At 42.1% G+C, this 57,671-nt stretch carries 45 protein-coding genes; 40 read left to right on the top strand and 5 right to left on the bottom strand.

The window, feature by feature from the left end; translation table 11 throughout:
- Nucleotides 1-154 precede the first annotated feature (154 nt).
- Nucleotides 155-574 carry a hypothetical protein gene (locus tag G586_RS0117740; RefSeq protein ID WP_026528784.1) on the top strand — a complete coding sequence of 140 codons (420 nt, stop codon included), beginning with the start codon at nucleotides 155-157 and terminating at the stop codon, nucleotides 572-574.
- Between the two features lie 12 nt (nucleotides 575-586).
- Here the strand turns inward: G586_RS0117740 and G586_RS0117735 are convergent, their stop codons facing one another.
- Nucleotides 587-1,477 (bottom strand): LysR family transcriptional regulator, encoded by an 891-nt coding sequence (locus tag G586_RS0117735; RefSeq protein WP_026528783.1) that lies wholly within the window; start codon nucleotides 1,475-1,477, stop codon nucleotides 587-589.
- A 345-nt stretch (nucleotides 1,478-1,822) separates the two neighbouring features.
- Here G586_RS0117735 and G586_RS0117730 point away from each other — a divergent pair, with 345 nt between their 5' ends.
- The 12 genes from G586_RS0117730 (at nucleotide 1,823) to G586_RS0117675 (ending at nucleotide 21,226) form a co-directional block, all read left to right on the top strand.
- Nucleotides 1,823-3,034, top strand: a complete 1,212-nt coding sequence (locus G586_RS0117730; protein WP_026528782.1) for a CaiB/BaiF CoA transferase family protein — start codon at nucleotides 1,823-1,825, stop codon at nucleotides 3,032-3,034.
- Nucleotides 3,035-3,128: 94 nt separating this feature from the next.
- Entirely contained in the window at nucleotides 3,129-4,517 is a 1,389-nt protein-coding gene (locus tag G586_RS0117725; protein WP_026528781.1) for an acyclic terpene utilization AtuA family protein, read from the top strand.
- Between the two features lie 56 nt (nucleotides 4,518-4,573).
- Nucleotides 4,574-4,957, top strand: coding sequence for an AtuA-related protein (locus G586_RS0117720; protein WP_026528780.1), 384 nt, complete (start codon nucleotides 4,574-4,576; stop codon nucleotides 4,955-4,957).
- A gap of 131 nt (nucleotides 4,958-5,088) precedes the next feature.
- Nucleotides 5,089-7,161, top strand: coding sequence for a helix-turn-helix transcriptional regulator (locus tag G586_RS0117715; RefSeq protein WP_026528779.1), 2,073 nt, complete (start codon nucleotides 5,089-5,091; stop codon nucleotides 7,159-7,161).
- A 1,717-nt stretch (nucleotides 7,162-8,878) separates the two neighbouring features.
- The gene (locus tag G586_RS0117710) at nucleotides 8,879-9,889 is read left to right on the top strand and encodes an ABC transporter permease (protein WP_242832052.1); all 1,011 of its coding nucleotides are present in this window, start codon (nucleotides 8,879-8,881) and stop codon (nucleotides 9,887-9,889) included.
- Nucleotides 9,890-9,904: 15 nt separating this feature from the next.
- The gene (locus G586_RS0117705) at nucleotides 9,905-10,804 is read left to right on the top strand and encodes a carbohydrate ABC transporter permease (RefSeq protein WP_026528777.1); all 900 of its coding nucleotides are present in this window, start codon (nucleotides 9,905-9,907) and stop codon (nucleotides 10,802-10,804) included.
- Nucleotides 10,805-10,862: 58 nt separating this feature from the next.
- Nucleotides 10,863-12,500 (top strand): extracellular solute-binding protein, encoded by a 1,638-nt coding sequence (locus G586_RS0117700; protein ID WP_026528776.1) that lies wholly within the window; start codon nucleotides 10,863-10,865, stop codon nucleotides 12,498-12,500.
- A 179-nt stretch (nucleotides 12,501-12,679) separates the two neighbouring features.
- On the top strand, nucleotides 12,680-14,224 hold the full coding sequence (locus G586_RS0117695) for a carboxylesterase/lipase family protein (protein WP_035773497.1): 1,545 nt from the start codon (nucleotides 12,680-12,682) through the stop codon (nucleotides 14,222-14,224).
- A gap of 264 nt (nucleotides 14,225-14,488) precedes the next feature.
- Nucleotides 14,489-15,853: an MATE family efflux transporter gene (locus G586_RS0117690; protein ID WP_026528774.1), complete on the top strand. Its 1,365-nt coding sequence runs from the start codon at nucleotides 14,489-14,491 to the stop codon at nucleotides 15,851-15,853.
- A gap of 30 nt (nucleotides 15,854-15,883) precedes the next feature.
- On the top strand, nucleotides 15,884-16,954 hold the full coding sequence (locus tag G586_RS23695) for an oxidoreductase (RefSeq protein WP_051204890.1): 1,071 nt from the start codon (nucleotides 15,884-15,886) through the stop codon (nucleotides 16,952-16,954).
- Nucleotides 16,955-17,216: 262 nt separating this feature from the next.
- A complete protein-coding gene (locus tag G586_RS0117680) occupies nucleotides 17,217-18,569 on the top strand; it encodes a serpin family protein (protein ID WP_026528773.1) in 1,353 nt (450 codons plus the stop codon).
- A 95-nt stretch (nucleotides 18,570-18,664) separates the two neighbouring features.
- Nucleotides 18,665-21,226, top strand: coding sequence for an InlB B-repeat-containing protein (locus tag G586_RS0117675; protein ID WP_026528772.1), 2,562 nt, complete (start codon nucleotides 18,665-18,667; stop codon nucleotides 21,224-21,226).
- A gap of 74 nt (nucleotides 21,227-21,300) precedes the next feature.
- Here G586_RS0117675 and G586_RS0117670 read toward each other — a convergent pair whose 3' ends face one another.
- Nucleotides 21,301-21,651 carry a hypothetical protein gene (locus G586_RS0117670; RefSeq protein ID WP_026493785.1) on the bottom strand — a complete coding sequence of 117 codons (351 nt, stop codon included), beginning with the start codon at nucleotides 21,649-21,651 and terminating at the stop codon, nucleotides 21,301-21,303.
- A 43-nt stretch (nucleotides 21,652-21,694) separates the two neighbouring features.
- Complete coding sequence (locus G586_RS25230) at nucleotides 21,695-25,444, bottom strand: chemotaxis protein CheB (protein WP_051204889.1); 3,750 nt, start codon at nucleotides 25,442-25,444, stop codon at nucleotides 21,695-21,697.
- A gap of 119 nt (nucleotides 25,445-25,563) precedes the next feature.
- Here G586_RS25230 and G586_RS0117660 point away from each other — a divergent pair, with 119 nt between their 5' ends.
- Nucleotides 25,564-26,748 carry a response regulator gene (locus G586_RS0117660; RefSeq protein WP_026528771.1) on the top strand — a complete coding sequence of 395 codons (1,185 nt, stop codon included), beginning with the start codon at nucleotides 25,564-25,566 and terminating at the stop codon, nucleotides 26,746-26,748.
- Nucleotides 26,749-26,935: 187 nt separating this feature from the next.
- Here the strand turns inward: G586_RS0117660 and G586_RS0117655 are convergent, their stop codons facing one another.
- Complete coding sequence (locus tag G586_RS0117655; RefSeq protein ID WP_026528770.1) at nucleotides 26,936-28,477, bottom strand: DUF5597 domain-containing protein; 1,542 nt, start codon at nucleotides 28,475-28,477, stop codon at nucleotides 26,936-26,938.
- Nucleotides 28,478-28,633: 156 nt separating this feature from the next.
- Here G586_RS0117655 and G586_RS0117650 point away from each other — a divergent pair, with 156 nt between their 5' ends.
- The 19 genes from G586_RS0117650 (at nucleotide 28,634) to G586_RS0117560 (ending at nucleotide 47,420) form a co-directional block, all read left to right on the top strand.
- The gene (locus tag G586_RS0117650; protein ID WP_026528769.1) at nucleotides 28,634-29,461 is read left to right on the top strand and encodes a helix-turn-helix domain-containing protein; all 828 of its coding nucleotides are present in this window, start codon (nucleotides 28,634-28,636) and stop codon (nucleotides 29,459-29,461) included.
- Between the two features lie 359 nt (nucleotides 29,462-29,820).
- Complete coding sequence (fmt, locus tag G586_RS0117645) at nucleotides 29,821-30,777, top strand: methionyl-tRNA formyltransferase (RefSeq protein WP_026528768.1); 957 nt, start codon at nucleotides 29,821-29,823, stop codon at nucleotides 30,775-30,777.
- A 37-nt stretch (nucleotides 30,778-30,814) separates the two neighbouring features.
- Nucleotides 30,815-31,537 (top strand): zinc metallopeptidase, encoded by a 723-nt coding sequence (locus G586_RS0117640; RefSeq protein ID WP_026528767.1) that lies wholly within the window; start codon nucleotides 30,815-30,817, stop codon nucleotides 31,535-31,537.
- A gap of 1 nt (nucleotide 31,538) precedes the next feature.
- Entirely contained in the window at nucleotides 31,539-32,924 is a 1,386-nt protein-coding gene (gene rsmB, locus G586_RS0117635; RefSeq protein ID WP_026528766.1) for a 16S rRNA (cytosine(967)-C(5))-methyltransferase RsmB, read from the top strand.
- 160 nt (nucleotides 32,925-33,084) lie between these two features.
- Nucleotides 33,085-34,131, top strand: coding sequence for a 23S rRNA (adenine(2503)-C(2))-methyltransferase RlmN (gene rlmN, locus G586_RS0117630; protein ID WP_026528765.1), 1,047 nt, complete (start codon nucleotides 33,085-33,087; stop codon nucleotides 34,129-34,131).
- A 2-nt stretch (nucleotides 34,132-34,133) separates the two neighbouring features.
- Nucleotides 34,134-35,615 (top strand): DUF1846 domain-containing protein, encoded by a 1,482-nt coding sequence (locus G586_RS0117625; RefSeq protein ID WP_334291277.1) that lies wholly within the window; start codon nucleotides 34,134-34,136, stop codon nucleotides 35,613-35,615.
- 150 nt (nucleotides 35,616-35,765) lie between these two features.
- A complete protein-coding gene (locus G586_RS0117620; protein ID WP_026528763.1) occupies nucleotides 35,766-36,221 on the top strand; it encodes a hypothetical protein in 456 nt (151 codons plus the stop codon).
- Nucleotides 36,222-36,539: 318 nt separating this feature from the next.
- Nucleotides 36,540-37,052: a CarD family transcriptional regulator gene (locus G586_RS0117615; protein ID WP_026528762.1), complete on the top strand. Its 513-nt coding sequence runs from the start codon at nucleotides 36,540-36,542 to the stop codon at nucleotides 37,050-37,052.
- A gap of 132 nt (nucleotides 37,053-37,184) precedes the next feature.
- Complete coding sequence (locus G586_RS23685; protein ID WP_051204888.1) at nucleotides 37,185-38,666, top strand: MFS transporter; 1,482 nt, start codon at nucleotides 37,185-37,187, stop codon at nucleotides 38,664-38,666.
- 273 nt (nucleotides 38,667-38,939) lie between these two features.
- Nucleotides 38,940-39,671 carry a glycerophosphodiester phosphodiesterase gene (locus G586_RS23680; protein ID WP_035773495.1) on the top strand — a complete coding sequence of 244 codons (732 nt, stop codon included), beginning with the start codon at nucleotides 38,940-38,942 and terminating at the stop codon, nucleotides 39,669-39,671.
- Complete coding sequence (locus G586_RS23675; RefSeq protein ID WP_051204887.1) at nucleotides 39,658-40,647, top strand: alpha/beta hydrolase; 990 nt, start codon at nucleotides 39,658-39,660, stop codon at nucleotides 40,645-40,647. The genes G586_RS23680 and G586_RS23675 overlap by 14 nt, the downstream gene beginning before the upstream one ends.
- A 21-nt stretch (nucleotides 40,648-40,668) precedes the next feature.
- Nucleotides 40,669-41,946 (top strand): alanyl-tRNA editing protein, encoded by a 1,278-nt coding sequence (locus G586_RS0117595; protein WP_242832051.1) that lies wholly within the window; start codon nucleotides 40,669-40,671, stop codon nucleotides 41,944-41,946.
- A 69-nt stretch (nucleotides 41,947-42,015) separates the two neighbouring features.
- A complete protein-coding gene (locus G586_RS0117590) occupies nucleotides 42,016-42,732 on the top strand; it encodes an AzlC family ABC transporter permease (RefSeq protein WP_026528760.1) in 717 nt (238 codons plus the stop codon).
- The gene (locus G586_RS0117585; protein WP_026528759.1) at nucleotides 42,725-43,030 is read left to right on the top strand and encodes an AzlD domain-containing protein; all 306 of its coding nucleotides are present in this window, start codon (nucleotides 42,725-42,727) and stop codon (nucleotides 43,028-43,030) included. The genes G586_RS0117590 and G586_RS0117585 overlap by 8 nt, the downstream gene beginning before the upstream one ends.
- A 310-nt stretch (nucleotides 43,031-43,340) precedes the next feature.
- Nucleotides 43,341-43,904 (top strand): 2-C-methyl-D-erythritol 2,4-cyclodiphosphate synthase, encoded by a 564-nt coding sequence (gene ispF / locus G586_RS0117580; RefSeq protein WP_026528758.1) that lies wholly within the window; start codon nucleotides 43,341-43,343, stop codon nucleotides 43,902-43,904.
- 15 nt (nucleotides 43,905-43,919) lie between these two features.
- Nucleotides 43,920-44,417 (top strand): Mini-ribonuclease 3, encoded by a 498-nt coding sequence (locus G586_RS0117575; RefSeq protein ID WP_081674449.1) that lies wholly within the window; start codon nucleotides 43,920-43,922, stop codon nucleotides 44,415-44,417.
- 49 nt (nucleotides 44,418-44,466) lie between these two features.
- Complete coding sequence (gene rlmB, locus G586_RS0117570; RefSeq protein WP_081674448.1) at nucleotides 44,467-45,345, top strand: 23S rRNA (guanosine(2251)-2'-O)-methyltransferase RlmB; 879 nt, start codon at nucleotides 44,467-44,469, stop codon at nucleotides 45,343-45,345.
- A 12-nt stretch (nucleotides 45,346-45,357) separates the two neighbouring features.
- Nucleotides 45,358-45,990: an RNA polymerase sporulation sigma factor SigH gene (gene sigH, locus G586_RS0117565; protein WP_026528755.1), complete on the top strand. Its 633-nt coding sequence runs from the start codon at nucleotides 45,358-45,360 to the stop codon at nucleotides 45,988-45,990.
- 65 nt (nucleotides 45,991-46,055) lie between these two features.
- Nucleotides 46,056-47,420 (top strand): hypothetical protein, encoded by a 1,365-nt coding sequence (locus G586_RS0117560; RefSeq protein ID WP_026528754.1) that lies wholly within the window; start codon nucleotides 46,056-46,058, stop codon nucleotides 47,418-47,420.
- Nucleotides 47,421-47,493: 73 nt separating this feature from the next.
- On the opposite strand, the gene G586_RS0117555 is transcribed toward G586_RS0117560, so the two are convergent.
- Entirely contained in the window at nucleotides 47,494-48,777 is a 1,284-nt protein-coding gene (locus G586_RS0117555; RefSeq protein ID WP_026528753.1) for a hypothetical protein, read from the bottom strand.
- Nucleotides 48,778-49,065: 288 nt separating this feature from the next.
- Between G586_RS0117555 and rpmE the strand changes: the two genes are divergently transcribed.
- From rpmE to G586_RS23670, 7 genes are all read left to right on the top strand, one after another.
- Complete coding sequence (rpmE, locus tag G586_RS0117550; protein WP_026528752.1) at nucleotides 49,066-49,278, top strand: 50S ribosomal protein L31; 213 nt, start codon at nucleotides 49,066-49,068, stop codon at nucleotides 49,276-49,278.
- A gap of 120 nt (nucleotides 49,279-49,398) precedes the next feature.
- On the top strand, nucleotides 49,399-50,361 hold the full coding sequence (locus G586_RS0117545) for a DUF1385 domain-containing protein (RefSeq protein ID WP_026528751.1): 963 nt from the start codon (nucleotides 49,399-49,401) through the stop codon (nucleotides 50,359-50,361).
- A 33-nt stretch (nucleotides 50,362-50,394) separates the two neighbouring features.
- The gene (gene prmC, locus G586_RS0117540; RefSeq protein ID WP_026528750.1) at nucleotides 50,395-51,228 is read left to right on the top strand and encodes a peptide chain release factor N(5)-glutamine methyltransferase; all 834 of its coding nucleotides are present in this window, start codon (nucleotides 50,395-50,397) and stop codon (nucleotides 51,226-51,228) included.
- 335 nt (nucleotides 51,229-51,563) lie between these two features.
- A complete protein-coding gene (gene prfA / locus G586_RS0117530) occupies nucleotides 51,564-52,634 on the top strand; it encodes a peptide chain release factor 1 (RefSeq protein WP_026528749.1) in 1,071 nt (356 codons plus the stop codon).
- Between the two features lie 113 nt (nucleotides 52,635-52,747).
- A complete protein-coding gene (locus G586_RS0117525) occupies nucleotides 52,748-53,104 on the top strand; it encodes an Hpt domain-containing protein (RefSeq protein ID WP_051204885.1) in 357 nt (118 codons plus the stop codon).
- A gap of 224 nt (nucleotides 53,105-53,328) precedes the next feature.
- The gene (locus tag G586_RS0117520; RefSeq protein ID WP_026528747.1) at nucleotides 53,329-54,372 is read left to right on the top strand and encodes a hypothetical protein; all 1,044 of its coding nucleotides are present in this window, start codon (nucleotides 53,329-53,331) and stop codon (nucleotides 54,370-54,372) included.
- A gap of 174 nt (nucleotides 54,373-54,546) precedes the next feature.
- Nucleotides 54,547-57,671 (top strand): InlB B-repeat-containing protein (locus G586_RS23670; RefSeq protein WP_035773494.1); only part of this gene is annotated, 3,125 nt, incomplete at its 3' end.

Here is a 57,671-nt window from a genome sequence, read left to right as displayed (position 1 = left end):
GCCTTATAGTAATGGAATAATCATAGTAGATTGGAGATTTTGCGGCTAACCAGTAATTGTCGACTTTAAGAGCTATATTGCTAAATGCGATGAAAATAATTCCTTTTTTGAGTATAATAAATAATATAAAGCTATGCGGATATGGAGGGGGAACATGGCTAATGGAATTTTTAGAGATAAGAGTATGGATAATATCTCTTCTCCCGAACAGCTAAATGATTATCTGAAGGTAACAAAGCCATCTGTATGGGTAGTGTTATTTGCAATTATTTTACTGCTTATAGGATTGTTCATATGGAGTTCTTTTGCTTATATCACAAGCTCCGTGGAGGGGGTTGCGGATGTAAAAGAAGGCAAAATGACTGTGCATTTTACGGATGATGATTTTTCTGAAAACCTTAAGGAGGGAATGGAAATCGTCATTGGTGATACAAAGATTCCGATAACAAGTATCGGACGTGATGACGATGGCCATGTATTTGCTGTTGCTGACACCAAACTCGATGATGGCAGCTATCATGCATTTGTGCATTATAAAAAGACACAGGTATTGCGCCTGTTGTTTGACGAATAAAGATAACTGTTTTTACAGCTTTTTTATGCAATGAGAGAGAAATGCTTTACCTGTTGCGGATAGGGAAATCCCCGGATTCGTAGCGGCGTAGAGCATTCTTTTTTGTGGCAGATTCTTGGTCTTTAGCTGAACAAGGCTTCCGTTTTTCAGTTCCTCTTTAACATAGACTTCGGGTAGAATTCCAACTCCAAGACCATCCTTAACAAGCGGAAGAACAAGACTCATGTTATTCACGGTAAAATCCGGGATGAGCATGGCGTTATCCTGCCAGAACCATTTATTCAAAACGTCACGAACTGCATTCTCTTCGGAAACTGTGATAAGTGGATACTGCAGCAACTCGGAAGGACTGTATTCGGGCTTAGTATTCATACCAAAATCAGAGGAAACTACAGGGATGTCTGCGACCTCATCTATCAGCTCAAGATTGAAATTAAAAGCCTGCGGAATAGGAGAAATCAGAAATGCTATCTCAATTGTCCCTTCATTTAAAAGAGAACAAAGCTCTGACGTGGTTGCACCCTTAAAGGTAACTCTTATAGAAGGATTATCCTTTTTAAAGGACTTAAGCCACGGGCCAAGAAAATACCTTATGGTAGTCTCGGTGGCGCCGATCTGAAGCTCTCCGGTCCTAAGAGAAGAGAGCTGCGACACCTGGTTTTCTCCAACTTCAAATTCTTCGATTGCTCTTCTCACATGCAGAAAAAGTCTTTCACCTTCAGCAGTGAGCTTTAGATCCTTCCCGGACCTGTCAAACAAAGGACATCCTATCTCAGCTTCAAGCTTCTTAATGCTCTGACTGACCGCTGACTGACTCACGCAAAGCTTCTCAGAAGCCTTCGTAAAATTATGAAGATTCGCCACCCAGTAAAAATTCCTGTAATACTCCAAATTTGAAATCATGACCAATTCCCTCCCGAGAAAACTCTGTATGTCTAACACGAATCCAAATCACAAACATATAACCTGATAAACCTGAAAAGCTTGTGATTTCAGCATCGCATCATGTAACACCTATGAAGCAAATCAAAATACATTAGTATAACTTATTAGAATATAAAAACTATTAATTTGAATTATACACACCGAAACATCATAATTCAATTATAAGATTTAAATCTTCAAAAGGGATTTCTTCGGAAATTGATATATAAACATTGAAGTTATGAGAAATGTAAGGCTCCGAGCCCAATTATGTATATAACCGTATTAGGCGCGGAGCCGACATTACTCAAAGAGGTAAGAAATATGGAAGTTAACACAGCGCAGAACCAGGCGCTTTATGGGATTAGAGTACTGGACCTTACAAGAGTTGTGGCTGGCCCTTATGGCGGCTCAATACTTGGAGATTTTGGAGCAGATGTAATAAAAATAGAAGTGCCCGGCCGTGGCGATGACGCCAGAGGCTATGGACCCTACAGGAATGGCGAAAGCGTATACTACGCTAATTTGAACCACAATAAAAGAGGCATCACCTTAAACCTTAAATCAGAAGAGGGAAAAGAGATATTTAAAAAACTCGTAGCCAAAGCTGACGTAGTAATTGAAAACTACAGACCAGGCGTTATGGACAAGCTTGGACTCGGCTATGATGTTTTAAAGGAAATCAATCCCGGACTTATCTACGGAGCTGTTTCAGGATTCGGCTCCTATGGTCCATATTCTCAGAGACCCGGTTATGACATCATCTCTCAGGCAATGGGAGGACTTATGAGCGTAACAGGAGCTGAGGGCGGAGATCCCACAAGATCAGGAAATGCCATGGGAGATATGCTTGGCGGAATGAACCTTGTTATGGGTGTTCTCCTTGCACTTGTTGCAAGACAGCGAACAGGAAAAGGACAGAGAGTAGATGTTTCTCTCGTCGATTCAGTTGTGGCAAGTCTGGAAAATGCATACATCAGATATTTTGAATCAGGTCAGCTCCCCGTGAGAATGGGAAATGCATACGCATCCATCGCACCTTACGATTCATATCAGGCTAAGGACGGCAAGGTCATAATCGCCTGCGGTAATCAGAAGCTCTATGAAAAGCTCTGCCGCGAAGTTCTTGATATGGAATGGATGATAACCGATGAGAGATTTTTGACTGTTCCTCTCAGAGTTAAAAACAACAAGGAACAGAAGAAATATATAGAAGAATGGACCACAAAACATACAGTGGCTGAGGTAGTCGATATAATCCTCGGAAAGGGAATCCCTGCAGGTCCCATCAATAATGTTAAGCAGATAGTTGAGGATGAGCACATAAGGGATGCAAGAGAAATGTTCGTTGATGTTGACCATCCTGTTATCGGAAAGATGACTGTGAACGGCAATCCCATAAAGCTCATGGACATGATGCCCAGAGTAAACAGACCGGGCCCGACACTTGGACAGCACAACGAAGAGATATACAAGAATGTCCTTGGTATCGACGATGATACATACAATGAGCTTATCGGGAAGCAGGTTATTTAGTTTTTCGTATCATTATGGCTTCCTCTTTGGGGAAGCTGTTGACAAAGTCGACTGATGAGGGCAATAGCAGGATTATTACAGAAGGAGAACAGATATGAGCAAGAAAATAGCAATCGGTGGAGGCCAGGGCTTCTGGGGAGATTCACCGGACGCTGCAATACATATGATAGAAAATGCAGACATTCAGTACATGGGACTGGATTATCTGGCAGAGCTTACACTTTCCATAATGGCAAGACAGAAGATCAAGGATCCTTCAAAGGGTTTTGCACCTGATTTTGTGACAAGAATCCTTAAGAATGCAGGAAGAACAGCCTATGAAAAGAACATCAGGATGATCACCGATGCAGGTGGAATGAATGTTGACGGCTGTGTTGATGCAATAAAGAACTGGGCTAAGGAAGAAGGACTTGAAGGCTATAAAATCGGCTATGTAACAGGTGATGATATTAAGGACAAGATTCCTGAGCTTATCAAAAATGGTTGGGATTTCCCTTCAATGGATACAGTAGGAAGCAATGACAATTCTGTCACCTTCAAGGATATACAGGATAAAATCTACAATTGTAACGCTTATATAGGTCACGAGGCTATAAGAGACACAATAGCAAACGGTGCAGACGTAGTAGTTACAGGTAGAGCAGCAGATTCCGCTCTTTTCCTTGCACCTTTGGCTCATGAGTTTGGCTGGAAAAATGATGACTGGGATAACCTCGCTAAGGGTATAATGGCCGGTCACCTTCTTGAGTGCGGCGGTCAGGGTGCCGGTGGTAACTTCATGTATGACTGGAGAGGCGTTCCGGATATGGAACATCTTGGCTTCCCTATTGCAGAGCTCACGGAGAACACCTTTGAAATCACAAAGGCTCCGAACTGCGGTGGTCTTATTTCAGAGCAGAGTGTAAAGGAGCAGTTTTTATACGAAGTGCTTGATCCTGCTAATTATCTGACTCCTGATGTTAATGTCGATATCAGTAAAGCAACAGTGTCACAAGTTGGTGACAATCGTGTCAGAATAGGCGAAATCAGAGGAAAAGAGAAGCCCGACACCATAAAGCTTTGCGTTGGCTATCACAAGGGCTGGAAGACAGTTTCAATGCTTTCCTTTGCGTGGCCGGATGCTTATGAAAAGGCTAAGTACTGCTCTGAGATCATCATGAAGAAGATGAAGGAGCGCGGAATGAAGGCAGATGATGTACATATCAGCTTCATCGGACTTGATTCCCTTCACCTTGGAGTTGCTGACAAGAGCCCTGAGACAATCGCTAGGCTCAACGAGTGTGTAATGAGAATTGCTGTTTTCTCAGAGGACAAAAACGAGTGCGCAAAAATCATTCCTGAAATCAGTCCTTTGCAGCTAAACGGCCCTCAGGGAGCATCTTTCTTCGGAGGAAGAGCTCATGTGCAGGAAGTAATGGCACTTTATCCGACAGTAGTTCCGAGAGATGTTCTTGATGTCAGAAGTCACATTATTACCGTATAAAAAAGAACACCGCGACGGTTGCGGTTTTGAGTGAGGAAATTCGAAAGGAGCATAAAATGCCACGCATTTATTTATATGATATTGCACACGGACGAAGCGGAGATAAGGGAGATACCAGTAATGTCTGCGTGTTTGCAAGAAAACGCGAGTACTATGAGATAATCAAAAGAGAAGTAACGCCGGAGAATCTTAAAGAGTACTTCGGCGATATGGTTAAGGGTGATATAATTCGATATGAAGTTGAATCACTTGGCGGAATGAACTTTGTTATGCATCATGCACTTGGAGGCGGAGCTACAATGAGCCTGCGCCTTGATTCCCTTGGAAAATCAATGGGATCTGCAGTTATGAGAATGAAGGTGCATGTATCTGACGAAGAGCTTCAGAGCCTTCTTGATAGCGGAGTAAAGCTAATGCCTTTCGAGCAGACTGCAGACTAAGAATTATTTTTTATAAGCAGACTGCTGAATGAAATATTTATCATTTGAACAGATTTTGAAATGGAATTATGCTATATGATTGTATTAAATAGGAAAAAGTCTGAAAAACGAGAGGAATTGGTGGATATAGAATGATATCTGACCTTTATAAATACTTAAAATACAGACCGATTCTAAGAAATTGGATAATTACAGGGCTGGTTACTGTTCTAGTGACCGGTCTTGTTATGATTCTCACGGCTGTTTTCATGGTTAACCAGCTCTACAGCAAGGAAGAAGAGCTTCATGAGAAGATAGTTGGGGAAAATACCGCAATTTTCAAGGGTATATGTGATGAGGTAGTGACCGGAGCCCAGACATTTCTTGGGGATAGTGAGGTTAAGGTCGCAATGCGCCGCGGGGATGAGACTGTCGATGATCGTATGAGAATTTCTGCGATTAAAGAGCTCATAGCTGAGTACTGTGCGGTTCATTCACCCTTTGGAAACGTGTACCTGTTTTTTCCAAAAAAGGGAGCCGTTCTTACTAATTCAGAATATCTGAACACCGGTGAGGACACACCCTTTGTAGTCGGTCTCAATATGAAGGCTGATTATAGCAGCAATCTATTTTCAGCCCCTACCTACAGTAAATTCAAAATTTCCGGACCTGAAAATGACAGGCAACTTTACTACTCGATGTCAACTTCTTACACAGGTGACTTTGAGGATCAGGATGCGGTTCTTCTTATCACAATCCAGAAGAGCCTTCTTAATGATACAATGAGTGATGACTGTAACTTTATACTGGTTTCAGATGACGGTTCTTATGTGCAGCTTGATTCAGACAAGCTAAATGATGATTCAATCAGAAAATACATAGAAGTTGATGGTCAGAAAAAAATAGGCAATAAGATGGTTTATTCATCTGAGATAAAAGGCTATGGCCTTCGCCTCATAGCAGCACTTGATTTTGGCACTATCAGCGGAGCAGTCAGACCTTTTATTTTCGGTGTGATCTTGTATTGCCTTGTAGTGCTGCTTCTTAGTAGTTACTCTGTTGTCAGATTTTCCAGGAAAAATTACATGCCCATTGAAAACATTCTAAAGTTTATGGATGAGCACAAGGTTCTTGAGACAGTAGGTGACACAGAAACAAGCATAAATAATGAATTTAAGCAGATTGAAAACGGTATCAACAAGGCTATTACCAATATGTCTCTCTCTCGTGAGGAGATTTTGAAGCACAGCAGGAACAATGAGACCAGGCTGGTCAGCCTTCTGAATTATGGAAAAGAGCCATATGAAGAGGAAAATGTTGATACTTCGGAATACATTGTTGTTTCTTATGATATAGACAATCCCACAGGTGAGCCTTTTAAGCAGATAGAGAGAGACCAGCTTTGGTTTATCATTTACAACGTCTCAACTGAGCTTCTTTCCGAGGAGAAAGTACTTGCGACAGGAGGCCTTGCCCATTGGTTCTACAATATTGTTCGCATGAACTCCGAAGATGGAATTACTATTGAGGAGCTTATAACCAAGATAAATACTGTCTGCAGCTTTATCCGGGAGAAATTCGACATTGCACTTGTTGCCAATATTTCCAATATTCACAGAGGAAAAGGGGAGATTCCTACCGCAAACCGTGAATCCATGCTGGTCAGAGAGTACAGAATCTATGTCGGGGCACTTGAAAATGTGGCATTTTACTCGGAACTCACTCTTGATGATGAGGGAAGGAAGACACTTACAGCCTGGAACCAGATGGAGCAGGTACAGAACATGTACCGACTTAACAGAGGGAATGATGCTTCTAACATGCTGACAGAGATCATGGCAGAAGCTACGAAGGAGAGTACAGAAGCACAGCCCGCAGAGAAGACAACTGCGGATACCGGTGGTAAGAGCGCAGCCCTTGTGGAAAAGGCAAGAAAAATGGTCGACGAGCAGTATGCTGATAAGGATCTCAATGTTAACAGCATTGCTGATGAGCTTAACGTCAATAATTCCTACCTTTCCAGGACCTTCAAGCAGATATATGGCACTGGAATGCTGGAATATATCAACTCAGTCCGCCTTGAAAACGCTGAAAAGCTCATGGAAAGCGGTTGCACGGTTAAGGATGCCGCAGATAAAGTCGGTTTCTCCACACCCCGCCCGCTGATCCGCTGCTTCCGTGACAAATACGGCACCACCCCCGGCGAGTACTACAAGGGAAAATAACTCAGCCCTGCAAATGTTGGTAATAATTCGTCCCGGCAATTCAAAAGCCTTACAGATATATACGTTTCATTTAGCCTCTGATTGCTTACGCAAAATCGGCTAAATGAAAGCATATATCTGTAGGCTTTTTGTTTTGATGGGACTTTTTTGTAAGAACCAAAGCCTCTGCGCCGGGATTTTTTGTATAAGAGCTTAAGCCTCTTGGCTGGGACTTTTTTGTATAAGAGCTTAAGCCTCTTGGCTGGGACTTTTTTGACTAAACTATAGGGTGTCTGATTTTCCGAAGGTGCATGATTTTTGCTGTGAAATGAAGGAAAAGTGTTAGTTCATTGCTGAGAAAAGCTGAGAAAATCCGGCTGAGCAGTGAAATGAGTAAAAATGAGCTGTTTCACTGCTGGAGAACATATTCTGAGCAGTGAAATAAGTGAAAAGAGCTGTTTCACTGCTTGAAAGTCAATACCGAGCAGTGAAATACGCAAAAAGAGCAGTATCACTGCTTGAAAACCAATACCGAGCAGTGAAAAAGAGTAAAAACGTTGTTTCACTGCTGGAAAACTAATTTTGAGCAGTGAAATAAGTGAAAAGAGCAGTTTCACTGCTGGAAAGCCAATACCGAGCAGTGAAAAAAGAAAAAAAGAGCTGTTTCACTGCTGAAAAACTAATTTTGAGCAGTGAAATAAGTGAAAAGAGCTGTTTCACTGCCTGAAAAACTAATTCTGAGCAGTGAAATAAGAAAAACTATTTACTTCACTGCCTGAAGTAGTGTGAAAGAGAAAACTGTGGAAATCATGGGGTGATAAGAGATGTAGATAAGCACGTAATCTATGAAAAGCAAAAAAATGACTTATTCATAGATAAAATGGAGCTTCTGCATCTATGAAAACATAAAAAAATGTCCAAATCATAGAACATATTTGACAGGACATCTATGAAAAGTAAAAAAATTTGCATTTCATAGATGCATGGTACGATTTTGGTCTATGAAAAAGGATAAAATGTCAATATCATAGATTCGACCAGGAATTACATCTATGAAACAACAAGTAGTTGTCAATATCATAGATTCGACCAGGAATTACATCTATGAAACAACAAGTAGTTGTCAATATCATAGATTCGACCAGGAATTACATCTATGAAACAACAAGTAGTTGTCAATATCATAGATTCGACCAGGAATTATATCTATGAAATAAGCATTATCAGACAATTTCATAGAGTGACTAGAAAATACATCTATGAAACAAGCATCAGATGATGATTTCATAGATTGAACTGAGTTATTTATCTCAAACTGGATCGAATAACCTTGTCACAAATACTACCTCCCTTGTTCTATCCCCAGTACCAAAATCTCATTTCACTAAGACAAATTAAACAGCGTTATTCTCTTGTTTTCTCACAACCTATACCCAATTTTTTCAAAAGGTACGATTTTTGACATATACGCAAAAATGGTACCTTTACGTAAAAAAGCGGTTCTTTTTCGTAACCTTTTTAACCCCTATACTCATCTGCATAAGGTATTTCAAAAACGCATTTATGTGTGGGGCATCAATGAGCAACACAATTAGATGAAACACATTTTTGCGTTTGGGTATTTAACATATGGAGGTCAAAAGTCCTGCTTCGGGTTCGGCAATGTATTATGTATATCACCGATGCAGAATTTGAAGCAGGATCTTTTGACAGTTCCATATAAAAAAGGGAGAAAGAAATGGAACTGGTTATGGAAGAAAAACTGAAAAAGCAAAAAACAAAGAAACAAAAAGTTGAGATTCCTACATCAGGGTATGTGGAGCACGCAGGATTCAGAGGATTTTTGCACAATCTCAAGATCGACGTAATGAGAAACAAAGTCATCTATATAATGTGCATTCCAATCGTTGCGTGGTACATCATTTTCCACTATATACCTATGGCCGGAATCGTAATGGCGTTCCAAAAGTATACGCCGGCGCTTGGAATAAGCGGAAGCCCTTGGGTGGGACTAGGAAACTTCACAAGATTCTTTACGGGACCTTACTTCTTAAGACTACTTAGAAACACCACAATGATCGGTGTACTCGATGTAATCTTCGGATTCCCGGCACCGATAATCTTTGCTCTTCTATTAAATGAAGTTAAGACAGTTTTCTATAAGAAAACAATTCAGACAGTATCATATATGCCTTACTTCATTTCAATGGTTGTTGTCTGCGGTCTTATCGTTGACTTCACACAGAGCGGCGGACTTATCGCAAACCTTGTAGCAACTATTACAGGCACTGACGTACAGAACCTCCTTGCTAATCCCAGAAACTACTGGGCAATACACATCATTTCAAACATCTGGCAGAGCATGGGTTACGGATCAATCATCTACATTGCAGCACTTGCCGGAGTTGACCAGGAGCTTTACGAGGCAGCAGTTATCGACGGAGCAAGCAGATGGGCAAGATGCATTCACATCACATTCCCGTCAATCCTTCCTACAATCATGATCATGCTGATCATGCGTATGGGATCACTCTTACAGGTCGGAGCAGATAAGATACTTCTTCTCTATTCCCCTGCAACATATGAGACAGCGGATGTTATCAGTACTTACATTTACAGATGCGGTCTTCAGCAGTATGATTACGGATTTTCAACAGCAGTTGGTCTGTTCAATTCAATAATCGGAACAGCATTTTTACTTATAACAAATGCAATTTCTAAGAAATATACAGAATCAAGCTTGTTCTGATGGAAGGGGATAAAAATGGTAGTAAAGAAAACAATCGGAGATTACATCTTCGACACACTGAATTACATATTATTAGGATTCATCGCATTTATCTGCGTTGTTCCGATCATTCATGTATGTCTGGCATCAATATCTGAGCCGGCACTGGTTGACAAGGCGAGCAGCTTTATACTTCATCCCCTTGGAAAACCTTCACTCAATGCTTACAGAATCATAATGAGATACAAAAACATCTGGATCGGATACAGAAACACTTTGATCTACGTTGTGGCACAGTGCCTTATCACAAGTGTACTTACAGTAATCGCCGGATACATCACATCAAGAAAAAGATTCAGATACAGAAACGCACTTATGATGTTCCTTGCATTCACAATGCTTTTCAACGGTGGAATGATCCCCACATACATGGTTGTGAATAAACTCGGACTTCTTAATACAAGAGCAGCACTTCTTATTCCTCAGGCAATGGGTGTTTTCTACATTATCATCATGAGAACAGCCATCCAGGCTATTCCGGATTCACTTGAGGAATCAGCAAGAATCGACGGAGCAGGCGAGCTTACAATCATGTTCCAGATCATTCTTCCTCTGTGTAAGGCAACCTTCGCGGTAATCATCCTTTTCATCGCAGTAGGAAAGTGGAACGAGTGGTTCTCAGCACTTCTTTACCTGCCCACAGCAAGAGATTTGTATCCTTTGCAGATGTTCATGAGAGAGATACTTATCTCGGCAACAAACTCAACGCAGTCGGTTACTGCTAATGCAGGCGACCTTATGGATAACGCACAGATGTACAAGACACTGGTTAAGTACGGATCAATCGTAGTATCAACACTTCCGATTCTTATGATCTATCCTTTCTGCCAGAAGTACTTCGTAACAGGCGTAATGGTTGGCTCGGTAAAAGGCTGACATTGTAAATTACCCCAAATGGGGAAAATATATAGATATCGAAAGGAAGGTATTTTTTATGAAAAAGAGATTGGTAGCAGCAATGCTTGCAGCACTGATGGTAGTAGGTACTGTTGCAGGATGCGGAAAGAGTGCCGGATCAGGCGCTACAACAGCAGGGGGAAGCGACAGCACAGTAACATCTGATGGTGGCGAATGGACATGGCCCCTTGCAGAGAAGAAAGAGCTTAACATCTGGATCGTTTGGAGTAACGACTATGTAGAGAACCCCAACGACCTTAAGGCTATTCAGAAGATCGAAGAAGAGACAAACGTACATGTAAACTGGCAGGTAGTTGACGCAAGCTCAGCTCAGGAGCAGTTCGGACTTATGCTTGCATCAGGTGAGTATCCGGATATCATCAGAGATGTCGGAACATACTATCCCGGTGGAACAGAGAAGGGTGTTCAGGACGGTGTTCTTGCAGACCTTACAGACGTAGTAGATAAGTATATGCCTAACTATCAGGCACTTAGAAAGAGCAATCCTTCACTTGAAAAGGATACAATGACTGATGAAGGCAAGATTGTTGGTGCTCGTACAATTACATCTTACTTCGGTGATGTAACAGGTGAGAGAGTTTGGGCTGGTATGGCGCTTAGAAAAGACTGGCTTGATGACCTCGGACTTGATGTTCCCCGCACAATTGATCAGTGGGAGACAGTTCTTACAGCATTCAAGGAGAACTATCCTGATTGTGAAGCACCTCTTATGATCGGTACAAACGGTGCTGACTTATTCAGCCACTTCCTCTCAGCTTATGGATGCCTTGCAGACTTCTACAAGGATGGCGATAAGGTTAAGTATGCTCCCCTTGAGCCCGGCTACAAAGAATGGCTTACACTTTTCCATGACTGGTATGAAAAGGGTCTCATCGATCCCAACTTCATGTCAAACGCTGCTGATATGATCAGCCCTGCTGATTACATCGGAACAGGTAAGGCCGGCGCAGGTTGCGAAATCTGGGGTCTTACAGATGAAGTATTAAAGACACAGGGTTACACAACAGACGAGGATTTCTCACTTGTAGCTACATCTTCACCTGTACTTAAGGAAGGAGATACACCTCAGATCGGTTTTGCAACAAGTGAACTCGTTAAAGAAGAAGTTGGTATTGCAAAGACAACAAAGGATCTTGAGCTTGCATGCAGATACCTTGACTACTGGTACACAAAGGAAGCTATGATGCTTGACTCACTTGGTATCGAGGGTGAGTCCTACACAGTTGATGACAACGGCACATATCACCTCTCAGATAAGATACTTGATATGGTTGCAAACGGAGAGGTTAACACACCTGCAGAAGCTGTTTACACATATTCACTTGGTACATCAGACTTCGGTCTTTACAACTGGGGTATGTTTGACCCGATCTACGAGGGCAACGCAGCTGTAAACGCTTACGACGAGTTCAACAAGGATAAGTTTGATCTCCTTCTTCCTTCCTGCATGACAATGACAGATGAAGAGAACTCTGAGTTCGTAGCACTTTACACAGATATTGAGACACTTACACACGAGAACACAGTTAAGTTCATCACAGGTGAGCAGTCACTTGATGACTACGATGCTTTCGCTGAGCAGCTTCGTACATACAACATCGATCGCTGCATCGAGCTTAAGCAGGCAGCTTTAGACAGATACAACGCTAGATAAAAATTATCGCCTTCCAGATAATGAGAGAAGGTAACAGAGTATTTAAATTCAAGCCTTCCCCCAGATTGGAGAAGATGTCAGAATAGTAATAATATTCTGCCTTCTCCCTTTGGGAGAAGGTGTCAGCGTAGCTGACGGATGAGGGTCAAGAAAAATAACTAAGGAGAGTAAAGATTTACATGAAAAAATTTATTTATGACGAATCAACAGAAACAAGCACAAAACAGGGAAAAGTGAGGGGTTACTTTTTTGATGGCACATATGTATTCAAGGGAATTCCGTATGCAGAAGCTGAGCGTTTCTGCGCTCCTAAGCCGGTAGAGTCCTGGGAGGGTGTAAGAGAAGCAACATCCTACGGAAGAGTTTGCCCTCTTATGCATCAGGACAACCCGAGGGGAGAGCTTATGGTTCCCCACGCATACTGGCCTCAGCATGAGGATTGCCAGAACCTTAACGTTTGGACAAAGAGCCTTTGCAGCAAGAAAAAGATGCCAGTAATGGTATGGCTCCATGGCGGCGGATTCTTCGCAGGAAGCTCAATCGAGCAGCTCTGCTATGATGGCGCTTCAATGGCAAGAGAGGGTGATGTGGTAGTAGTAACTGTAAACCACAGACTTAATATCCTCGGCTACCTTGATCTTTCCGATTTTGGTGAAAAATACAAGAATTCAGGAAATGCCGGTAACGCAGATCTTGTTGCTGCTCTCCAGTGGGTACACGACAACATCGAGAACTTCGGTGGAGACCCGGATAACGTAACAATCTTTGGCCAGTCCGGTGGCGGTATGAAGGTTTCATCTCTTATGCAGACACCTTCAGCTGACGGCCTTTTCCACAAGGGTATCATCATGAGTGGTGTTCTTGATAAGAGCTTCATGGCACAGGGCGAAGGTGGCGGAAGACCGCTTGTTACAGCTATGCTTAAGGAACTCGGATTAACAGAGGACGAAGTTGACAAGCTCCAGACTCTTCCCTATGAGAGACTTGTAGAAGCATATGAGAAGGTAGTTCCTGAAATCGCAGCTAAGGGCGGTTACAGAGGCTGCTCACCTATGATCAATGACTTCTATCTCGGCGAGCCTCAGTTCGAGGGCTTCACAGAGAATTCCAAGAAGATTCCGCTTGTAATCGGAACAGTATTCGGTGAATTTGCATTCATGCCTCTTGCCTTCAACAAGGATAAGATGACTGAAGAAGAGATGTATGAAGAGGTTAAGAAGAGCTTCGGTGAGCACACCGACGAGATAGTAGCAGAGTTCAAGAAAGCTTATCCCGGAAAGAAGATCGTTGACCTTATTTCCTATGATTCAATTTTCAGAACACCTACACTGGCTCTTATCAAGGAAGCAGCTAAGAGAACAGAGGCACCTACATATTCATATCTGTTTGCCTTAGAGTTCCCTATCCAGAACAACAAGCCTGCATGGCACTGCTCTGATATCGCTTTCGTATTTAACAACATTGATCTTGTTCCTTCAGCTAACGTACCGGGAGTTTCCGACAAGCTTCAGGAGCAGATATTCCGCTCAGTAATGGCGTTCGCTCACACAGGAGATCCTAACCATGCGGAGATTCCTCACTGGGATGCTTCCAAGGAAGACGACGAAGCAACCATGATCTTCGACAGAACCTGCGACGTAAGACATAACTTTGACCACAAGCTCCTTGAGCTTCACAAGAAGTATGCACCGCCGTTCGGACCCGTTGAGAACGCTCAGCACTAATGATGCTTAATACTGATGCGCCCGGTTCATTATCTGTGCGCGTAAATAGTACTCGGCATACTACATCAATGGCCGCGGCGCTCAGTATTTGGTATATACAAATTAATGAAATGATCGATAATGCCTACAGTCTTTAATCTGTGGGCATTATTGATTTTATGTATTTGTCAAAAAATGAGAACTGAAAATCGTATCTGTAAGTAGGACTGAACTTGCAAGATGGGGTAAAATATATTTAATATTGCTTTTCTAAAGGGAGATGTTATGAAAAAATCATCAGTAAAGGATATGACGGAAGGCTCGATCATCGGGCAGATTATAATGTTCTCGCTCCCGCTTATGCTGGGAAATATTTTTCAGATGCTATACAACACTGTAGATTCCATAGTTGTAGGCAATTTTGTCGGAAAAGAGGCGCTTGCTGCCGTTGGCTCCACCACCATGATAATAAACATGCTGGTTTTCTTCTTCAACGGTTTTTCAATCGGAGCCGGAGTTTTGATTTCTCGATATTTCGGAGGAAAAGATCTTAAGGGACTTCACAGGGCTGTGGAAACAACCCTGGCGACTACCTTTATTTTCTGTGTCCTTTTTACAATAATAGGCATTGCCGGTGTTAAGCCAATGCTTCAGTTCATGGCAACACCTGCGGATGTTTTCGATGATGCGACAGTTTATCTTCGCATTTATTTCATGGGCTTTTCCGGACTTCTTATCTATAACATGGGAAGCGGAATCTTAAGAGCTGTGGGAGATACCAGACGACCTCTCATGTTCCTTATCATGACAAGTATTGTGAATACCATACTTGACCTTGTTTTTGTAATCGGATTTAAGCTTGGAATTGCCGGAGTTGCTTTTGCAACAATCATTTCTCAGATGATCTCAGCAATTTTGATTTTATTCCTTTTGACAACTACCCAGGATATCTACAAATTTACCTGGAGTGATATCGGAATTGATCCGGGGATTCTGAAAATGATTTTTGCAGTAGGCCTTCCCGCAGGAGTGCAGTCAGTCATCACAGCTTTTTCAAATGTATTCGTGCAGTCATACATAAATCACTTTGGATCAAGCTGCATGGCCGGATGGAGCTGTTACAACAAGCTTGATGCGTTTATACTGCTTCCCATGTCGAGCATGGCGATGGCGGCCACAACCTTTGTCAGTCAGAATATCGGTGCAGGCAAGGTGAAACGCGCCGAGGACGGAACAAGGATCACTGTAATAGCTGCCACCTGCATCACATTTATAATCGCAGTATTTCTTTACATATTCTCATCACCCGCAATCAGAATGTTTTCATCTGATCAGTCGGTTATAGAATTCGGCAGTCTTTTCATTCATACGAATGTATTCTTCCTTACCGCCAACTGCGTAAATCACACGCTTGCGGGAGCACTGAGAGGAAGAGGTGATTCCAAGGGACCTATGATCATTATGATCATGAACTTCGTGGTGATAAGACAGATTTACCTGTTTGTTCTTACAAACTATTTTGTTAATACGCCAAAATGGGTGGGCTTCGGATATCCTATCGGCTGGGTATGCTGCTGCATTACTGAAGTTATTTATTACAACATCAAGCACAAAAAGGGATCGGAGCTACCGGTTTCGGAAGCAGTGTGAAAATATTACAAAAATGGGAGATTATAGCAAATGACTAAAGTTAATGATCCGATAATTATCGGCGGGAAAAGGGTTAAAAACAGAATTACGATGGCACCTACTGTAAAGTTTGATTTTGCAGGGGATGATGGAAAGGTCACTGAAAAGCATATAAAGCATTATAGGGAGCGCGCTGAGGGCGGCTGCGGACTTATCTGTGTTGAGGCGACAGCAGTAACTCCTGAGGGCAGATTTGGCAAGAATCATATGGGACTTTGGGATGATGATCAGATTGAAGGCCACAAGACTATCATAAAGGACTGTCATGATAATGATGTTGTAGTAATCATTCAGCTCAATCATACAGGTATTACAGGGAATCCCGAATTTGGCGAGGCTGTGGGGCCTTCAGCTGTTGAAACAAGAGACGGCCGCATGGCACATGATTTGACTATTGATGAGATTCATAATATGCAGGATGCCTTTGTGGCAGCAGCTATAAGGGCAAAAAAAGCGGGCTACGACGGAATCCAGCTTCATGGCTGTCATGGCTATCTTATAAATCAGTTCATCATGAAAAAGACCAATCTTAGAACTGATGAGTATGGCGGAAGTGCCGTAAACAGGGCCAGGTTTGGTGCTGAGATCATAAGCAAAATAAGACAGGAATGCGGCGATGATTTCCTTATCTCCGTAAGAACAGCCGGGGCTGATCCTGAACTTAAAGATGCAATCGAAGTGGCAGAGGAGTACGTAAAGGCAGGATGCGACTATCTTCAGGTATCCCATGGCGTTGGCGAAATCGATCAAACCCTCGTGAATGGAAGCGAGCCCTACAATCTCATCTGTTCTCTTGGAGTGCATTTTCATGAGCACTTTAAGAGCAGAGTACCGGTATCCTGCGTAAACTCACTTTTGGATCCTGATAATATAAAATACCTCATAGAGAACGACCTTACTGATACAGTTGATCTTGCAAGGGCTGTTCTTGCAGATCCTGATTTTCCCAAGGCTGTTCTTGGCGAGAAGGATTCTTATGTCAGATGCTTTGAGTGCGCAAGGTGCCAGTATGGACCGTTTACAGCACATAAGTGTCCTGCTGAGATGAAGAGAATGAGTTAAAAAGCGCATAGAGCATAGCAGGCAACTCATGAAAACTGTTCTCGCTTGATAGTGTGAAAGTTACTTGCAAATTATTAAAGAGACTTCCGTATCAGATTACTAAGTTCAGTTTGAGAAATAATTCTCAAAGCCCCTTTTTCTTTTTTTCCTGAAGATTTATATCTAACTCAAATTTTTTTCATATCATTGCAACATTTTCATCTTCCCATCTGTATATATAGCAGAGGCAAACAAAAGTGCCTATAAAAGGAAGGTGAATATTATGAAAAAGAGAGCAGATTTTTCTACGGTAAATAATGGATTAAGGAATACATCAGTAAAGTTTACAGCGGCAGCCATGGCCACAGTAATACTGGCTACTTCGACTCTTACAGGCTGTGCGGGACTTGGAATTACTGGAACTGCACATGCGGGAAAAAACGCAGGCATTGCGAAGGCCCAGAGCACGCTTGAAAAGGAATATGAGGGAGCAGCGGTGAATATTGCTGCAACAAGCGATTTTGATAAGACACTTGCAGAGTTTTTAGAGAAGTCAGGCTACGCAGATCAGAATTACATGATATCTCCTACTTCCTTCAGATCAGCGCTGGCTCTGGCAGTGGCCGGGGCAGATAATGAGACGAAGGAAGAACTGATCCATGCTATGGGCTTTGAAAGCATGGATGAAATGAACGCATGGTATTATTCCGTGACAAAAATCATAAATGATTTTGATGAGAGTTTTGATGAGCAGAAGAAGGAGTTTGAAGAGCATAAGGATTGGTACGATGATGATGCCAAGGCACCGGAAGGATCGCTTATTCTGCTTAACTCAATTTGGAACAACACCGATATGGGCGGGAAGTTTGGAAAAGAATATATTAATTATGTAGAGAATTATTATGGTGCTGAGGCAAACGATGTAAAAGCCGGCGAGATTACAAATAAGATTAATAACTGGGTCAATGAAGGAACAAATGGCCTTATTCCGCAGATTGCCGACAACCTTTCGAGCGTAAATGCAGCACTTATCAATACTCTTTATTTGAAGAGCTCATGGGAGATCAGCTTCAGTAAAGCTGCCAATACCATAGATACCTTCAAAACTTCAGATGGAAGTGAAGTTGCCAGGGAATTCATGAATAATCAGGATTCTTATAAATATTATGAGGATAAAAACGGAAAGCTTGTCGTACTTCCTATGAACGGCGGTGTTGATGCGGTATTTGTACTTGGAGATATTGCTGATGTTCACGATGCCTTGGCAAAAGCTTCAAGCGAGGAGGTCAGAATTCAGCTTCCCAAGTTTGAAGTAGAAAGTGACTTTAATAGCAATGAATTTCTATATTATCTGATGGACAGAGGCGCAGAGAGACCTTTTGATGAGCGTGCGGATTTTTCAATAATGAGTCCTGATAAGAATCTGTTCATATCAGATATTATTCAGAAGACAAAGATTAAGGTGGATGAGGATGGCCTTGAGGCAGCAGCCGCTACAGCCGTTCTGATGCTGGAATCCTGCATGGAGATAACAGAAGAGCCAAAAGAATTTATCGCAAATGAGCCCTTCAGATTCTACATCTGCGGCGGTGAAAATGATGATGAAATTCTGTTCTGCGGACAAATAGTGAAATAAAGGTTGACCTCAATCATAAAACAAGATATACTTGCAGAAGTGTGTTTAGATTATGATTCTGCATTTGGCAGTTTTATCAGAGGGTCGCGTTTTAAATGAAAACTAAGCAGGAGGATCCGATAAACAGAGCTGTTAGCGCTATAGTTTTATCAAAGGATATAAATGATAAGAATATTGCTTATAAAAAAGAAGAGCACAGAGGTGCAGGAAGCCTTAAAAGTGCTCTTTTTCTGCTGCTGTTTTTCACTCTTAATTTATCATACACTATTTCTTCTAATGCAGCATCAGATAGTTTGACATTATCAGAGACAGGAGAGGCTAAGCTTTTCGGTGAAAGTGCGATGCTTCCTACCGGAGATATAGATAAAGCAGATGATACCGAAGACCGGGTGACGATAAAGGTTGTATCTGAGGAAGCATTCAATAATCTCTCAGGAAGCTCGATGACTCCAAGAGTAAGGAATGCAATCCGCACAAGCGATTACTACTACACCCAGTTAAATGATTCAGATAAATTGTATTACAAGGCATATCTTGAAGCTGCAAGAGCCAATAAGGGTGCTGTTGCGGATCTTAATGAAGAAAATGCTTCCACATATGGGACACTGGTTTATTCCGGTAGTACCATCATTGATTATCCTGATTGGCACTCTCTTGGTGCTGCAATGGAATTCGATCATCCGGAAGAACTTGAGAGTATACTTTATAGGGCAAAGCTTTTTATTTTTGCTTCCGTAATCAGCGGAGAAATAAAATACAATTATTATCTCTATTTTTCACCCGGATCAGATTATACAGGTGATCAGGTTGCAGTGATGGAAGAGGAGCTTATAAACGCCTGCAATAGTTTTTATAATGGACTGGACCTTTCAGGCGATGATTTTTCAAAAGAACTCGCGATTCATGATGCCATTATAGAGGCAATGGATTACAACTATTGTGTTCTGAGTAATAACCTGATTTATGATTTGGCGCATACTGCATATGGCGCATTTGTTAGCAAAAATCCTGTCTGTGATGGATATTCCAAAGCATTCAAGATGCTCCTTGATAAGGCGGGAATTGAGTCTCATATCGTTGCGGGACTTGGTAATGGCGGAGGCCATGCCTGGAATATTGTGAAAATCGGGAACGCTTTTTATGAGGTTGATGTCACCTGGGATGATCAGAAGGATGTAAGTGGCTATCCATATAATTATCTGTTAAAACACGATTACTTCAACCGTACAACGGAGGATTTTAAAAACCATTCTTCGGAGATACCCGGATATTCCGGAAAATCTTCCCATGAAAGAGATGAAAAGTTCCTTGGATATCTCGAGCCTGACATCGCCTATGGAACTGAAAAGACATTTAAGAATGAAAAGCAGATCTATAAGCTTACATTTGATGGTGTAGCCAGTGATGTTTCACTTAGTCTTCCATATGGAGAGATTTACACCTACGAAGGCAGGATAGTGGAATTGCCTGCATATGTAAAAAGAAGCGGCTACACATTTGACGGTTGGTATGATTCAAGAACCGGTGGTAACGCTATTACAAAGGATACTGTTTTTGGTAAAGCAACCACAGTCTATGCGAGGTGGACAGAAGAGGAATATAAAATTGTCTTTAATGCGGCCGGAGGAAGCTTTGCCGGAGGAAAATCGGTACTTGAAACTGACACCACCTACGGAGAAGTGATTCAGCTGTCTGATGTTGAGGTACCATCCAGAGAGGGATACGAATTCGTAGGATGGAGTAAGACTGAGGATTCAGATGATGTTCTAATCGAGTACAAATCACTTCAGGATGCAGTTTTTTATGCAGTCTGGACAAAAAAAGAAGTTCAGAATAATGAGCGTGAAATAGGCATGGACGCTCGGAATTTAGATACTAACAGAATCTTTGAGGACGGTTTTGATGATGAAATAAATATCTCCGAAAACAGTTTTGCCAGAGAGATAACAGGCGGTGACATTTTTGATGAACTACAGACCTCAGGTGATAAGTCTTTAGATGAGACTCAGGGCTCCGGTAGTGAGACTGCAGAAAATACGAAGAGCTTAGAGGATACAGAATCCGGTGAAGCTCAGAACATAGAGGATACAGAATCCGATGAATCTCAGAACATAGAGGGTACAGAATCCGGCGATGTTGTACAGCCACAGACCACAATCCAGACAGTGCCTGCTGAGATAGTACCCGATAATGAAAGCTCTGATAGCAATAAACTGGTTACAGCATTAGTTAATGTTTCAGATAGTGGAAAAGCATATGTGGTTTCACCATCAGGAACAGCTTCTGTAGGAAAAACGGCTAATAAGAGCATAACAACAGTATCTATCGGGAAATCCGTTACTTACAACGGAGTGTCCTATAATGTAACGGAGATTGCCAAGAATGCTTATAAGAACTGTAAGAAGCTGAGCTCTCTTACCATCGGGGCCAATGTTGAGTCCATAGGAGCTAAGGCCTTCAGTGGTTGTAAGAACCTTAAGAAGGTAACAATAAACGGTAACAACCTTAAGTCAGTAGGAAAAGGCTCATTTAAAGGCATTAAGAGCGGAGCAAAGATTATCATTATATGTAAGGACAAGAAGACTTACAATAAGCTGGTAAAGAAGCTTAAAAAAGCCGGAGCCCAGAAGGCTAACTTCAAATTCAAAAAGGGTTGATTTGGATTACCAAAAAAATACTAAAGCGCTGGATTAGCAAAATCCGGCGCTTTTATTTAATAGGAAATTCTATTTTATTGTAGGGTTTCGATTAGTGAATCTCTTATCTTGTTTGCCAGTTCATAATTTTTCTCAAGTGTAGGGCGGATTTCCTCGTTTCGCAAATCGTCTGTGAGTTCGCACATAACCGCAAATAGAGGATTGAGCGATAGATCTGCGCAGGAACCTTTAATTCTGTGAGAGATTACAAAGGCATCTCGGTACTGCTCTTTTTCAATCATGGTGCACAGATCGCGCCAATCGTTGTTGGATAAAAAAGCATCTATAAGTCCCAGATAAAAGTCCTCATCACCGAGCATTCGTTTGATTGCAGCTGCGGTATCTGCCCCCCATGCACTAAGTGCAGCTATTTTTTTGTTATCCATACAATGTTTTTGCTCCTGTTTTTTTAGTATGATAAGTAGCCTATCAGCTTTCGTCAAGCTGCTTCTGGATTGCCTTTGCGAGACTTGAGAACAGATTGTTCTGATCAATAGGCTTTTCCAAAACCTGATCCATTCCTGAGCAAATGCATCTGTTCTCGACATCATTGGCCATGTCTGCTGTAAGTGCAAAAATCGGAATAACAGCGGCATCGGGTTTCTCCATGGCACGTATTTCCTTTGCGGCTTCAAGACCTGATTTGACAGGCATCATAAGATCCATGAAAATTGCCTGATAGTGGTAAGGGTCGCGGTTTTTAAACATGTCGATTGCTTCCTGACCGTCTCGTGCTACCTCAGCGTGAATTCCCTTTGTCTTTAACAGTTTTATGATTACTTCTGCATTTATGGTATTGTCCTCTGCAAGAAGCACGGTTTTGCCGTAGAGAATATGATCCTCATATTTTTCTGACTGATGAGTATGTAGGGATATCTGCTCATCTGTTGCCAGAGGATAAGTGAGAACAACCTTGAATTCTGTTCCGGCACCTACGTGGCTTGTGCAGGATATTGTTCCACCCATGAGCTCTACAAGGTTTTTGCATATGTAAAGACCAAGTCCTGTACCTTCCTGGTATTGGGCGTCTGAATCACGATTCTGCTCAAATGGCAGGAACATCTTTTTCTGGAACTCATCGCTTATGCCTATGCCGGTATCCCTGATGGTATAGGTGTGTATAGAGGAAGAATCGGTGTATGTTACATCAGTGGTGAAGATTACTCTGCCTCCTTTTGGTGTATATTTGATACTGTTGGAAAGGAGGTTGAGAATGGACCTCTCAACATGCTTGGAGTCCATGAGGACATATTTGTCCTTGGATCCGTTTATCTTACATTCAAAGTCGAGCCCGGCCTTTCTTGTTTGTTCTTCAGTTATGGAAGAAATTGAGTTGATTATATTTTCTTCACGAACAGCAGAGCTTATGGAAACAACTTTTCCTGAGTCAATTTTGCTTGTCTCAAGTATTTCCTCGATTAGTGACAACAGATATTTACTGGAAGTCATAATCTTATCAAGGTTATCCTTGAGAGTAGGAGATATGGAATCCTCCTGAAGAGATAGCTGAGTGAGTCCGAAAATAGCGGTAAGAGGAGTTCTCATATCGTGGGACATCTGTGAAAGGAAGGTCTCCTTTTCACGGCTGGAGCGAACTGCTGCACGAAGTGCCTTGCCCATTTCATCTATCTGCTCCTGATCTTCAATCTGCTTAGTAGTGTCAACGAAGGTGAGAACCAAACCTTTGAGATTGCGTCTCTTATCGGCAGGAGAAACTACGGATTCATCGGCTCCATTGATATCGTGGTAGGGAGCTATTCGAATCAGGTAGGTTTTTCCTGCAACAGAGGCACATCTTTGTTCAAGAGGTTCCACTGTATCAAGGACTTCTCTGCATTTTGCCATGAGGTCTATTGTTGCAAAATTAAAGCTGATATAGCGAAGGGATCTTCCTACATCCTGATCTGCAATGCTGAATTCTGAGGAAATATACTCTGTATATTTTCTGATATTAAGATCCTTGTCCACCATCAGGATTCCAATCAGGGTGGAGGCCAGGAAGTTGGCAATATCATTGTTGGCAACAGCCAGCTCCGTAACTTTGGACTGATACTCGGAATTGACAGTGTATAGCTCCTCGTTTACAGACTGAAGTTCCTCGTTACTTGACTGCAATTCCTCATTGGCAGTAAGCAGTTCTTCGTTTGCAGCCTGGAGTTCTGCGTTGGTAGACTCCAGCTCTGTAACGGTCTGACGCAGGGAATTTTTGGTTACCTTCAGCTCCTGTTCCAGGTCTGAAATTCGCTTGGATGCAGCAAGGTCAATCTTATATTCCTGCATATCAATTTTCAGATCCTCACGACCGCGCAGGAAGGATACCGCTGTGAAATCTGTTTTTTGACCATGGTTGTCATTTATAGGATGAGCAACTATTGAAACAAACTCAGATTTTCCGTCAATATCCACAGGAATATTGGAGTAAGCCTTGCGTTCATTGGAAAGCCTTGCTTCCTTGAGAGCTGTAGATAGCGCAATTTTCATATCTGCTCTAATGAGTTGGAAAATATCAAGGGTTACCTGACCGGCAGGGATAGTTATGAGTCTGGAACAATTTCCATAGCTTCTTACCAGTTCATTCTTTTCATTTACAAGAACTGTAGCAGGCATAAGTGCCTCGAGTACAGAGGTGTCGAGCTCATGAGCCTTGTAATTGATGGAATCATCATCATCCATTCCGTTTACGTTTATTGGCTCGATGGGTGCGTCTATGTTGCTCATGGAATAAGCAAACTGCTCGTGAGTGGGAGCATTGCCTTCCGCATAGTGTATGAATATTTTTTCATCGGCACTGACAACCCTGAACACATCTGAGTAGTCTATGACTGACTCGGAACGACCAAGGAACAGATATCCTCTGTCGGAGAGTGCCATGTGGAAGATGGCAAAAAGATTCCTCTGCAGAACAGCCTGGAAATATATCAGGACATTTCTGCAGCAGATAAGATCCAGTTTACCAAAGGGCGGATCCTGGAATACATTGTGTTGCGCGAAGATGATCATTTTTCGTATGTCGTGATGAATGACATACTTGTTACCCTTTCTTGTGAAATATTTGGAAAGTCTTGCAACCGACACATCTTCTATTATGTTGTTGCCATAAACACCACGAACAGCAGTGCCTATGGAATCGGGATCAAGGTCTGTGGCAAAGATTTTTACGCCCCTGTGGACAGAGAGTTCCTCCATAGCCTCTTCAAATAAAATGGCGATGGAATAAGCTTCTTCACCGGTTGAACAGCCGGCAACCCATATTCTGAGCTCGTCGTCAGGACGTGAATTTGTGATTAGTTTTTTTAATACAGTTTCCTTGAGTACTTCAAAATAATCTGGATCCCTGAAAAATGAGGTAACGCCGATAAGGACTTCCTTTGCAAGCAGCTTAGCCTCTTCGGGATTGTTGTTCATGTAGTTGACGTACTCCCGGAGGTTTCTGTTGTGGGTAACCACCAGTCTTCGTTCAATTCTTCTGAGGATTGTAGTCTGCTTATAGTAAGAGTAATTTATATTGGTGACATTTTTCAGTATTGTAAAAATCTTGGATAAAAGATCATCATCGGTAGAGCCAAGCTGTGCCTCAGCGTCAACAACAGACTTAGCAATGTGTGCAAGCTCTCTGGCAATGGAATCGGGTTTTAACATCAGATCCACAAAGCCTGTACTTATGGCGTTTCTGGGCATTCCGTCGAATTTGGCAGACTCGGGGCTCTGAACGATGATCATACCGTTCTGCTCCTTGATTGCTCTGATTCCGTTTGTACCGTCGGAACCTGTTCCTGAGAGGATTACAGCAACGGAGCGATTTTCATAGGCGTTTGCAAGCGAACGGAAGAAGATGTCGATAGGATGACTTATCTCCTGAGAATTCTGTTCCTTGAGGTTTAAGACGTTGTTGTGTATTTCAACGTTGTACTTAGGCGGAATCATGTAGATGTGATTTCGCTCCACAAGCATTCCGTCCTCGATTTCTGTTATGGGCATGGAATTATATTTGCCCAGAATATCAACAAGCATGCTCTTGTGATTGGGAGCAAGATGCTGGATTATGACAAATGCCATACCTGTGTTAGAGGGAAGGAAGGTTAAAAATTGCTGAAGCGCTTCCAATCCTCCTGCGGAAGCTCCTATTCCTACTACGCAATGTGGCAGAATATTTACGGACATATCCTGGGGATTATACATATGAATCGCCTTTCTGAGATTTGCATTAAATCAAGATTAGTATTTTTTTGTAGTATTCTTGTATGAATATATGATATCATTATCTCAAGATTTCTGAAAATTTTCTAGAGGGGAATGTAATGAACGACAATAAAAAAGAGCTTATTGATAGGCTTATCGAGACGAAGCATAAGCTTTATTATAGTAATGCTTTTCTTGAACAGATGAGCCGGGATGTCAGGGGCCCTCTGTACTCTATTATTGAATTTTCCAAGATAGCAAAGGACACGGGTAATGATGAAGTGGCTGTAAATCATTACCTTGATCAGATAAATAGGGCAGGTCATTTGATGAATGAGTCAATAGATGATGTTATGGCTGTTCGTCAGATTGCGATGAAACAGGTTAGCCTTCATCCGGAGCTTATTGACCTGGATGAGTTTCTGGAGTCACTTAGGAGTGAAGCTTCTTACTTCCTCATTCCTATGGGGATAATGCTTAATATTGAAAAGAAAGGATTGGACAACTGTTATATCGGCGCAGATTATTCGATTCTTTTTCAGGTGCTTCGCAAAATGATCAGAGTTATTGCTGAGTCTATGCCGAATCTGAGCACTATTTATTTTATAGCGGAAAATAAAGGAGCTACAAATAATGAAATTGAATTAAGTTTTAAAGTGGCAGGAGAAGAGGCATTTCTTCAAAGCAGTCAGCTTCAATCACTTAAGGATGATTATGATGCGCTGGAATATGATATGTACTCGATGCTTGACACCATGGATACAAAGGCAATCATTATCAGATTCTATGCACATGAGATGGGGGCAGATGCTATAGATGTTGTATCTCAACCGGAAAACGGAGTGCAATTGCAGGTCACTTTTAAATTCCCTATAGTTTTAGGGGAAGAGTATATGTCCAGGATAAATCGGAATTATGATTTTTCACAGAAGAGGATTCTGGTAGCAGATGATGATGAGATTAATCTTGAGATTGTAGATAAGCTTCTTAGGGAGAAAGGCGCTGAGGTTATTACGGTTCGCGATGGCAGAGAAGCACTTCTCACATACAGAACGGAGCATGGTAAATTTGATCTGATTTTACTTGATATTGTAATGCCGGATATAGACGGACTGTCTGTTGCAAGGCAGATAAGGGAAAACACTACAATTCCTTCCTCCAGAAAGGTTCCGATCATAGCCATGACTGTGAACGCTTTTCATGAAAACTATGAGCAGAGCCTTAAGGCGGGGATGAATTCGCATCTGGTGAAGCCCATTGATTCCGGAAGATTGTATAACACAGTTGCAGAATATATTGGATGAACGCAGCACTAGTGTAGATGTGAGCGATGAACGTGTGTTACCATAGGTGGTAGATAATTAAAAGCAGAGCTTTTGTGCTTTTTTGAAGCGATGTATTTTCGGGCAAATCCGTGAATTCAATATCTTTCATCTGACCTTCGGTAACATTGAATATCCATGAGATGAAATCCCTTTCATCAGGATAGACTTAATATTTATACAGTTCGGCAACGTATGCCTTGGGCATATCACCGAATTTCAATGTCATCTTTTCATCTCCATTGAGAATGCGTCCGGGTTTCCACTTTCTGTTAATGAATTCACCTTCTTCAAGTTTTATATAATCTGCCTTTTTATTCTCACCCGGCTTAGCTCTGAACTTAAGGGAGCACTCTGTCCCGACAAGTATGAACTTATTCGGAGAAAGCTCGAATATGGATACATTTCCAAGAGGATGAGCTGCCATTCTGGGAGAATATGCGATTTCCACATCATAGCTTTCAAAACCTGTAAATGCGCCAAAGTCATTTTCGCCATGCCTTACAAAGGATTTAAGATGCTCTGTTCCTCTGTATTTAAGATATATTGGCTCCAGGTTTTTAATAAGTCCGTAAGCAGCACTGAGTTTATCCTTACTTCCGGTGATATCAAAGGCAGACGGATCAATATTCAGTGCTATCATCACTTCCATTGGCGGCTTGTCCACGGCAGATGGATCAAGCGACAGCTCCTCTATTCCAAATGGTGAAAAGCAAATTGCATTTTTGCCAAAGAAGGAATACAGGCAATATGATGAAGCCACAGCATCCTTGCGAATTTCCGGAATAAACAGCGGATTCTCATCATATGTATATTCATCAATTACATCAGCACAATATGGCACATAAATATCAGGTGCCAGTGCAAAAAGGCTTTTTGCCACTTCCTTCCATATCTTATGAACCTCTCTTACAGGGCCACCTGTGGGGTATGAGCCTCTATACCAGGGGTATTGCTTCAGCCAGGCATTTACATAACATGGAAGATCATATTCCTTTTTACCTGCACTTGCGATTTCCTCCACAGCTTTTGCATAGTAATAAGCCATGAAATATTCTTCTGCATCATCACCAAAAGCTTCTTTCCAGCTTCCCTTAGCATCGTAGATATTTCCGACAACCTTTGGAATTTCACTGTCAAATGCTTCACCTGCAATCTTGCAATAATCCCTTTCGCTGCCGAGTACTCCTATCTCATTTTCAACCTGCATAACGATGACGGTGGACTCTTTTTCATCATATTCTTTGATATGCTTCATGATATTTGAAAAAGCACTCTTATCCTTTTCAACAGCCTCCCGGCAAAGGGGTGAAATGATATTAAGCTTTTCTCCGTTTACCTTTTCTACATGAAAATACGTTTCCTGATCCTGCTTCATCCAGCCCGGAACATACATGGATTCACTGTTTTTCCAAAGTCCAAACCACAGAAAAATCAGCTTCATATCTTCCTTTCGCGCTTTATCGATTATACTGTCAATAAGTGTGAAATCATATTTGTCTTCTTCTTCCTCAATTTGTTCCCAGTAAATTGGCACTATTACTGAGTTCATATTGAGTCCGCGTAGTTTTTCCCAGACTTCTTTTTCCATGAAATCCAAGTTAGATGCGCTGGAGTTATGAATTTCACCGCTTCTGCAAAAGAACGGTTTATCGTTTACAAAAAGTGTGTATATTCCTTTTTCATCTTTCTTTACAATAGGTGTGCTCATTTTGGTTTCCTTCCTTTAAAAAGTCATATTTCGTCTGCTGTTACAGCTTTCTCGCCGTTTGTCTTTAGGAATATTCTATTATTGACCGATCATTTGTCTCAATATTAAAATAGTGTTATATATGTAAATATTTTAATGTGATCTATTGAGGTAGTTATGATTGAGACATTTGAAATCACCCCTGGCGAGAGAAAAAAGCTTCCGCTTATACTTAGAATAATCGGTATAAATCACCACCAGGAGCCTATAAACAGACCCGGAGGACTTGCTGTTTATCAATGGTTTTACTGCTCAGAGGGAATCGGAGAACTAATAATAAATGATGAAAAAAGGATAATAGAGGAAGATACCGGATTTTTTATAAATGCCAATGAGGGCCACAGTTATAAAGGAATCTCTGATAATTTCACTCTTCACTTTCTTGGATTTGAAGGGCCAATCTGCAGCGTCCTATTACAGACACTCGGACTTGTAACATCGGGAACCTATCATCTGCGCTCTCCTGAGGATTTTTGTAAAAAACTGGAAAGTCTATATCGGATGACAAAGCGTGATATACCTGACAAAAAGTATATGTTTTCAGAGATTCTTTACAGCATTTTGGTTCAGCTATCCCTAAATATTTCCATGATAAATGATTTCACAAGGGTTGTTGATTCTCCTCTTGTTAAGGAAATAATGCTGGAGTTGGAAAATCACTATCGGGAGAATATCTCCATCACTGATATCAGTGAAAAGCTTGGGAAAACACCCGAATATATCTGTACAGTTTTCAAACAGTATATGAATTCAACGATTATTGCGGAACTTACTAAAATCCGAATAATCCACGCACAACATTTACTTATTGATAATCCTGAGAAAAAGGCTTCAGAAATCGGAGTACTGTGCGGTTTCCAAAGCCCCAGCTATTTTGGGATGGTATTTAAGAAAATGATGGGAATGACTCCCAATGAATTCAGAATGAGTAAATTAAGTTATTAGGTAATTGCGAAACTCATTATAGTAAACGGCAAACGTCCGGTTAAACATATATTAAGGAGGTGCAGCAGAGATTTCAGAGCTCAAAATAGAAGCCCTTCCCTGTGGATACCGTTTGCACGGTGAATCTGCAAAAGCGCCTGAGTATGGTCGTTATGAGAAATTCGTGACTACTTCAAGACTTACCTGGTGAAATGGTAGAAAAGCCAAAGTTTAATGCTCAATGTACAAAAGAATCCTGAAATGGTAAACTATAACTAACTATGTCAGGGTTCTTTTTTGTGTTTCAGGGAACCTTTTTTAATGACAAATTTCAATAAAATGTTTTTGAGTTGCGATCATAAAATGCTAAAGGAGTTTAGATGAAAATAGTTTATATGGGTACGCCGGATTTTTCTGTTCCGGCGCTTGAAAAGATGATTGAAGCAGGTCATGAGATTCTGGCAGTTGTGACTCAGCCTGATAAGCCAAAGGGGAGAAGCAAGGAACTTGTTTTTTCACCGGTTAAGGAATGTGCTTTAAAGCATGGACTTAAGGTTATGCAGCCTCAGAAGATAAGGGAGGCAAGTGCTGTTGAAGAGTTAAAAGGGCTCGGAGCAGATATTTTTGTAGTAGCTGCGTTTGGCCAGATACTTTCACAGGAAGTACTGGATATCCCGAAGTATGGATGCGTCAACATTCATGCATCGCTTCTTCCAAAGTACAGAGGAGCAGCGCCTATTCAGGAGTCAATTTTAAATGGTGACAAGGAGACAGGTATCACCATTATGCAGATGAATATCGGCATGGACACAGGCGATATTCTCGTAACAAAAACACTGCCGATCGAGGATGATGACACCGCAGGAACTCTCTTCGATAAGCTCATGTATCTTGGCGCGGACCTAATCGTAGAGGCTCTTCCCAAGATTGAAAAGGGTGAACTTACACCTATCCCGCAGAATGAAGCAGAGGCTACAAAGTGCGGCAAGATCAGTAAGGAAATGGGCAATATAAACTGGAAAGACTCCGCTGAAAAGATTTCATACCTTGTAAGAGGCATGAATCCCTGGCCCAGCGCCTTTACCAGACTGGGCGGCAAAATGCTCAAAATCTGGACAGTAAAAGTACTTGATGAGCAGGAAGCTTCATCAGTTAATCCTGATGGCACATCCCATGAGCCGGGAACCGTTATAGCTGCCCTCAAAGATAATATTATCGTCAGCACCGGTGACGGCCTCCTTGAAATAACTGAACTTCAGCTTGAAGGGAAAAAACGCATGATGGTCAGCGACTTCCTTCGCGGCTACACCATCAATCCCGGTGACATCCTGGGATAATAGTATTTTTTGACCAAAATTATGGAGGATATGAAAAATGTATAGATATGGGTATGGATATGGAAGAGGATACGCGTTTGATGCGACGTATATCTTGGTTCTTATTGGTGCACTTCTTTGCATAATTGCCAGTGCAATGGTGAAGTCCACCTATAAGAAATATGCAAAAGTAAGAAGCATGAGTGGCATGACAGGAGCACAGGTTGCAACTGAAATCCTAAGAAGAAACGGAATTAACGATGTCAGCGTTGTTCATGTTCCCGGGGAGCTTTCAGATCATTATGATCCAAGGCACCACTCGGTAAACCTCTCTGACAGCACCTTTAATTCGTCAAGCGTTGCCGCAGTTGCCGTAGCGGCTCACGAGTGCGGACATGTAATGCAGCACTACAAGGGATATATTCCGATCAAGATCAGATCAGCCCTCGTTCCTGCTGCAAATATCGGATCCAAGATTGGACTCCCGATAGTTATACTCGGAATCATTATTGGAATGACACCACTTGCAAAAATTGGAATTATTGTGTTTTCATTGGCGGTAGCATTTCAGCTTGTTACACTTCCTGTGGAGTTCGATGCTTCTCACAGAGCACTTGTGATGCTCGGAGATTATGGATTCCTTGCGGATGACGAAGTGAATCAATCAAGAAAAGTACTTAATGCAGCTGCACTTACCTATGTTGCAGCGGCTGCTTCATCTATCTTACAGCTGCTTCGTTTGCTTATGATCGTTAATAACGGAGACAGAAATCGGAGGTAAAATGGCAGGGAAAACTAATGAAAGACGCATAGCCCTGGATATTCTTAACGAAATGGGGAAAAGTGACTCCTATCAAAAGTCGGCTATCAAACTTGCGCTCTCAAAATATGATTTTCTTGACACAAAACAAAAGGCTTTCATCAAGTATCTGGCTGAAGGAACCATTGAGAGACAAATCACGCTTGATTACATTATTGGGAAGTATTCCAAAACACCCATTAATAAAATGTCTAAGCTTATTTTGTATATTCTTAGAATGGGCACTTTTCAGATTCTGTACATGGATTCGGTTCCGGATTCCGCTGCGGTTAATGAATCTGTTAAGCTTGCAGGGAGCCTCCGCTTTATAGGCTTAAAGGGCTTTGTGAATGCAGTTTTGCGAAATATCTCAAGAAACAAGGATGAAATTGAGTGGCCGCCTATTGATGGATCGGCTGAGTCGAAAATAAGGCATCTTTCCATTAAATATTCTGAGCCCGAATGGCTTGTTGATATGTTTATTAAGCAATTCGGATTTAAAAAGTCAGCTGAGATTTTTAATTTTTTCCTGATGCCAAGACCTGTTACAGTTAGGTTTTCAAGCAGCTTTTCAGCGGATCAGCTCCGCGATATTCTGGCAAAAATGAAGCAGGCAAATAACGGAAACATTGTCATGAAACCAAGCCCGCTTTTGCAATATGCTATGGATCTTTACCATACGGATAATATAGCTTATCTTCCGGGATTTCAGGAAGGCGCATTCATGGTTCAGGATATCAGTTCAATGCTTGTGACGGAGGTGGCCGGGATCAAAAAGGGCAATACAGTCGTTGATGTCTGTGCTGCACCGGGAGGTAAGAGCCTCCATGCAGCTGATGTCCTTAAAAATTCAGGAAAAGTCATCGCAAGGGATTTATCTGAAAATAAGTGCCTTTTGATACGTGAAAACGTTAACCGAATGCAGCTAAGTAACGTTAAGGTTGAGACTCATGATGCTGAAAGGCATGATGCTTCACTGGAAAACATGGCAGATGTTCTGTATTGCGATTTGCCCTGCTCCGGACTTGGAGTAATCGGAAGAAAGCCTGACATAAAGATGAATACGGATTTAAGCTCGATACAGAGTCTTCAGGCCAAGCAGAGAAGTATTCTAAACAATGTATGGAATTATGTTAAACCCGGCGGTATACTTATCTACAGTACATGCACGCTGACGCAGGAAGAGAATCAGGACAATTTTAATTGGATCCTTGAAAATCTTCCCTTTGAAGCAGTACCCTTTGATGACAGGTTGCCTGAACCTATGAAGGCGTTAACCACAGCTGCTCTTGGCTACGTGCAGATTATACCCGGCGAATACGGAACAGACGGCTTCTTTATATCGAAGTTCCGTCGCAAAGATGCTTGAATTACCAATTCTCATAAAACAAAGATGTTTGAATTACCAATTCTCATAAAACAAAGATGTTTGAATTACTAATTCTCATAAAATGTAGATAATTATTCCTGCCTTCTCCCTCTGGGAGAAGGTGGCACGTAGTGCCGGATGAGGGAAATATAGGAACAACATGACAGATATAAAATCATTAACCAAAGACGAATTAACAAGCTTAATCAAGGACATGGGGGAGCCCGGCTTTCGAGCCGGGCAAATCTATGACTGGATGCACAAAAAGCAGGCCGGAAGCTTTGAAGAGATGACCAATCTTTCGAAGGGCCTAAGGGAGAAGCTTACCGCCGAATGCGAATTTGTCTGCCTGAAAATCGTAAGAGTGCAGGAGTCTAAGATTGACGGAACAAGGAAATATCTTTTTGAGCTTTCCGATGGCAATCTGATAGAAAGCGTGTTTATGAAATACCGCTTCGGAAACAGCGTCTGTGTCTCTTCACAGGTTGGATGCCGCATGGGATGCAGGTTCTGCGCATCTACTATAGACGGAGTGGAGAGGAATCTTGCTCCTTCCGAGATACTGGATCAGATCTATGCCATAATGCGCGACACCGGAGAGAAGGTTTCCAGAGTCGTTGTAATGGGAAGCGGCGAACCCCTTGACAACTATGATAATATATTGAAGTTTGTAAGACTTTTAACAGATGAAAACGGTCTCAATATGGGACAGCGTAATCTCACGATTTCAACCTGCGGAATTGTGCCCAATATGAGAAAACTGGCTGATGAGGAGCTTTCGATAAATCTTGCGATTTCGCTTCATGCATCTAATCAGCAAAAGAGGCAGGAGCTCATGCCGATTGCAAACCAGTATTCCATAGATGAGCTTTTGGACGCCTGCAGATATTACTTTGACAAAACCGGTAGACAGCTTACCTTTGAATATTCACTTGTGGGTGGCGTCAATGATACCGATGAAGACGCAGATGAACTGGCAGGTATACTTAAAGACCTGAACTGCGTTGTGAATCTGATTCCGGTGAATCCCATAAAAGAGAGAGACTACGTAGAAAGCACCGCTGAACGTGTCCAGGCATTTAAGAGAATGCTGGAAAAGAGGCGCATAAATGCCACGGTCAGACGTGAGATGGGCAGAGATATAGACGGAGCTTGTGGCCAGCTTCGAAGAAGACATATAGAGAACAATCAGGAGGAAAACAAATAATGATGAAACAGGCTTTTGACAATGACAAGTATCTGCAGATGCAGTCAGAAAGGATCCGCGAGAGAATCGGTAAGTTTGGTGGAAAACTGTACATGGAATTCGGTGGAAAGCTCTTTGATGATTACCACGCTTCAAGAGTTCTACCGGGCTTTCAGCCGGATTCAAAAATCCGCATGCTCACTCAGCTCAAAGAGGATGTTGAGATTGTAATTGTCATCAACTCAAACGACATTGAGAAGAATAAGGTGAGAGGCGATCTTGGTATCACCTATGACATGGATGTTCTTCGTCTGATAGATGCTTTCCATGGTTATGGACTCTATGTCGGCTCAGTTGTGCTTACAAGATATGACGGCACAGAGCAGGTTGTCGCTTATCAGAAAAAGCTTGAATCATTGGGACTTAAGGTGTACAGACATTACACAATTCCCGGTTATCCTTCAAATATTCCGCTTATCATCAGTGAGGAGGGATATGGTAAAAACGAATACATTGAGACCAAGCACTCTCTTGTAGTTGTAACTGCACCCGGCCCCGGAAGCGGAAAAATGGCTGTTTGTCTCTCACAGCTTTACCATGAACACAGACATGGAGTTAAGGCAGGATATGCTAAATTCGAGACCTTCCCTATCTGGAACATCCCGCTTCAGCATCCTGTAAACCTCGCCTACGAGGCAGCAACTGTAGATCTTGCTGATATGAACATGATCGATCCTTATCATCTCGAGGCTTATGGAGAGACCACTGTTAATTACAACAGAGATGTTGCTGTTTTCCCTGTTCTCAACACAATGTTCAAGGAAATCTATGGCGACTCACCCTATAAGTCACCTACTGATATGGGCGTTAACATGGCAGGTAACTGCATCATCGATGATGAGGCGGCTCAGGCAGCAGGAAAACAGGAGATAATCAGACGTTATTACAAAGAGCTCTGTGAAAAGAGAAAGGGCGACAGCTCTCAGGATAGAATTGACACACTTGAGATTATTATGCAGAAAGCCGGTTGCAGTATTCAGGACAGACCTGTTGTAGCAGCAGCTAATTTAAAGGCTGAACTTACAGGTACTCCCGCAGCAGCAATCGAGCTGCCTGACGGTCAGGTTGTAACCGGAAAGACCAGTGCGCTCATGGGTGCAACAAGTGCCATGATGCTCAATGCCCTCAAGGTAATGGCAGGTGTTCCTGATGATGTTGACCTCATCGCTCCTACAATAATTGAGCCTATCCAGAACCTTAAGACGCAGCAGCTCGGCGGACACAACCCTCACCTCCATGTAGGTGAAATCCTTATTGCGCTCACAATTTGTGCCGCAACAGATGAGCAGGCAAAGAGAGCTCTCGAACAGGTCGACAAACTCAGAGGTGCAGAGGTACACTCAACCGTTATCCTTTCACCTGTGGATGAATCCACCTTCCACAAACTCGGAGTCAACCTCACCTGCGAACCCAAATACCAGACTAAGAAGCTCTTCCACGGCTAATTACTGTGATGACGAGGATTTAATCATTATCTAACGTTTAATCAGCACAATTTTAGCGTTTTTTTATTGATTTATAAGAATTGTTTATAAGACAGCGTGCTATAATTACACTATGGAAGTTGTATCGGCGAGTGCAGGAGGCCTAAGAGTATGAATCAAAGCTTATACGATGCGGTTTTTTGTGTGGACGTTGGTGGACAGAAAGTAGATCCTTTCGCAGCTGCGACCATAGATTTTGGAAAAGTTGTCGGCGACATGAAGCTTGGCGGATACGAAATATCGTCACTTACCGTGGCAGAGTTCATCGTTCTCCATCAGCTTGACGACATGAGAAAATTCAAAAACCAGATTATTCAGGAAGCTCATGATGTGGAGAACCGCGATGATGTATGCAGAGAGAAGTACGGGCTGTCCTTTAAGGACATAGATGCACTTGATCCGACCACCGACTTCGAATTTGACCTTAAGAGCGGACAGGTTATTCTTTTCCTTGCGCATGATGCGCAATATAAAGAGGATGCCTACATGAAGCTCTATGGGCAGACACTACAGAAGTTTTGCCAGGATACAGGCTTTATGTACACGAAGCTGGGCGAAGCACTTTAATTGGTTTCAAGAGTAATAAATTCCTCCTTTCCTTTCTTAATATAGTTGTTGTAGCAAAGACGGCCTGACGAGAGTATACCTCCGTCGGGTCTTCTTTTTTGTCTGCGACAAAAAACGCCCGCTTTGGATGCGCAGCTCGCAGAAATTGCGCGAAAAAGAAGGACCATATATCTTGTTATATATAGATTCTATAACTGAGTATATTTCTTAAGGTTTTCTTAAAAAACGGGCCAATATATTACATTTTTCGTAAGAAATTGCTATGATTGTTCTAGTGTCGCCCTTGTTTTTTGTTTTGCGTTTTAGGAGGAATAAAATATGCTGAGTAGAGGAGATTGCGTCGTTTATGGTAACCATGGACTTTGTGAAGTAAAAGACATTCTTGTCCCGTCCTTTCTCGAGAGAGGTAATGAAACTCTGTACTACAGCATGGTATCCAGCATAGATTCCAAGGGGGTTCTCTATGTTCCGGTTGACGGAGCAGAGGAGAAAATGCGTGACGCTATTGATGCTGACGAGGCTGAGGAGCTTATCGATGAGATCGATGAGCTTGAGGTTTATGATATTCCTCAGGGGAAGAAGGCTGAGGCCGTTATCGTTGAAGTTATCAAGAGAAATAAGGCTCCGGAGATGATGTGTCTTGTTAAGTCTCTTCGCAAGATTAAGGCTACAAGAGCTGCAGAAGGTAAGAAGTTCGCATCAATGGATGAGAAATACCTCGGAATCGCTGAGAAGCTTCTTTATTCTGAGATAGCTTACTCAATGGAGTCCAAGCTTGATATTGTAAAAGAGCGCGTAATCAGTGAGCTTTCACAGCTTACACTTGCATAAGGTATAAAGCCGGTTAAATAAATAAGATTTTATTAAGGGATGCCTGCGATGAGGCGTCCCTTTTTCATTGAACGAAACCCGGAGGGAGTCTATACTAAATGTAGGGTAAAAAACTTTAAGGGGTATAAAACAATGGAATATTATGGAAGAAAACCGAACTATAACTTTCTTCACAGAATGATGTTCGGAATGGCTGAGTTTTACAATGGGGGAGCTTTTGTCATTATTAACACATTTTTTGCTGTGTTCATGACAAAGGCGCTTGGAATGCCCACCGCACTTGCGGGAACGATTCCTCTTGTGGGAAAGGTGTGGGATGCCGTGACGGATCCCATGATGGGAAATATTGCGGACAGGACCACATCAAAGTTTGGACCGAAGAGATTTTACATTCTGATTGGTGGCTTTGTGTCAGCGCTGACCTTCCTTATTTTGTGGCTGACAATTCCCACAAAGTCAGTGGTAGTTCTTTATATCTTTTATCTGATTATGTACTGTCTGTTTTCGACAGGCTTTACTATTCTTATGGTGCCGTACAATGGGCTTTTGCCTGACATGATGGACGATTACACCATGCGTGCCAGATTTTCAAATGTGAGGATGATATGGTCAACCCTGGGATCAATGGTGTGCGGCCTGGTGCCGACCTTCATCATCACAGATAATCTGAATACGGCATTGTATCTTAAATGTGCGGTGATCTTCAGTATTCTGTTTTTCATCACATCCATGGTAACCTTCCTTGGAACCTGGGAGAAGAAAAAGGAACCTGTAAAAACAACGCTTGCAGAGAGCTTTCCTCAGTCTGTAAGTGTGTTAAAGAGCAGATCCTTCAGGCTTTTCCTGGGACTGTATTTGTTTGGGCAGTGCGGCATGGATTTCGTGTCCGGTATGGCTGTGTACTATGTTGATGATGTGCTTAACGGCTATTCAAACGGATATTTCACATATCTGATGGCAGTGCTTTTGATTTCACAGTTGACAGGTATGCTGATCTGGGGCCCTGTGATGAGCCACACATCCAAGAGAACCACGATTCTTATCGGTGCTCCTGTAAGACTTTTAGGAACACTTGGACTTCTCGCTTTTTCATACGAAGGAGCAAATATCGTTCCTATCCTGGCAATGACAGCGCTTATTGGTATAGGAAATGCGGCAACTCTCACCAGCATATTTGCGATAATGGCGGATATGGCTGAGGTTGATGAGCTCATTACCTCTGTCAGAAGGCCCGGAATCGTATCCGGCATGGCAACCTTTGTGAGAAAGATATCATCAGGTGTATCAGCGGCAGTAATAGGATTCCTGTTATCTGCTGTAGGCTATGATGAAGTGCTTGCAAACCAGGGCGCAAGACAGAGCGTTGCGACGCAGCACGGAATTTCGATGATCTATATCATGGTTCCTGCAATTCTTATTACACTTCTTTTTGTCGTTGCTGTGATATTCCCGCTTACCGGAAAAGAATTCGCCATCGTTCAGAAGGAAATTGCCAGAAGAAAGGGCGAGGTTACATCGGTAATAACAGAGGAAGAAAAGAAGATATGCGAAAAGGTGACCGGATTTAAATATGAAAATCTCTGGAATCCGGAGCACGCCAGCAGATTTTCGTAATAATGCTATTGAGTAAACTGACACAAAATAGGTGGCAATTAAGAAAACTATGAGTAGTACACTTTAAAGCTTCCCTCAGATGGAGGGGAGATGGCACGTGAAGAATAGAAATTAAAGCCTTCCTCCTTTGGGGGAAGGTGGCACGTGAAGAATAGAAATTAAAGCCTTCCTCCTTTGGGGGAAGGTGGCACGTGAAGAATAGAAATTAAAGCCTTCCCCCTTTGGGGGAAGGTGGCACGAAGTGCCGGATGAGGGGCGGCAGAAAGGAATAATATGAGCAATCCACTTATATGGGCGCACAGAGGAGCAAGCGGCCACGCGCCAGAAAACACACTTCCATCTTTTAAGCTTGCAGCTGACATGAAAGCTGACGGAGTAGAGCTCGATATTCAGCTCACTAAGGATGATGTGATAGTTGTATGTCACGATGAAAAAATCGACAGGACAAGCACCGGTGCAGGATTTATTAAGGACTACACCTATGATGAGCTTTTGAAATATGATTTCTGTAATGGAAATCTTGCTTTTGAAGGAACTAAAATTCCTACGATGGAGGAGGTCTTTGAACTTCTTGATCCCACAGGGCTTACTATTAACATTGAGCTTAAAACCGGAGAGATTTTTTATCCTGATCTTGAGGAAAAAATCGTAGCCTTGACGAAAAAGAAGGGCTTTCAGGACAGAGTGATCTATTCCTCGTTTAACCATTATTCGGTGATGAAGATTAAGGAGATTGATCCTGATGCGAAGGTTGGCTTTTTGTATGCTGACGGGCCTCTTAATATGCCCGGTTATGCTGCCGAAAATGAAGTAAACGCGCTGCATCCCGCTTTTTATAATCTGCAATATCCTGATTTTATGGCTGATTGCGATATGTTTGGAATCGATGTGAATGTATGGACGGTCAATTCGGAAAGTGCACTTTTGAGATGCAGAGAGCTTGGTGTTAATGCTGTTATAACCAATTATCCGGATAAGGCAAGGAAGATTTATGAACAAAATTGATTTTCTTGGTGAAGATGATTTTCTTGAAGTGATGCAGAGTGAAAATCTGCAGTGGCAAAATACCTCCACTAAGCAGGGGGATTTTAGCTCCTTTGACGGAACGAAGCTAAGGTTTTACTGTGCCGTACCAGAAGCCCCCAGGGCGGTGATAACTATTGTCCATGGCTTTTGCGAATTTTTCGGAAAATATCATGAGTATGCGTGGTATCTCTACAAATCGGGCTATGCGGTTTATTTTCTGGAGCAGAGAGGACACGGATATTCCGAGGGTAAGCTTAAAGAGCCGGATGTGGTTTTCATAGATGATTATGATACCTATGTAGAGGACCTTAAGAGCTTCCTTGATAAAGTGGTTTTCCCTGAGACTGAAGGTTTAAAGAAAATCCTTCTTGCACATTCCATGGGAGGAGCGGTGTCGACGCTGTTTTTGGAAAAATATAAAAACTACTTCGATGCTGCTATTCTAAGCTCGCCGATGCTTAAAATGAAAAACAATACATCGCCATTACTTATAAAGCTGCTTAGTATTTATTCATTTCTATTTGGGAAGCGCAAGACAATCGCCCCCGGACAGCGCCACTTTGATCCTACGCCGGTATTTGAGAATAGCAGTACGCTTTCAAAAGCGCGCTACGATTACATGTTTGAGATGAGGAAAAAGGATTGGCACTATCAGACCTATGGCGCATCAATCGGATGGGCCCTGGCGAGTCTAAAGGTGACAGACAGGATCATGAAGGGAGCGCCTTCCCTGAAAATTCCGATTACAGTATTTACCGCAGGGCAGGATCACCTTATTAATCCCGAGGGGTACACTAAGTTTGCCGAGCTTGTACCGGATGCGAAGTTTATTCATTTTGAAAAATCAAGGCATGAGATTTTTAATGCAGATGATGAGAGCAGAAAGCAGTATTTTGCGAAAGTGCTTGAAATATTGGATACACTGGTTTCAAAGCAGGACAGTCAGAATTTCTGATTGTCCTGTTTTTTCATAATTGTGGTATTATTAGATATTATGAGCGAGAAAACTATAAAATTATACGATGAAAATGCATATTCTACCGAGTTCACCGCGAAGGTAGTAAGCTGTGAAAAGGTTGAAGACAAGGAAGGGCTCTTTAAAGTGGTCCTTGACAGGACGCTGTTTTTCCCGGAAGAGGGCGGACAGACTCCTGATAAAGGAATAATTATTCCGTTTTCCGATGAAGAATCAGCTTCATTTGAAGAGCATGGAACTATCCCTGAATCCGTAAGTGCAGGTAAAGGAGCGGCCATTGAGGTTCAGGATGTCCAGATTAAGAATGATGTGATTTTTCATTTTGTGACTAGTGAGCTTAAAGCGCATAGCGTGGTTTTTGGAAGGATAGACTTTGGCCACCGTTTCAGCAACATGCAGCAGCACTCCGGGGAGCACATTTTTTCCGGCATTGTGAATTCAAAATTCGGATATGACAATGTGGGATTTCATTTGAGTGATTCCATAGTTACCATGGATTACAGCGGGCAGCTTTCACCTGAGGAGATATCTGATATAGAACTCTCTGTAAATCAGGCTATTTATGAAAACCGTGAAATCAGGGCCTTTTATCCATCACCGGAAGAGCTCTCTGATATAGACTACCGCAGTAAGAAGGAGCTAATCGGGGCGGTCAGAATCGTGGAGGTCGACGGCTACGACGTATGCGCCTGCTGCGCACCTCACGTAAAAAGAACAGGCGAGATCGGCATCCTGAAGGTTGTGAGCTTCCAGAATTATAAGGGAGGAACCAGAGTCAGCATCCTTTGCGGAAAAAGAGCGCTTGAGTTTTTGTCCGGTGAGCATTCCATGATCCAGGAGCTTGCAGGCGAGCTTTCAACCTCCGGAGATAACATCCCTACAATAGTCCACAAACAGCAGGAAGAGATAGCTTCCTTGAAGAGAAGTCTTTCCGAGGCCGGGGAGAAGCTGCTTAATATCGAAGCAGACAAGCTTCCTGAGGGAGTAAAAAATGTCTGCCTTTTTGCAGATAAGGACTCAGACCCTAATGTTATAAGAAGAGTAGTGAACAGACTTGTCAGCGAGAGAGCAGGATTCTGCGGAATATTCTTTGGAAATGAAGCTGATGGTTTCAGGTTTATCATTGGAAGCGGGGATGGCCTCAACAGCAATGATATTATTGCTGAGCTTAAAAAGAGCTTTAATGTACGCGGCGGCGGAAAGCCTGCCATGGTACAGGGAAGTATAGAAGGCGCATCAGAGGAGGCTATACGAGAAGTCTTTAATATGGTAAGTTAAGTGCCGTTTAATTATCTTGAAATTGCGAGATAGTAGGGATAATTTCCGGGATTTTATAAGAGGAGTAACATGAAAAAAGAAAATGAGTTCAAAAGGGGACTTAAGGATGCAATTCCGGTATGCCTTGGATATCTTGCTGTATCCTTTGCATTTGGAATTCAGGCATCGGAAGCCGGTTTGTCTGTTTTTCAGGCATCACTTATGTCTCTTACAAATGTGACGAGTGCGGGACAGTTTTCATCCCTTGATCTTATAGCTACAAATGCTGCATATGCTGAGATGGCACTGCTGCAGCTTGTAGTAAATATCAGATACATGCTGATGAGTACGGCGCTGTCACAGAAGCTTTCATCAAAAGAGAGCACTCTGTCCAGATGCCTTGTGGCGTATGGAGTTACGGACGAGATTTTTGCGCTTAGTGTCATGAGAAAAGGAAGGCTTAAGCCTGCGTATTCTTATGGCCTTATAATCTGCTCGGTTTTTGGATGGGTATCTGGAACCTTCCTTGGAGCCTTTGCAGGCGAGATAATGCCCCACAGACTTATAAGTGCACTTGGACTTGCGATTTATGGTATGTTCATTGCGATAATCATCCCGGATGCCAGAAAAAATGCTGCTCTCATGATGGTGGTTATCGGAGCGATGGCCATGAGTACACTTTTTACATATATGCCTGTGCTCAGCACTATCTCTTCGGGCTTCAGAATTATAATAGTTACGGTTGTGATCGCTGCAGCTGCTGCAATCCTCGCACCTAAAGGGAAGGAGGAAGTGGTAGATGCATAACATATACATTTATATACTGGTTATGGCAGTGGTAACTTATCTTGTAAGGATGCTGCCTTTGACTTTAATAAGAAAGAACATAAACTCACGCTTCATAAAATCATTTTTATTTTATGTGCCCTACGCGACATTGGCAGCAATGACATTCCCTGCAATATTACATGCATCGGATGATATGCGCGCATCTGTGGCAGGCTTTGCAGTGGCCCTCATTTTGGCCTTTCGCCAGAAGAGTCTCCTCACCGTTGCTGTCGCTGCCTGCGCAGTAGTCTTCGCAGTCGAGTGGTTCCTAATATAATAATGTCGCCCCGAGCTTATATATCGGGATTTGCCCTCGTTGCTTACGCATAATCGGTCCAATCCCGATATATAAGCTCGGGGCTCTGAATCAGATAAATACACGACTACATGAAAACTCTCGATTTTGAGGTTATACGACAGCTATGAAACCTCCTTGATTAAGGAGACTATGTGACAAAATTGAATTGTAAATTGTTTTAATAACCAGCCTGAAAGGTGTGTATATGTTTTTTTAACCGATTGTGCGTAAGCAATGAGGTGAAAAAAACATATACACACCGCCCAGGCGTCAATAGAAAGGAATTAACATGCATATAGGACAAGGTTATGATGTACATAGATTGGTGGAGGGGAGGAAGCTCATTCTCGGCGGAGTTGAGATACCCTATGAAAAGGGCCTTCTTGGACATTCTGATGCGGATGTTCTGCTCCATGCCATTAGTGACGCATTGCTTGGTGCAGCTGCACTGGGAGATATTGGTAAGCATTTTCCTGATTCCGATCCAAAATATAAGGGAGCTGATTCAATAAAGCTCCTCTCTGAGGTTGGAAAAATGCTTGAGGAAAATCATTACCTCATAGAAAATATTGATTCCACAATTTTGTGTCAGGCACCTAAGCTCAGACCCTACATTGATACTATGCGCCAGAATATAGCTGATGCCCTTGATATTGATGTGGCACAGGTAAGTGTTAAGGCTACAACAGAGGAAGGCCTCGGTTTTACAGGCTCGGGCGAGGGCATAGCAGCTCAGGCAATCTGCCTTCTTGCAAGCCCCATAGAGTTTTATACAAAAAACGTGACTTATCAGACAGGAGAAGCACCGACAGGCGGATGCTGCTGCGCAAATCAGGCAGAGGAAGAGAAATAAGGACAAAGTTTAAAGATGGAAGAGCAAAAAAACGATCCGATTTTTATAGAAGATAATCAGGATTCAAATTGTGAAGATAAGGATGGGTTCCTGGATCTGGCAGGTAGTGTCAGAGAGAATTTTGGTGTCACCGGAGAGCCTATGAACAGATATAGCCCTCTGGCTCTGGCTTTTATGGGCGATAGTGTCTATGAGGTTATCGTGAGAAGCATCGTGGTCCAGGAGGCAAACAGACCTGCAGGACAGCTTAATAAGATCAAGGTAAAATACGTAAACGCTGCGGCACAGGCAAAGATAATAGAATTCCTGGAGCCTTTGCTTACAGAGGAAGAAACCGATGTTTACAAGCGCGGCCGTAACGCCAAGTCATACACCAGCGCCAAGAATCAGAGCGTTAATGACTACAGGAAGGCTACGGGACTTGAGGCACTCTGCGGATACCTTTATCTTAAAGGTGACATGCCAAGACTTATCGAGCTTTTGAAAAAGGGAATTGAAGTAATTGAAAGATAGGCTACAATTGCTGCTTAGGAAGTAAAAAAGATACCAAAAAGGAAATGATATGAGAGACGACAAAAAGAAGAATAGTTTCAAAAGAGACAGTTTTAAACACGAAAATCATAAGAAGGACAATTTTAAAAAGGAAAAATCCGGCAGGGAAGATTTTCATAGAGATGATGAGCTTCAGGAGGACGGCATCAGCAATCTTACGATTGAAGGCAGGAATGCTGTGATAGAGGCTTTGAGGAGCGGCAGAACAATCGACAAGATATTCGTTCTTGACGGTTGCCAGGACGGACCCATAGCAACTATCAGAAAAGAAGCCAAAAAAGCCGGCATCATGATGAAGTTCGTATCACGAGACAGACTTGATCAGATTTCGGAAACAGGAGCGCATCAGGGAGTTATTGCCTATGCAGCTGCTTATTCCTACTCTGAAATGGACGATATTTTCAATCTTGCTGAGGAAAAGGGCGAGGCGCCTTTTGTTTTCCTGCTTGATAATATTGAAGATCCCCACAACCTCGGGGCAATCATCAGAACTGCAAATATCGCAGGTGCCCACGGTGTCATTATTCCTAAGAACCGCGCAGTCGGTCTTACTGCAACAGTAGCCAAGACCAGTGCCGGCGCTCTCAACTATACACCTGTAGTTAAGGTTACCAATATGGCCAGAACCATAGAGGAGCTTAAGAATCGCGGAATGTGGTTTGTTGGCGCGGATATGGACGGAAGCCCGATGTATGATCTTGATCTCAAGGGTTCAATCGGACTTGTTATCGGTAATGAAGGCTCGGGTGTAAGTAAGCTTGTTCGTGAAAAATGTGATATGATCGCCGCTATTCCCATGAAGGGTGAGATCAATTCCCTTAATGCCTCGGTTGCAGCGGGAGTTCTTGCCTTTGAAATCGTGAGACAGCGCGGAGGATACGGAAAATAATAGGTGAACTAAATGGCTAATATCTCTGGAAATGAGACTGACGAGGAGCTTATCACAAGGCTTCGCGACGGTGAGTCTGACGTAACTGATTACATAATGAATAAGTATAAGAACATGGTCCGCACCAAGGCTGCATCTATGTATATTCTTGGCGCGGATAAGGATGATCTTATTCAGGAGGGCATGATAGGTCTTTTCAAGGCGGTTCGCGACTATGATCCGGGACGGGATGCAAGCTTTAAGACCTTCGCTGACCTTTGCATCTCCAGGCAGATGTACACTGCAATTCAGGCATCCAACAGGAAAAAGCATGCGCCGTTGAACGGTTACATTTCTCTTTATGCCAAAATGGATAATCCCGAGGATGACATGGAATTTTCACTGGATCAGGTTCTTGAGGATATGAATGATATGGATCCTGAATCTATGGTCATTGATAAGGAAAACACCAGAGATATAGAGGAGTTCATTGAAAACGGCCTCAGCAGCTTTGAGCAGGCAGTTCTCGAACTCCACCTTACAGGCATGAGCTATACGGAGATAGCGAGAGTCCTTGGCAAGGACGAGAAATCTACCGATAATGCGCTGCAGAGACTTAAAACGAAAATTAAGAAATATGTTAATGAAAAAATGAAAAACGAATAGGCATATTTTTATTAAGCTAAAGTAGATACGTAGAATAAAGATATTTATGTTCATGGGGGATGAGTATGAAAAATCTAAAGAAATCCTTTGCCGCTCTGGCAATGGTGGCATCTGTTGTTGCTATTTCTACTGCTTCATTTAATTCTTATGCTGCTACAAATAATTCCAAGACAATGACTGAGCATTATGATACCTATAAAGGGTGGTTTCTGTTTGATGGGGAAATGCCGGATATAGTGAGTAAGCCGTACAAACCTGATAGCAAAACCAAGAAAATGCTGGATGATGCGGAGAAAGAAGGGATAGTATCATTTTCTCCAATGGCCTATGAATCTAAGAAGGACTACTATCAGCTAACCGGAAAAACTGAAAACTTTACTGTTTTTTATGCCAGTGATGACGAACTTGGATACACAATTTTGAAGGTGGGAAAATCAGATTATCTGGAAGTAAGCGTTCCTGCTATCAATTATCTCGGTGATGCTCCTTGGTTTGAAGAGTGCGATATAGATGGCGACGGAGAAAACGAGCTTTTATATAAACCGGGAAGACTTTTCCATGGAACAGGATATCTTGAGGATTTAATGCTTGTTGCGGATACTGATAAAAAAGGCGACTGGACGGTATACTTGCTGAACCCTGAAATGTATCTGACGGAAATTGCAAAGCAGGTGGAAGGCAGGATAGTAAACGGCAAGGCGACCTTGTATGTAAATGGAAAAGCAGAGGGAGAGCCACTTTCAGAGGATGATACCTTTGATGGAAAAACTCCTGAGCTGTATCTCGAAAATATAGTTCAGATCGATGTATACGATGGAAAAATCTGGGTGATGGATGAGCCGATGTTTGATGCTTCAAGCGCCAGAAGTGCGGGAATTACCCTCTGTTATCCGATAACCTATGAAGGAGTTGGAAAGTATTCAGGAGGCAAGCTGGTATGCAGAGCTGATTTCTATGGACTTTATGATACTATCATAGAATCCTTCAAGGAAAATGATCTGTATTATGTTTGGAAAAATCCTAATTTCGAGATAGCACCAATTCTTACAGCCAATATAAAGGATAAGGTGGATGGTACAGAGGAGTATGACTACTATTTGTCATCCTGCAATATATCGTCACTTCAAAATGGTAAGCTGAAACTGATGGAGACTATTAAGGGAGAGACTACGAAGAACCCTATCTCCATATGCTCCGATGGTCTTATATTAAAAGGTGAGCATTTCCTTTATGTTTACGGACCGGATTCAACAGGCAAAAAGGTGATAATAAAATATGGCGTCGAGGATGATAAGATCAGCAACTTCAGTAAGCACAAGGGCTACATAAGAATACGCGATGGTAAAGCCCAGAACAGTACAAGCTTCGAATTTGAAGAGGCATTCAAAAAGTATGAAACTGCATCGCCTATTAGTTTCATCAAGAAATAAGATATTTATCAATTTTTGAGTAAATCAACGAAATCCGCATTGCCTGCGGATTTCGTTGATTTATTATAGTGATTTATTTGTTGATTCTTCTGTACAGTATGGTTTCAAATGTGTAGTTTTGTTTTTCAATCTTATCATAGAAGGTTACTCTTAAAAGTGTGGGAGCAAGGTTGGCTTCCTGGCTTGTGCTTTCAACCGTGCTCTCGGTAACTGTGCCGTCAGAGTACTTTTTATGGGTTAAAAATGTACCTGACTGATAATCGTCAAGAGGACCAACTTTGCTAAGCTTAAAGGATTTGTTATTTGAAACCCGTCTCATCTTGAAAATGACTGAGGATTCGCTTATGCCACCAATTGTGTCAAGGGTATCTCCGTCACCGTTTAGATCAACAGCGTGACGCTGAGAAACACCGTTGTATGATGTGGTTATAACTGTGCCCTCGTCATCAGTATAGCTCTTGTTATAGTCTGCGGGATTTCCGCCCCATGGAGCAGCTGCAGCCTCTTCATAGAGAGTGCCGACTTCAATCTTTTTAAGACTATAGTTTTTGTTCATCTTGATCTTCAGTTTCCCTGATTTCTTCTGTGAGAAGGGCCTTTTCTTGCTATAGATATAGTTGTTATTCGATGCGCCGATTTCACTGTCATACCACAGACTTTTCCCGGCATAGGTTATGTACTTGAAGGGTGTGGTATCGACTGCGGTAACTTTGATTTCATAGGGCAGGACACGTCCTTCGTCTGTGGTGGTAGTGAAGGTTATAGTGGTCTTTCCTGCTTTCAGTGCATTTAATCGCATGATATACTCACAGGTCGAAGCAGAGGGAAGGTTTGAATAAAAACCAACATATACCTTTTCACCTGATTCATTGTAATAATAATAGTTTTCATTGCCGTAGGCATCTACATCGTAGCCGCTATAAATTGTTTTATCATAGGGATTGAGGTTTACCTTGGAGGCCAGATCTCTGACGTCAACAATTTCATCGTCCTCGGCTTCCGGATCATCAACCTTGACCACGCCGTTTACGAAAAACAGCTTAAGGTCTGTATATTCTCCCACAGGAATTCGGATTTTCTTTGGGATGACGTTTCTGGCAATTTCATAAGTAAGGGATTCCGAGTAAGTTGCTCCATTTGTTCCGTTGATGTAGACTACAGTATTTCCTCCGCCAGCTGAGGCAGTAATGTTTGTGTCATAGCCTGTGGGCCTAATGATCTGGTATTTGTTGCTGAAACGCTGATTGTAGTTTTTTCCATCGTAAGCAGCAAAAGCCTCTGAGGGCATCAGAAAGAGCATGGCCATGGAGAGCGGCAGCATTACACATAGAGATTTGAAAAATCTTGTTTTTTCCATAAAGTCCCCCTATCGATAAGAAATTATTTGTGCCATTAGTTGTTTTATAATATTATAAGAAAAGACTGCGAAAAAAAGCTAAAGCTTTTGGGATATAAAGATAACTTTGTATTAAAAAATCCTAAATTATTCACTTGCTTTTTTACATTAGGTGTCACGATAAATTTTCCCTTGCGAACATAGTGACATTATGTTACAATAAACAAGCTGTTGTGATATAACAGCTTTGCAACTATAGTATAATATTTGTAAAATATTAAGAATCATTGATATAAAAGAGGTGAGAAGATGAGACAGGATATTCAGCCCGAGTACTATCAGGCAACTGTTACCTGCAACTGCGGTAACACATTTACAGTAGGTTCAACAAAGAAGGAAATCCACGTAGAAATCTGTTCTAAGTGTCATCCTTTCTATACAGGAACACAGAAGGCAACTGCTGCACGTGGACGTATCGATAAGTTCAACCGCAAGTATGGTATGACTTCTAACAACGATTGATTACTGGAAATGCAAAGAGGTTGAGGCGTTTGTCTCAACCTCTTTTTTGTAACAATAGGAAAATCATTCGTATTTCCTATAACTGTGGATGCACAACCACTAAATTTGGGAGGTTGCAATATGAGAAAAAAGAAAATCAACCACTACTCGGGAATAGGCGGTCAGGCTGTTCTTGAAGGTGTTATGATGCGCAACAAGGATATGTATGCCGTTGCGGTCCGCAAAGAAAATGGAGAGATTGGTGTTGAGGTGGATCACTATCTTGGTAAGGGTGACAGCCTCGGACTTAACCATATACCTTTTGTCAGAGGTGTTTTCGCATTTTGGGATTCACTTGTTCTTGGTATGAAGGCCCTTAACTACTCTGCTTCGATGTTCGAGCAGGAGGAGATAGCTTCTGCAAAGGATCCGATAGCTGCTGAGAGCAAGGATAAGATTGCAACTACCATAACAACAATCATAGCCTTCGTTCTTGCTATTGGAATTTTCATGATACTTCCTTATTATCTGAGTTCACTCTTTAACGGACATATCAGGAATAATTCAGTGATAGTTCTTATCGAGGGCGGTCTTAGAATTGCAATTTTCATAGCATATATACTTCTTATTTCGCTTATGAAGGATATAAGACGTCTTTTCAGATATCATGGTGCTGAGCACAAATGTATCAACTGTCTTGAGAGAGGTAAGCCGCTTACCCTTGAAAATGTCAGGGAGAGCACCAGACTTCACAAGAGATGTGGAAGCAGCTTCCTTTTGTTCGTAATGTTTGTCAGTATCGTGCTTTTCTTTTTCATAAGGGTTGAGTCGATACCCTTAAGAATACTTGTTAGAATAGCACTTATTCCAGTTATAGCAGGTATCTCCTACGAGATAATCAGACTTGCGGGACGCAGCAACAACATTATCATCAAAATCATTTCTGCTCCGGGATATGCACTTCAGATGCTCACAACAAGAGAGCCTGATGATGAGATGATCGAGGTTGGAATGAAGTCTGTTGAGGCTGTTTTTGACTGGAGAGAGTTTTTACAGGATTCCTTCGGATATAAATTCGAGGATGAGGATGATGTCGCTCAGTGATTGTGCGGATTGTCCAGAGAGGAATTAAACACAATGGATTACGCATCACTATATAAAGAGGGGGAGGAAAAACTTAATACTGCAAATGTACCGGAAGCCTCTCTTGATGCGAGACTCCTTTTAGAGTATGCCTGCGGAACCAACCATAACACACTTCTTTCTCATGGTGATATGGAGGTTTCCGAGGAAAAAGAGTTAAAGTACAGAGATTTTTTGTCCAAGAGAATGGAAAGGATTCCGGTGGCATATATAGTCGGGAATGCTGAGTTCATGGGCATTGAGTTTGATGTCACAAGCAATGTGCTTATTCCTAATCAGGATACGGAGACCCTTGCAGAGGAAGCTCTCAGATATCTTCATGATGGAATGAGCGTGCTTGATCTTTGCACCGGTTCAGGATGCATAGCACTAAGCCTTCTTAAGTACAGCAATGATACACATGCGGTAGGTACCGATATGTCTGATGCAGCTCTTTTGATTGCTGAAAAAAATGCAAAAAAGCTTGGACTTGCTGACAGATTCAAAGCAGTGAAGGCCGATATTTTCCCTAATAATTGCAAATATGACATTATCGTTTCAAATCCGCCCTATATTCCTACGGCGGTAATCGAGACTCTGGAGCCTGAGGTTAAGACCTACGAGCCTTATATGGCTCTTGACGGAACCGAGGATGGACTTGCTTTTTACAGAAGAATAGTGCCTGGAGCAAAGGAGTATCTCTATAAAAGCGGATACCTTCTTTTGGAGATCGGCTTTGATCAGGGCGAGGCAGTTAAGGACCTCATGGAGAAAAACGGATACAAAGATGTACAGGTTATTAAGGACCTCGGCGGTAATGACCGAGTAGTCAGCGGATGCTTCTATTAGCTATGCAGTGTGATTTAATTTGAGAGAATAATAAGTGTTAGTTAAGCTTACATTTCTCTTGCCTTCCACTAGGGGGAGGCTTGGCTTGGTTTGGAAATGGTGAACCCATTTATTCTCTTGCCTTCCCCTAGGGGGAAGGTGTCAGCGAAGCTTATACTTTTCTTGCCTTTCCCTAGGGGGAAGGTGTCAGCGAAGCTTATACTTTTCTTGCCTTCCCCTAGGGGGGAAGGTGTCAGCGAAGCTTATACTTTTCTTGCCTTCCCCTAGGGGGGAAGGTGTCAGCGAAGCTGACGGATGAGGGGTTAGCACTGCATAGATAAAGGAGAAAAACAATTATGTTTAGTAGATTAGAAGATATGGTCCGCAGATACGAGGACATTACAATGGAACTTGGTGAGCCCGGAGTGGCTTCAGACCAGAACCGTTTCAAGGCTCTTATGAAGGAGCAGAGTGATCTTCTTCCGATTTTGGAAGAGTATACAAATTATAAAAAGTGCAAAGAAACTATTGCTGATAGTGAGGAGCTTTTAACCTCTGAGTCGGATGAGGATATGAAGGAGATGCTCAGACAGGAGCTTGCAGAGGCTAAGGATGAGCTCCCTGAAATTGAGCAGAGACTTAAGCTCCTTATGATCCCCAAGGATCCCAATGATGATAAAAATGTTATCGTTGAGATCAGAGCCGGTGCAGGCGGTGATGAGGCTGCACTTTTCGCGGCAGATATGTACAGAGTTTACACCAGATATGCCGACAGACATGGCTGGAGAATAGAGACAATGAGCGTCGAGGATACAGGAATCGGCGGTATGAAGTCAGTAAGCTTTATGCTTTCAGGTAGCGGTGCTTACTCAAGACTTAAATTCGAAAGCGGTGTTCACAGAGTTCAGAGAATTCCTGCGACTGAGTCAGGCGGAAGAATACATACTTCCACAATCACAGTTGCTATCATGCCTGAAGTGGAGGATGTTGAAGTCGAGATTGATATGAACGACTGTAAATTCGACGTTTTCCGTGCTTCCGGTAACGGCGGACAGTGTGTCAACACAACAGACTCAGCGGTAAGACTCACGCACATTCCGACCGGAATAGTAATATCCTGTCAGGATGAAAAGAGCCAGATTAAGAATAAGGCCAAGGCACTCAAGGTCCTTCGCGCCAAGCTTTTTGAGCTTGAGCAGCAGAAGGCTCACGATTCCGAGGCAGCTCTTAGAAAGAGTCAGGTAGGAACCGGTGACAGATCAGAGAAAATCAGAACCTACAATTTTCATCAGGGAAGAGTTACAGACCACCGCATAAATCTTACACTTTACAAGATTGATTCAATCATGGACGGTGACCTTGAGGAACTTATAGATGCACTTACAACTGCAAGCCAGGCAGAGAAGCTTGCGGGAATGAATCAGTAAAATCACACTTCGCATATTAAAGACTTTTGTTTATAGAGTTTTTAGTATGCGAAGTTCTTTTTTTGTATATAATGAAAGTAATAGAATGTAAACAATTTTATGAGGGTCAATACATGAATGCACAAATGAAACAGGAACTTATAGATTGGGGTGTTAACTGGTCGGATGTTCAGGAACGATTTATGGGGAATGAGGATCTTGTGGAAAAGTTTATGCTCAAGTTCCTGAATGATTCAAGTTTTAATGCACTTACAGAAGGGCTTGCGGCAAAGAATGCCGAGGAAGCTTTTAAAGGCTGCCATACCCTCAAGGGTGTTACAGGAAATCTGGCCCTCGATGGCATGCGGCCTGATGTACTGGAGCTTACTGAGATTCTAAGGGCAGGATCACTGGATGGCTCTGAGGAACTTTATCAGAAAATCAAGAAATCTTATGATGCACTTATTGGGATACTTAAAAAGTATGCTTAGGTTTAGGTGTTATATTAGTAAATGGCTTTGAAGGTGGATAATTACTTATAAAAATGAGAATTTACAGCCGCGGCTTTAATCTTTGTTTTCCCATTATTTGTGGGTCGATTGGAATAAGATAAATTCATGCCAACGAATAATTGTTGATACCATACCTAAAATATGATATCTTATCAGAGTTGATTTTCCTTTTATTGCCCGAAGAAGCAAGATGAAAGGAAGATATGAAACAACAAGTAGCTACAAACAAAGAAAACGTATCTTATGGAAGCAGCCCTTATGATGATGTTTTCAGAACATTGGTGATTGAGCACAAGGATTTGGTGTTACGCCTTATCAATGAAATGTTCCCAGGGATTCACTATGAAGGCGATGAAGAAGTTAAGCCTTTGAATGACACATATTTTGTAAACCAGGGTGGCGGCGAGCAGGACAAGAAGATCACGGATTCTGCAATTGAGATTACAGGACATGACGGAGTAAGAAGGCTTTTCCATTTGGAATGTCAGAGTACATCGGATGGATCGATGATCATCAGGATGTTCGAATATGATGTTCAGATAGCTATTAAGGCAAGCAGCGATTTTTCCACGGATCATTTAAGCGTAAATCTTCCCGAATCCGGGATTTTGTACCTTAGAAGCACATCAAGCACGCCGGATTTCATGACAGTTACGGTTAATGTTCCGGGTGAAAAGCATGTAAACTATCAGGTGCCAATTCTAAAGCTGAAGAACTACAAATGTGACGATATTCTCGACAGGGAACTGTACTTTCTCATTCCGTTTTATCTGTTCAACTTCGAGGCTGAATTTGATAAAATAGAAGCGGGAAATCAGGACTTTATCGACAGTTTCAATATCAGATATCGCGAGATTTATGAGCAGCTTCGGGAGCGTTATGAAGCGGGCAAAATCAGCGCAAGGACGTATAGCAAAATCATTGAAATGTCGAAGAAAGTGATAATGGCACTTGCCAGCAACAAGAAAGTTGTTCGAGAGGAGGCTGAGAAGATCATGGGTGGACAGGTACTTGAAACAGAAACCGAGACAGTATATCGTGAGGGTCTAAATGAAGGCCGCGAAGAAGGTATTAGTGAGGGCTTGAAAGAAGGTCGTAAAGAAGGCCGTACAGAAGGTATAAAAGAAATTGATGCACTTTATTCCTGGTTAAAAGCACAGAATCGAAATGACGATATTCTAAGAGCTATAGGCAATGAAACTCTGCAAAATGAGCTGCTTGAGGAATATCAAAAGAACAAAATGTGAATCGTTAGATACTCCTAAAGAGGCTGACTCGTATGAGTCAGCCTCTTTATATTTTTTTTATACAAATGTAATGAGTTTTTACAACTTGTTTTATTCCATATAAAGATGATGCTGATATAATTGAGCGTGGAAATGTTTTAAAAAACGATAATGCATAATTATGAGGGGATGCTTATGCGCTTTTTAAATAGGAGCAGATTTTTATCTGGGATCATTACGTTTATTTTTGCTGGACTTTTCCTTAACTCCGGTATGATAAGTGCTAATGCAGCTAATGACATATCAGTAACTATGCCAACCGGTGACTTTTATTCTGAGACTGGTAGTGAAACAGTAGAGGAAATAAAGCTGTCGGAGGAAGAATATAATGAATTGGTCGGCTCAAATTTTCGCAGAGCCAGGGTCAGAAATGCATCATCAGGGACCAGTTATTATTACAATCAACTTAGTAGTAATGACAAGCTTTTTTATGATGCTTTACTGAGCATGGCCAGGGCAGACAAAGATGCAGTAAGTGGTTTTTCATTTAATGGTATTTCAAGTGGCAATATCAGTCTGGTTTATGAAGGTACTAAGTATCTAAATGATGTTGATATTTCATCTGTCCGTAATGCGCTGAATTTTGATCATCCGGAAGAATTGGAAGGAATGCTGCACTTACCGGCTCATGTAGTGATTTCTTCCAGCTCAGGCGGGACAGTAAGATATGCATATTATTGCTTTTTTAGACGCGGATCTGATTATACGGGAAGTCAGATTGCCGCTATGGAAGATGAACTTCAGAATGCTCTTTCCAATACTTATTCAAGTATTGCTTTATCCGGTAGTGATGTAGATAAAGAACTGGCAATTCATGATGCTCTGATTAAAAAGATTGAGTATGATCATGAATGTGCGGATAATAATTCGGTATATGATGTGGCACATACCGCTTATGGTGCGCTCGTTGATGGAAGTGCCGTGTGTGATGGTTATTCAAAAGCTTTCAAAATGCTTCTTCAAAAGGCTGGAATTGAATCGCATGTTGTTGCCGGATTTGGTAATGGCGGTGGTCATGCCTGGAGTGTTGTAAAACTTGATTCAGATTATTACGAAGTTGATGTGACTTGGGACGATCAGGAAAAGTATTCCAGTGCTCTGTACTACAATATGCTTTCTCATGATTATTTCAACAGGACAACTGAGGATTTTAAAAGCCATCAATTTAATGTTCCCGGGTTTAAAACAAATACAACTACACATGTTAGAAATGAAAAATATCTGGGATATTTGGAGCCACCTGTAGCAAATGGTACTGCAAAATCATATGCAAACGTCAAAAAGGTTTACAAAGTAACTTTTGAAGGTGTAATTGATGGTGCAAAAGTCTCTACTACTTATAGTGACACATACACTTATGAAGGAAAAATTGTGAAAATGCCGACCAGTGTATCTCTTACAGGGTACACTTTTGGTGGTTGGTATACCCAAAAAAGTGGTGGCACTGTAATTGATAAGAATACTGTTCTTACAGGACCGACAACTGCCTATGCTCATTGGATTTCAAAGAATGTCAAAGTAACCTTCGACGCAAATGGAGGAACGTCTACACCTGATCCTGTGACCATAGCAGGTGGAACTGCCATTGGAACACTTCCGACCACATCCAGGACTGGATATGATTTTGATGGTTGGTATGATGCTAAGACAGGCGGAAATAAAGTTACTACAACAACAAAAATCAATAGTGATATGACTTTGTACGCTCATTGGACTGCAAAGACTGTAACAGTAACTTTGAATGATGGAAGTTCGACCGCTGATACCATCACTGTAAAATACAACGGAAAATATGAAGGACTACCCACAAGCAGAACAAAGACAGGCTATACCTTTGGTGGGTGGTATCTTGAAAGTAGCTATAAAACACTAATTACAGCTAGTTCTGTAGTTGGAAATGCCAATAACCATACGCTTTATGCAAAGTGGACAGCTATAAATTACACAGTTACTTTTGATGCAAATGGTGGAACGCCTACACCTGATCCTGTGAGCATTACATATGGAACTGCCATTGGAACACTGCCTTCTGTATCCATGTATGGATATGATTTTGCTGGCTGGTATGACGCTAAGTCAGGTGGAAATAAAGTAACTTCTTCAACAAAGATATACAGTAATATGACTTTGTACGCCCATTGGACTGCAAAGACTGTAACAGTAACTTTGAATGATGGAAGTTCGACCTCTGATACCATCACCGTGAAATACAACGGAAAATATGAAGGACTACCTACAAGCAGAACCAGAACAGGATATACCTTTGGCGGCTGGTATCTTGAAAGCACCTATAAGACACTAATTACCGCAAGCTCTGTGGTTGGGAATGCCAATAACCATACACTTTATGCAAAGTGGACAGCTATAAATTACACAGTTAGTTTTGATGCAAATGGTGGAACGCCTACGCCTGATCCTGTGAGCGTTACATATGGAACTGCCATTGGAACACTGCCGTCTGTATCCATGTATGGATATGATTTTGATGGTTGGTATGACGCTAAGACAAGCGGAAATAAAGTAACTTCTTCAACAAAGATATACAGTAATATGACTTTGTACGCTCATTGGACTGCAAAGTCTATCACAGTAACGCTTGACGATGGAAGTTCGACCTCTGATACCATCACCGTGAAATACAACGGAAAATATGAAGGACTACCTACAAGCAGAACCAGGACAGGCTATATCTTTGGCGGCTGGTATCTTGAAAGCAGCTATAAGACACTTATTACTGCTAACTCTGTAGTTGGAAATGCAAATAATCACACCCTCTATGCACAGTGGAAGATAGCAACGGTTACAGTTGCATTCCATGCAGAAGGGACAGATAAACCTTATGAAGAATTGTCCGCACACTTCGGGGATTCCTTTGCATCAGTTATGAAAGAACGCGGAGTGCCCACGTTGGATGGCTACGATTTTGCTGGCTGGTTTACAGCTTCTGAGGGTGGAGATGAAGTTACAAAGGAAGATATTATAAGCTCCACAGATATCCAAAACCTGTATGCACAGTGGACACCTTTACCGGATCCTGTGGAAGAAGAAACGCCTGGCGAGAATGATCCTCCCGGAAGCGGAAGCGAAACACCGGGCGATGAAAGCGAGACTCCCGGAAGTGAGACACCGGGAAGCGGAAGTGAGACTCCCGGTGATGAAAGCGAGACTCCCGGAATAGAGACACCGGGAAGCGGAAGCGAGACCCCAGGTGATGAAATCGAAACTCCTGGTAGTGGAAGTGAGACACCCGGAAGCGGAAG

This window comes from Butyrivibrio sp. VCD2006, from assembly GCF_000423925.1.
Taxonomy (GTDB): Bacteria; Bacillota; Clostridia; order Lachnospirales; family Lachnospiraceae; genus Butyrivibrio.
This window is presented reverse-complemented; position numbering and strand designations above follow the sequence as displayed.

What these genes read in the sequence shown, in the direction of transcription:
- G586_RS23680 (WP_035773495.1), top strand. Translation starts at nt 38,940, where the DNA reads ATGAGCAATCCACTTATATGGGCGCACAGAGGAGCAAGCGGCCACGCG.
- G586_RS23685 (WP_051204888.1), top strand. Translation starts at nt 37,185, where the DNA reads ATGGAATATTATGGAAGAAAACCGAACTATAACTTTCTTCACAGAATG.
- G586_RS0117710 (WP_242832052.1), top strand. Translation starts at nt 8,879, where the DNA reads ATGGAACTGGTTATGGAAGAAAAACTGAAAAAGCAAAAAACAAAGAAA.
- ispF (WP_026528758.1), top strand. Translation starts at nt 43,341, where the DNA reads ATGCATATAGGACAAGGTTATGATGTACATAGATTGGTGGAGGGGAGG.
- G586_RS0117655 (WP_026528770.1), bottom strand. Translation starts at nt 28,477, where the DNA reads ATGAGCACACCTATTGTAAAGAAAGATGAAAAAGGAATATACACACTT.
- G586_RS0117620 (WP_026528763.1), top strand. Translation starts at nt 35,766, where the DNA reads ATGAATCAAAGCTTATACGATGCGGTTTTTTGTGTGGACGTTGGTGGA.
- G586_RS0117730 (WP_026528782.1), top strand. Translation starts at nt 1,823, where the DNA reads ATGGAAGTTAACACAGCGCAGAACCAGGCGCTTTATGGGATTAGAGTA.
- G586_RS23675 (WP_051204887.1), top strand. Translation starts at nt 39,658, where the DNA reads ATGAACAAAATTGATTTTCTTGGTGAAGATGATTTTCTTGAAGTGATG.
- G586_RS0117525 (WP_051204885.1), top strand. Translation starts at nt 52,748, where the DNA reads ATGAATGCACAAATGAAACAGGAACTTATAGATTGGGGTGTTAACTGG.
- G586_RS0117560 (WP_026528754.1), top strand. Translation starts at nt 46,056, where the DNA reads ATGAAAAATCTAAAGAAATCCTTTGCCGCTCTGGCAATGGTGGCATCT.
- G586_RS0117715 (WP_026528779.1), top strand. Translation starts at nt 5,089, where the DNA reads ATGATATCTGACCTTTATAAATACTTAAAATACAGACCGATTCTAAGA.
- G586_RS0117555 (WP_026528753.1), bottom strand. Translation starts at nt 48,777, where the DNA reads ATGGAAAAAACAAGATTTTTCAAATCTCTATGTGTAATGCTGCCGCTC.
- G586_RS0117695 (WP_035773497.1), top strand. Translation starts at nt 12,680, where the DNA reads ATGAAAAAATTTATTTATGACGAATCAACAGAAACAAGCACAAAACAG.
- G586_RS0117650 (WP_026528769.1), top strand. Translation starts at nt 28,634, where the DNA reads ATGATTGAGACATTTGAAATCACCCCTGGCGAGAGAAAAAAGCTTCCG.
- G586_RS0117725 (WP_026528781.1), top strand. Translation starts at nt 3,129, where the DNA reads ATGAGCAAGAAAATAGCAATCGGTGGAGGCCAGGGCTTCTGGGGAGAT.
- G586_RS0117720 (WP_026528780.1), top strand. Translation starts at nt 4,574, where the DNA reads ATGCCACGCATTTATTTATATGATATTGCACACGGACGAAGCGGAGAT.
- G586_RS0117680 (WP_026528773.1), top strand. Translation starts at nt 17,217, where the DNA reads ATGAAAAAGAGAGCAGATTTTTCTACGGTAAATAATGGATTAAGGAAT.
- prfA (WP_026528749.1), top strand. Translation starts at nt 51,564, where the DNA reads ATGTTTAGTAGATTAGAAGATATGGTCCGCAGATACGAGGACATTACA.
- rlmB (WP_081674448.1), top strand. Translation starts at nt 44,467, where the DNA reads ATGAGAGACGACAAAAAGAAGAATAGTTTCAAAAGAGACAGTTTTAAA.
- G586_RS25230 (WP_051204889.1), bottom strand. Translation starts at nt 25,444, where the DNA reads ATGTATAATCCCCAGGATATGTCCGTAAATATTCTGCCACATTGCGTA.
- G586_RS0117625 (WP_334291277.1), top strand. Translation starts at nt 34,134, where the DNA reads ATGAAACAGGCTTTTGACAATGACAAGTATCTGCAGATGCAGTCAGAA.
- G586_RS0117545 (WP_026528751.1), top strand. Translation starts at nt 49,399, where the DNA reads ATGAGAAAAAAGAAAATCAACCACTACTCGGGAATAGGCGGTCAGGCT.
- G586_RS0117640 (WP_026528767.1), top strand. Translation starts at nt 30,815, where the DNA reads ATGTATAGATATGGGTATGGATATGGAAGAGGATACGCGTTTGATGCG.
- G586_RS0117735 (WP_026528783.1), bottom strand. Translation starts at nt 1,477, where the DNA reads ATGATTTCAAATTTGGAGTATTACAGGAATTTTTACTGGGTGGCGAAT.
- rsmB (WP_026528766.1), top strand. Translation starts at nt 31,539, where the DNA reads ATGGCAGGGAAAACTAATGAAAGACGCATAGCCCTGGATATTCTTAAC.
- G586_RS0117590 (WP_026528760.1), top strand. Translation starts at nt 42,016, where the DNA reads ATGAAAAAAGAAAATGAGTTCAAAAGGGGACTTAAGGATGCAATTCCG.
- G586_RS0117690 (WP_026528774.1), top strand. Translation starts at nt 14,489, where the DNA reads ATGAAAAAATCATCAGTAAAGGATATGACGGAAGGCTCGATCATCGGG.
- G586_RS0117615 (WP_026528762.1), top strand. Translation starts at nt 36,540, where the DNA reads ATGCTGAGTAGAGGAGATTGCGTCGTTTATGGTAACCATGGACTTTGT.
- G586_RS0117670 (WP_026493785.1), bottom strand. Translation starts at nt 21,651, where the DNA reads ATGGATAACAAAAAAATAGCTGCACTTAGTGCATGGGGGGCAGATACC.
- G586_RS0117700 (WP_026528776.1), top strand. Translation starts at nt 10,863, where the DNA reads ATGAAAAAGAGATTGGTAGCAGCAATGCTTGCAGCACTGATGGTAGTA.
- G586_RS23695 (WP_051204890.1), top strand. Translation starts at nt 15,884, where the DNA reads ATGACTAAAGTTAATGATCCGATAATTATCGGCGGGAAAAGGGTTAAA.
- G586_RS0117575 (WP_081674449.1), top strand. Translation starts at nt 43,920, where the DNA reads ATGGAAGAGCAAAAAAACGATCCGATTTTTATAGAAGATAATCAGGAT.
- sigH (WP_026528755.1), top strand. Translation starts at nt 45,358, where the DNA reads ATGGCTAATATCTCTGGAAATGAGACTGACGAGGAGCTTATCACAAGG.
- fmt (WP_026528768.1), top strand. Translation starts at nt 29,821, where the DNA reads ATGAAAATAGTTTATATGGGTACGCCGGATTTTTCTGTTCCGGCGCTT.
- G586_RS0117585 (WP_026528759.1), top strand. Translation starts at nt 42,725, where the DNA reads ATGCATAACATATACATTTATATACTGGTTATGGCAGTGGTAACTTAT.
- G586_RS0117705 (WP_026528777.1), top strand. Translation starts at nt 9,905, where the DNA reads ATGGTAGTAAAGAAAACAATCGGAGATTACATCTTCGACACACTGAAT.
- rpmE (WP_026528752.1), top strand. Translation starts at nt 49,066, where the DNA reads ATGAGACAGGATATTCAGCCCGAGTACTATCAGGCAACTGTTACCTGC.
- G586_RS0117740 (WP_026528784.1), top strand. Translation starts at nt 155, where the DNA reads ATGGCTAATGGAATTTTTAGAGATAAGAGTATGGATAATATCTCTTCT.
- prmC (WP_026528750.1), top strand. Translation starts at nt 50,395, where the DNA reads ATGGATTACGCATCACTATATAAAGAGGGGGAGGAAAAACTTAATACT.
- G586_RS0117520 (WP_026528747.1), top strand. Translation starts at nt 53,329, where the DNA reads ATGAAACAACAAGTAGCTACAAACAAAGAAAACGTATCTTATGGAAGC.
- G586_RS0117660 (WP_026528771.1), top strand. Translation starts at nt 25,564, where the DNA reads ATGAACGACAATAAAAAAGAGCTTATTGATAGGCTTATCGAGACGAAG.
- rlmN (WP_026528765.1), top strand. Translation starts at nt 33,085, where the DNA reads ATGACAGATATAAAATCATTAACCAAAGACGAATTAACAAGCTTAATC.
- G586_RS0117675 (WP_026528772.1), top strand. Translation starts at nt 18,665, where the DNA reads ATGAAAACTAAGCAGGAGGATCCGATAAACAGAGCTGTTAGCGCTATA.